This is a genomic window from Candidatus Neomarinimicrobiota bacterium (genome assembly GCA_022573815.1).
GTDB lineage: Bacteria > Fidelibacterota > SORT01 > SORT01 > SORT01 > JACZTG01.
In genome coordinates this window covers 57,672-115,342 of record JACZTG010000005.1, presented here as the reverse complement: position 1 = coordinate 115,342, position 57,671 = coordinate 57,672, and the positions used below count along the sequence as shown (strand labels likewise).

The following is a 57,671-nucleotide window of genomic DNA, read 5'->3' as shown; positions in this document are numbered from 1 at the left end:
ACAACTGCGATGCTTTCCGTTCCATTTGCAAAAGTTGTGCGCGGATATTCTTTCTTCGGTCTCTCCTTTGTTTACATCATTTTTGAAGACGGAACCGATCTCTATTGGGCGCGAAGCAGAGTTCTCGAACAGCTGAATTTTGTGTCGAGCCAATTACCTGCAGGAGTCACACCAAATCTCGGACCGGATGCAACCGGAGTAGGTTGGGTCTATGAATATGTACTTCAAAGCGATAAACATAATCTTCAGGAACTTCGTTCGATTCAGGATTGGTTCTTGAAATATGAACTCTCCAGTGTGGAGGGAGTGTCCGAAGTAGCGAGTATCGGCGGATACGTTAAACAATATCAGGTAGAAGTAGACCCCAATAAGTTGTTGGCATATAACATTCCTCTGAACAAAGTAAGGGATGCCATAAAACGCAGTAATAATGATGTAGGCGGTCGTGTGATCGAAATGGGGGAAACCGAATTCATGGTGCGCGGATTAGGCTACATTAAAAGCATTGAAGATATAGAGAACATACCTCTGAGCGTGACGGAAAACGGAACTCCAATTTTAATCAGTAATGTTGCGAACGTTCATCTCGGTCCTGAAATGAGAAGAGGAGTTGCCGAACTGGACGGTGAGGGAGAAGTAGTCGGCGGTATAATAATCATGCGATTCGGCGAGAATGCATTAGCAACAATTGATCGGGTCAAGGAAAAACTCGAAAGTCTCAAAAGCGGTTTGCCGGACGGCGTTACGATTAAGACTGTCTATGATCGGTCCGGTCTTATATTGAATGCAATCGGCTTTCTCAAAGAGAAGCTGATAGAAGAAACGATTGTTGTTGCGCTGGTTTGCCTGATATTTCTCCTTCATTTTCGGAGTGCTTTTGTAGCCATCTTCACTCTGCCGGTGGGGATACTATTCGCATTTATAATTATGAACAAACAGGGATTGAACGCAAATATAATGTCTCTGGGTGGAATAGCGATCGCAATCGGGGCAATGATTGATGCTGCAATCGTTATGATAGAGAACGTTCATAAACATATCGAGGAGGACAGCGGAAAAGAACGGTGGCAGTTAGTTTTAGACGCTTCCAAAGAAGTGGGGCCGCCGCTGTTTTATTCTTTGCTGATTATTACGGTATCGTTCATTCCTGTTTTTACTCTCACGGGACAATCAGGAAGACTTTTCGCGCCTCTTGCTTTCACGAAAACTTACGCTATGGCGGGAGCAGCGCTGCTGTCAATTACCATTGTTCCCGTACTCATGGGCTATCTAATCAGAGGAAAAATAATATCCGAGCAAGTTAATCCCGTAAACAGATTTTTATTGTTTCTGTATCGACCATTTATAAATACAGTATTAAAATATAGAAAACTAACTGTTTTAGTATCGGTAATATTAGTGATGGTTACATATATCCCCTTCAGTCAAATGGGTTCGGAATTTATGCCGCCTCTGAACGAAGGTGATCTGCTTTATATGCCGACCACGTTACCTGGAATCTCAATATCCAAAGCTAAAGAGCTGCTGCAACAAACAAACAAAATCATAAAAACTTTTCCCGAAGTAGAAACTGTTTTCGGAAAGGTAGGCAGAGCAAACACTCCTACGGACCCGGCACCTCTTTCAATGATAGAAACAACAATAACATTAAAACCTGAAGATGAATGGCGGGAGGGAATGACCACAGAACTGCTCATCGAAGAGATGAACAATGCCATTCAATTCCCGGGTTTGACCAACGCCTGGACAATGCCCATTAAAACAAGAATCGATATGTTGAGTACCGGTATAAAAACGCCGGTAGGAATCAAAATTATGGGTGATGACTTATCGGTCTTAAATTCAATTGGAGAAAAGATTGAAGCGCTTGTCAGAAATATACCCGGGACTTTGAGTGTGTACGCAGAAAGGGTGGTAGGCGGAAATTTCCTCGATTACGAAATCAATAGAAAGGAAGCGGCGCGATATGGTCTGACTGTTGGAGACATTCAGGATGTTATAATGACTGCTGTCGGCGGAATGAACGTTACTTATACTGTGGAAGGTCGTGAAAGATACCCGGTGAATGTTCGTTACGGAAGGGAGTTTAGGGACGATATCGAAAAGTTGGAAAGGATATTGATACCGACACCGACCGGCGCCCAAATTCCGATGAGACAAGTTGCCGAGATTAAAATATCAAAAGGTCCTCCCGTTGTAAAAAGTGAAAATGCAAGAACAACGGCATTTGTCTATATTGATTTAAAGGGAATTGATATAGGAACTTATGTAAAAAACGCCAAAGAAATTGTAGAAAAAGAAATTGATCTTCCGGAAGGTTACAGTCTTGTTTGGAGCGGTCAATACGAGTATATGCAAGCGGCGAATGAGAGATTGAAAGTTGTTATTCCTCTCACTTTAATAATTATATTTCTGCTACTTTATTTTAATTTCAAGAACGTAGTGGAAGCAAGTTTCGTAATGATACTCGTGATATTTCTTGCTCCGGTAGGAGGATTTTGGTTTATTTATTTACTTGGATACGATTTTAGTGTTGCTGTATGGATAGGATTTATCGCTTTGTCGGGTGTTGCGGCAGAAACCGGCGTAATAATGTTCATCTATCTTGATATCTCGTATAAAAAATGGAAAAAAAGCGGCAGAATTAAAACTATAAGTGATCTCAAGAAATGTGTTTATGAGGGAGCCGCTCTGAGATTAAGACCAAAGATAATGACCGTTACGGCAATAACGGCAGGTCTTCTTCCGATTATGTGGGGACATGGAACAGGTTCACAGGCTATGAAAAGAATCGCTGCTCCAATGGTGGGCGGTATGATTTCGTCAACTCTGCTGACGTTGTTACTCATTCCCGTAATATATGTAATGTGGAAAGGGTATTTACTAAAGAAAGAGACAAATAACGATTAATATTTTTTCACTATTTTCTCTTTTTTAGTTCGGCGACTAACATTCCCAGCATGATTAGCGCTCCGCCAATTGCTCCGCGAACTCCCAATACTTCATTGAGAAAGATATACGCTATCACAGCGGCAGCAACCGGTTCAAATGAGTAGATTATAGCTGCGCGAGTTGATGAAGTATGTCGCTGGTACTTATTTAGGATATAAAAATTTATTACGGTGGGGAAAATCGCCGTCCCTAAAATAATTAGAATCAGTTGTGGATTAGCATCGAATTTAGGCGTTTCTAAAATTAAAGTTGAAAGTAATCCACCGCACCCGGTTATTAGTATTTGAAGAAAAGTGAGTTGAATGAAGTCATACTTTTTTGTATAAATTTGTGTTGCTACCGTATGGGCTCCAAACGCGACAGCTCCTATTGACGTAAAACCATCTCCTATATTAAATGAATTTCCTTCCGGAGAAGTAAGAAAATAAAGACCTGTAAAGGAAAACATCACGCCCAGCCAGAGTAATTTTCGGGGGATTATTTTTTCGAATATCATCGAAAATATGGGAACCAATATCACAAATAAACCGGTAATAAAAGCTGACTTAGACGCTGTCGTAAATACAAGACCATAAGTCTGAGCTCCGAATCCTGTCGCCAATAAGACTCCTAAAACAGCGCCGGCTTTGATAGTATCCGCATCAAATTTCAATAATTTTTTCCTGAAAACGATTAGTAATATCAGAGAGGCTATAAGAAATCTGATTGCAAGGAATAGAAAAGGCGTGGTGAAAGAGAGAGCAATTTTCACGGCTATAAACGATGACCCCCATATCAGCGTTATGCCGAGAAGATATAAATCTGCCCTGAACTTAGATGGCGTATTTGAGACGTTATCAATCATGATACAAAGTATAATGCTAAAGTAATGATAGAAAAACCGATTTAAATAGACGAGCTAAATATTTCTATTGAAAAGGTTATCTATTCATAGCATCTTTTCGTATAACAGTCAGGTATCAAACAGTGGCGATAAATTCAAAGAAAAAAATACTTCTGTTGTGCACAGGAAATTCGTGTAGAAGTCAGATAGCGGAAGGCTTAGTAAAGAAACAGCTTGGAGTTCATCTTGATGTATTCTCAGCCGGCACGGAGCCGAAAACCGTTGACTTGAGAGCTGTCGAGACTATGAATGAAATAGGGATTGATATTTCAAAGAACGAATCAACCAATATAAATGAGCTTTTGATGGATGAATTTGATCTTGTTCTGACTCTGTGTGATAATGCCCGTGAAAGCTGTCCGGTGTTTCCCGGAAATGTTGAAATGATTCATATGGGATTTAAGGATATTGCTTTATTCAACGGAACTGATGCGGAAGTAAGACTGAAATTTCGGGAGCTAAGAGAGGAAATTCAGGAAAAACTTTTGCCGTATCTCAGGACTAAATTTTTTATCGTTAAGTAACAGCTAATACTACTTTTCCCATATGAATTATTCTTGCGGCTTTTTCGATTGATTCGTTGGGAGGGTTTGAATAAAAATCCAGATCGGTGCCGATGAACGAAATTCCCGTCTCATCCTCAGAGCCATTTCTAATCAGCTGATAAACGTGTTTTGCAACATCGTTTAATTCATATTTTTGATTTAGAATTTTCCCGCTATGTGAAGTTATCGGATATTTGCCGCTTATTCTGAGGTCAAGAGCCTGTAAAGCAACAAGGAGCTCGGCGGCAAGTACCGTGGTGACATTTTTTACCACAAAAGTGAGATGTCGGGAAGCCGTAGTGGACATTGCGTTATGGTCTTCGATATTAGCAGACGTCGGAATGCTGTCAACCGAAGAAGGATGGCAGAGAACTTTATTCTCAGAAACGAGGCTCGCCGCAGTGTATTGGTAAAGCATAAGTCCCGAATCGAGACCTCCTTCACCGGAAGATAAATTTGAGGGCATGCCTCTGTTGTTTTTTGTGTCAAGGAGCAGCTGCATCCGTCTTTCAGAAATATTTCCTATTTCAGCGACGGCGATTTTCAGATAGTCTGCCGCAAGTCCCACAGGTTCACCGTGAAAATTGGCAGCTGAATAAGTTTCCCAATAGCTCACCTTATCCCTTTCGTGAACCTCATGCGATATATCCTCTGGTTCAATAAAAATAAGCGGATTATCAGTGGCGGAATTAATTTCAATTTCGATCAATTTTCTGCAATGATCTATTGCATCCAAAACAGCGCCATGAACTTGTGGAATCGCCCTGATAGAATATTCGTCCTGTTGATGATGTCCTTCAGCAGCGGCGTTGATAAGATTCGAGCCCTCAATATATTTATTAATATCCGCCGCCACACTGATTTGGCCTTTATATGGTCTGGCTTTATGCACCTTCGGATCAAAAGCTCTGCTGAATCCGCCTAACGATTGTAAGGAGAGCGATCCGATTATATTAGCCGTTTTAAGCAGAATGGCAGCATTAAAGACGGACAATGCAGTCATAGCTGCCGATACGGCAGCTCCGTTTGTCAGTGCAAGTCCCTCCTTAGGCGCTAAATGAATTGTACGGTCACCATTATCCGCTAAATTTTCTGGAGTGGGAAGAAGTTTCAAGTCAGCGGATTCTAAAGCTTCCAATCCGGACAGCAATTCAGCAGGTTTATTCTTATTAGAGATGAAATCTGGTTCGTGAAATGCTTTTCCTCCACCAATCATGACTACGGCAAGATGAGCCAATTGACATAGATCACCGGAGGAGCCGAGGCTGCCCTGCGAAGGAATCAATGGATGAACACAATTATTTAGCATATCCCTTAGAAGAAAAATCAGTTCCGGTCTGACGCCGGAGCGACCTTCAACAAATGCCCTTAATCTTATCAACATAACCGCACGGACAATTTCTGTGGAAAGAGGTGATCCTACCGCTGTTAGGTGGCTGTAAATCAGATTTTCTGAAAGTCTGCATGCGTCATAATAGCTGTTTATCGGTTTGTCTTTATTATTTCCAAAACCCGTGTTCACGCCGTATATGAGTTGGCGGTAGTCTATTTCATCAACTTCCTTGGCGCTTTTGGATAATTCTGCCGCACGAATTACTGCTTCGCTAATATAATCCGAGCTTCGCTTACACCGATCAATACTATCGCTGTCGATTTCGACTCTGGCAAATTTTTTGTTTGACCCGCCACGAGCAACAGCAACAAGCTGAGAGAGGGTTAATTTTTTATCAGGGAGATGGCTTAGAACTATAGGTGATGAGATTTTTATTTCTAATACTTCGACGATTTCACTGCCGGGCTTGCTCACTCTTTATATCTCGAAATAATTTCTTTAACTGCCTTTATGAGATCTGATCTTGGGACCGTTACCTGTGAAGGTTGTTTGCTTAACCAATCTTTCCTATTGGAGAGGTCTTTGGAAAGCTCTCTTCCTAACATAAGGTCTTTTATTGTGACAGTGTTCTTATCAAACTCATCGGAGCCGGCGATTATCGCAATTAGCGCTTCCCGCTTATCAGCGTATTTCATCTGTTTCTGAAAGCCTCCGCCGCCAAGAAACATCTCAGCAGAAATACCGGCACCTCTTAGTTCAGATGTTATTTTTAAATACTCTTCAATCCTCTCTTTATCCATAACGGTTACCACCACAGGAACCTGCAGATTTTTTGGAGAATCGGGATTCATTAAAGATAAGGCGGCGAGTAAACGATCTACGCCGATTGAGATACCGGTGGCGGGAACTTTTTGTCCCTTAAATCTGCCAATGAGATCGTCATACCTTCCACCGCCGGCTATACTGCCGAATTCTTTTTTCCGACCTTTCTCGTCTTTGATCTCAAATGTTAAATTAGCCTCAAAAACAGGTCCGGTATAGTAAGACATTCCTCTTACAACAGTGGGGTCTAAAATAATTGAAGTATCATCGTATCCCATTGCTGAAAAGAGTGAATCCATTTCTGTCATCTCTTCAACGCCTTCCATACCGACAGAAGAGTTTTTCATCAGGTTAGAAAGAGAGCTTAATACTTCGCTCCGGGATTTTCTCGGGGATTGAAGAAACTCTAAGATAATGTCTGCCTTTTCACTGTCTAAGCCGGCTCCCTTTGTAAACGCACCTGATTTGTCTTTTCTCCCTGTGGTCAGCAGTTCCGATACTCCGCGAATACCTAACCGGTCAAGCTTGTCAATTGATCTCAAAACGTTAACAGATAAGGCAGAAGGGTTTCCGTCAGAATCATTTAAATTGATACCGGCAAGTTCTAAAACCCCGTTGACTATTTTACGGTTATTTATTTTTATTTCGAAATCATTCCGCTTGATTCCAAGCGCCAGTAATGCATCAGCAAGCGCGGCGCAGACTTCACAATCCGCCAACATCAACGAACTGCCAACCGTATCGATATCAAATTGCGTAAACTCTCTGAACCTGCCGGGACCGGGTTTTTCACGCCGCCAGACCCGACCGACCTGATACCTTCTAAATGGTAAAGGTAGTTCCTGGTATTGAGCCACTACCCTCGAAAGAGGAGCTGTGAGGTCGTATCGTAATGCCACCCATTCTTCTTCAGACTCAAAAGCAAATATTCCTTCTTCAATTTCGTTGCTGTCAGGAAGAAATTTACCAAGAACGTCCACATATTCGAGTGCGGGTGTTTCAAGGGGCATGAACCCATAATTTTCAAAAACGCCTCTGATGCTTTCCAACATATTCCGGCGAGAAAGTGATTCAATCCAGAGCGAATCTTTAAAACCTTTTACAGTTCTTGGTTTCGGTCTGTTATGTTTATTTTCGTTTCGCAACTATATTTGGCGACCTTTTTAATTTGATGAAATTCACAATGGCTATTACCCGGTAAACCAAGACGGATTCAAGTCAGATAGCAGTAACTTTCGACTATGTTAAATCTTTTGTCCTGTACTGGAGGCGGGACTTGAACCCACGGCCTCCTGATCCACAATCAGGCGTTCTATCCATCTGAACTACTCCAGCGTGTGGATAAATATATATTTGATTACAATACATAATCAATTTTTCTTTAGCGTGATACGTTATTATTTGTTATGTTAGATTACTAAAATGAATCACTTCCAATATAGTAAATAGATAAAGAAATATAAGAAAAATTTATTTGGAATATCATTTTAAGGTTATTAACTTTGCCCCGTTGTAAACGAGTCCCCATCGTCTAGCCAGGTCCAGGACTCAGGGTTTTCATCCCTGCAACAGGGGTTCAAATCCCCTTGGGGACACATATTGAAGGTAGAGGGAGGAAATGCTGGAACTGATAAATTGCCGGATTTTAAGGTTAATTAATTGAAAATGGCGAACATAATTTCTCATCAAAGAGAGACTCTTGTAAAACCATCTCTTCTGATAGTTGATGATGATTTGATGATTCGGAAAACTATGACCCGAATATTGAAGAAAGAAGGGTATGGCGTAAAATCCGTTTCATCCGGCAAAGAAGTATTCAAAGGAGAATTACTCGCCAGTACGGATGTAATACTTCTGGATTTGCAGCTCGGTAAGGAAAGCGGGTTTGATGTTTTAGAAAAAGTAAGAGAATTGGCTCCCAATGTTGTTGTAATTGTTGTCACGGGTTATGGCGATGTTAGTTCTGCTGTGGAGGCAATGAGAAAAGGCGCTTACCAGTTTATTGAAAAGCCGGCGAGTTCAAAAACAATAATTGATATTATCAAAAGAGTTACTTTTGATACTGAATTGCCTGATGAAGAAGAAAAGCTCCAGAGCATAAATATTTCTCTTGGGAAAAGACGGGAACAATTTTTATACGGTCCTTCACTAAATCCTACTATTAAATTAGCGAGAAAAGCAGCCAAAGCCGGCGATTCAACTATATTAATTCAGGGTCCAAGCGGTACAGGCAAAGAGTTATTGGCAAGATTTATTCACGGAGAATCTTCCAGAAAAGATGCTCCGTTCGTCCCGATAAATTGTGCTGCCCTACCAAAAGAATTGATGGAGAGCGAGCTGTTCGGCTACGATTCAGGCGCATTTACGGGAGCGAGAATAAAAGGAAAAATCGGATTAGTAGAACAGGCAGAAGGCGGAACGCTTTTGCTTGATGAAGTGGGAGAACTTCCACACGAACTTCAGACAAAATTCCTGCGGTTTTTAGAAACTAAAGAATATTATCATCTTGGGAGCGCCGAGCTTCGCTCATCCAATGTGAGAATAATGGCATCAACTAATTCCGATCTAGCATTGGCGGTAAAGGAAGGAAGATTCAGAAAAGATCTTTATTACAGACTTAATGTTGTATATATCACGATGCCGACGCTTGCCGAACGTAAAGACGAAATTATACGTCTTGCGGATTATTTTCTCGAAGTATTTAATCGTAAATACAACAAACACATCAAAGGTTTTAAGGAACGGGTCAAAGCATATCTGACAGCGTTACCCTGGGACGGAAACGTCAGGGAACTAAAAAACTTGGTTGAGAGAGCCATAATAATCAGCGATGGTAATTATATATCATTTGAGGACGTGGACACTCAACTTTCTGAGGGAAATTTTGACATTATAAAAATAAACCTGAATTTGGATTTATTGAACAGTGATAACCCATTATGGGAAGCGCGTAAAGAGGTGATTGGAAAGGTTCTTGAAGTTACAAACGGAAATAAAAGTAAAGCGGCAAAACTGTTGAAAATTCCAAGAAGTACGCTACGGTTTTATCTTAAAAAAGGCTCTGAAGGCGAAGAATAAAATTCAGCCGGAGAACAACGCGATAATCTCAATCATTTGAACGGTAGAAAATACTGTCCTTAATTAAATCTTTTATGATGTCTCTATTACCGATACGTTCCGCTGTCTCTGAAACGATCTTATTTATGCGAGCCTGCTGATCGGGTTCTAATGATTTAATCTTAGAAATTGATTTATTCAATACTTCAAGGGAGTGATCAATTGAACTACGGGCGTATTCTATAGTCTTCGAATATTGCTCCATAGCTTCTTTAAATTTACCTTGCTTCCTAAGAGAGTGAAATTTTTCCAGGTGGTCTTCAAGTATTTTTTTTCGCTCGCTGATTCGTTTGTTATCCGCGTCCAATCCGAAAATCCTCCACCCCAAGTAAACAGTTACAGAAAAATAAAAATGTCGTTGCTATAAGTCAACAACTTTTACCCCTGAATTTGAAATAAAACATCATTTATCGGGATAGGAATCCTTTTAGGCATCGCCTTCTAAAACATATGCTTCCAGAAAATACACGAATTCTTATCCGAAAGTCGGCGGTATTTTGCCATTATTGTCTAAAATTTAATTAAAATGGTGTAGGATTAGCCAGCCGAATTCGTAAATAAAAGTCTCTTTATTAGGAATAAAAAAATACTAAATAATTCGAATACGAATAAGTTGCTATATAGTAGCAGATTCGGAATATGAAAAATATTTGTCACCGAAATATTTTATAAATATTGTTAGCCAATAAATTGCTGGCATAGTAATTGCAATCTTTGTCATCGAAACTGTCGATTAAGGGATATGGGAGAAAATTATTTTTCTTACAAAAAATGTAGTTGAGATGAATAGATGCTGTGGGAGGGGGAATGAGTAAGGAAACGTCCGTCAGCTATAATTCCCTTTCTATTTTATTATCCTCGGATGGAATGCGTCTTTATATGTCATATGAGCCGAAAGACGGTGAAGATAGGCCGGAGTTGGAAAATGTATTAACTCTTACACGTAAACTCAAAGTAAAAGAAGAATTTCTCAATGAAAATCTTGATTCATTTTTTATTGATAATGAAGCGTTCAGTCACATATTAATTGCGGAGGGGATTCTTCCTAAAAACGGTTTTGATGCAAAAATATTATACGAGCTGGATGTGACTTCTGCTGAACATTCTCATAGTGCAAATGATAAACCGGTAATTCCTTTAAATCTGAAAGATGTTATACAAGTAAGGAAAGGCGATCTTATCGCTCAAAAATTACCTGCCGCAAAAGGATTACCAGGCACTACTTTGAGAGGAGAAACAATCGAATTTCATCCCACTGATTTTGATCTTCCGGCGGGTAAGAATACTAAAATCTCGGTTGATGGGTTGTCATTAATATCAACAGCGAGTGGAATGTTAGTGTATCGAGACGAATTGGTAAGTATTCAGGAAACATTCGAAATTAATAGTGATGTGGGATATAATACGGGCAATATAGAATTTTTAGGTAATTTAAAAATAAACGGAGACGTTAAGCCTGGATTCAAATTAGAAGCAGACGGAAATATTGAAATAACGGGCTGCTCGGAAGGCGCAAATTTAACTTCAAGAAAAGGTAGCATTAAAGTCCTTTTAGGAATAATCGGTAAAAACATTTCACATATTATCGCTGCTAAAAATTTAGAAGCCGGATTCATTCAAGACGCAAAAATCACCGTAGGAAAAGATGTTATAGCCGGAAGGTATATTTTAAATAGTGACCTTAATGCTGAAGGTTGTATAAAAGTGTTAGACAGCGAAGGAACTATCAGAGGCGGAAAAATAAGTTCAAAAGACAGCATTCAAGCTAAGGTAGCAGGCTCAACAAATATGATTCCCACTCGATTGAAAGTTGGTAGAAACCTTGATGGCGAAACTTTGAAGAGGGTACTCGAGATAGACAGACATGTAGGAGAGCTTTCTTCGAAGGAAAGTATGAACAGTAAACAGGTTCAGTTTATTGATTTGTTAAATGAAAGAGTGGACGAATTACCTGAAAATAAAAAAGCAGAAAAAGAACTTCTCCTATACGCTAACAAAGAAATAAATCAAGAGCTGAGAAAATTGAACGAAGAGAAAACGGCATTACTTTCGGACTCAATGACTAAGGAAATGGAAAAACGAATTAAAATATCGTCTAAAGTATTTCCAGGTGTAATAATAAATATCGATACGGAAGAATTATTAGTACAGCAAGAATTGTTGGGATCAATATTTAAACTCGAAGAAGGAACAATCAAGGTTGAGCACACAAACAGCAACTGAACGTATCATTGTAATCGACGATGAAAGAGAGGTCGTCACAAGTTTAGTGGATTTATTAGTAGCCAACGGAATCAGTGCAACCGGAGAGACTGATTCAGAAAAGTTCTTAAAAAGAATAGGCAAAGATCATTTTGATATAATAATCACGGACTTCAGGATGCCCAAAATAACGGGACTTGACATTGCAAAAAAAGTAAGTGATTTGGAACTCGAGACGGATGTGATAATTATCACAGGCTATGGCACAATGGATCTCGCAATAGAGTCATTACATCAAAACGTTTTTGATTTTATTTTAAAGCCTTTTAAATATGACGAATTACTTCATACGATTAATAAGGCTTTAGAGCGAAGACGGTTGATAAAAGAAAACATAAAATTAACAGCGGAGCGTGAAAAGCACATAAAAGAACTGAATACGCTGTATGAAATAAATGATATAGTGGTAAAATCATCAAATCGTGATACCGTACTAAGTTTTGCCGCTGACACTTTAAATGTCGGAATCGGGATTAAAACTGCAGGAATAATGTTAGCTGAATCAGATCAACCTGAGTATCATTTCGCTCGGGGAGTAGGGAATTTTGAGAGTTTATATCCCGAAATGACGAAGCCTGTAAATATAGAAATGTTGAGAGAATTACTTGAAAAAGCGGGAATCATTGAACTTGGCGACTTTTCTGAATACTTAAATTTTAATTCCAACGAGAATGGGAACGGACATCCTAATGGTAAAATGTGGATTATTCCAATGGCGGTCAGCTCAAGTATCATTGGATTTATAATGATAATACCGGAAAAAGGAAAAGAAATTTTATCGAATGAAATGTCCAAATTATTAAAAGTATTGGCTAATCAATTGGGACCACAACTAAGGATTATCGAAAATGAAAATAAAACGCCCTCATTTAAGCAGGGGACATTGGTGAGACTGAAGAGAAGATTGATAGAATCAAAAGAGAAAGTGGATAAGTATGGTGGTTCAGTATCATTTATATATTTCAGAGTGATTCCCGGGCCGAACAGTGAATTTGACGGCTATTCGCTATTGAGCAGCGTAGAGACATTAGGATCATTGATACAAGAAAAACTCTCAGATAGCGATGAAGCAATGCAGATAGGTATCGATGGATATTTTATGACGTTATACGGCGGGAGTAAAATCGAAGCTGTGTTGAATGCAGACAGCATGAGCTACGAGTTTCAATCAATATTATCAGAATCTATCTTAAGAGGAATAGAAATAAAAGTAATAGCAGTGACCTATCCGGAAGACGATACCGACATCAACAAACTATTTCATAATATAGTTTATGATTATACCTCGACACTTCACGACAATAAATTGATAAATTAAGGGACATAATTTAATATGAAGAAAAAAATATTAGTAGTGGATGATGAACCGAAAATTGGAGAATATCTTACCAAAGCCTTGAAAATGAGAAATTTTGATGTTCAATCTACTACTGATGGCAATTTAGTTTTGAATATGATGAAGGAAAACAAATTTGATCTTGTTATTACAGATTTAAAGATGCCGGAGATTACAGGAATGGAGCTGCTCCGAAAGATAAAAGAGGAAAAATCTGATGTAGGTGTCATTGTAATGAGCGGCTACGGCACCATTGAGGACGCTGTGGAATCTATTAAAGTCGGGGCTTACGATTTTATTACAAAACCATTTACCATCAAAAAGATAACGGAATTAACTAAAAGTTATTTCAAATCATATTCTAAGGACAAAAATCGGGCATACAACACGAGAGAGACTCATTTTGGAGATATGCTCGGGCGAAGCGAAGAGATGAAAGAAGTGTTTTCCACAATTGATCATATTGCTCCAACCGATGTAACCGTATTTATTCAAGGGCCGACCGGAACAGGTAAAGAGATGGTCGCAAACGCTTTACAGGAGAGAAGCAAACTCAAAGACAAGCCGTATATCAAAGTAAATTGTGCGGCACTGCCTGCCGGGCTTATGGAAAGTGAGCTGTTCGGCCATGCAAAAGGCGCGTATACTGGCGCCATTAGAGAAAGAAAAGGAATGTTCGAGCTTGCGGACGGTGGAACAATACTGTTAGATGAAATAAGTGAAATGGAATTATCTTTACAGGCGAAATTACTTCGGGTTTTACAAACAGGTGAAATCCAAAGAATCGGGGATGAAAGTTACAAGAAAGTAAACGTTAGAGTTATTGCCACGACTAACCGAGATATTGAGAAAGAAATTGACGATGGTAATTTCAGAGAAGACCTATTCTACCGTTTGAATGTCGTACCGATATTCCTTCCGGCATTGGACAAAAGAAAAGATGATATACCGTTATTGGCTCATTATTTTGTCCGAAGAGTGTCAATTAAATATGGAAAGCCTGAACTAAGACTTTCAGAAGAAGTTGTTGACACATTGCTAAAAATGAGTTTCCCTGGTAATGTCAGAGAATTGGAAAATAAACTTGAAAGAGCCGTGGTCCTTTGTAAAAATGATGAGATAACCCCTAAAGACTTAATTGACGCTGTCAATAATTCCTATCCTTCTTCGAAGAAAACTCAAATTCCATCAACATTTGGAACCATTGAGGATGTGGAAAGAGAATTAATATTAAGTTCATTGAGTACTAATGATGGGAATAAGGCAAAGACCGCCAACGAACTTGGAATTACCGCGCGTACTTTAAGAAATAAAATTAATAGGTATAAGCAAGAAGGTATAATCTAAGTTTTCTAATTTTTCATCGGAATATTTTTCACTTTCAAAAGGCAAATTTTTCCTTATTAAAATTTCCACGAATAGTTCTTACTCGCAGGAATATCCCATAAATGCCTATACCACAGATACTTATAAACTATATAATCAATAGAAAAGAGTATGGCACGCTTATTGTACTAAACCAATACATATAGATAGGGAGACTTGAATGATAAATGATATACTGGGCAGTAAGACTTTAATTCCCTTACTGAAGCGGATTCTCGATCTCGGCGCTGTTCGACACAGAGTTATAGCACAAAATATTGCTAATGCTTCCACGGTTGGATATAGAAAGAAGAGCGTGGAGTTTGAAGATAGTCTCCAATCGATGATTGACGGTTCAATCGGGATGACAGACGGTATGGTCCAGCAAGAAGAATTTAAAATTGTTGAATCATCTAAAAAACCGGATGTCGGGGCTCCAAACAATGTCGATTTAAGCCAGGAAATGGCTGACTTGGCAAAAAATCAACTGTACTATAAATTTGCTGTGAATCTAATGAAAAGACAATTTAACTCAATTAAATCAAGTATTTCAGGCAGGAGTTTATAAATATGCCAAAACTAAGCGGAATATTCGGGTCACTGGCGATTAGTTCGAGTGGAATGAATGTGCAGAGAGCAAGGATTGATGCTATTTCATCAAACGTTGCTAACATTCATACTACAAAAATTGAAGGTGGATCATATTACAAAAGAAAAGTTGTGATTCTGAGAGAACAACAAGATAATATTAACTTCAGCAGCGTTTTAAGTGGAATTATGGGAAATCTGGCAGGAAGTGAATTCTCGGGAGTGGAAGTTCTCAGGATAATGGAAATTGACGATGGTCCGAAGATGATATATGAACCTAATCACCCTGAAGCAAATGATGAGGGAATGGTAAGTTATCCAAATATAAATATCATAGAAGAAATGGTGAATATGATTATATCCTCGCGATCTTTTGAAGCAAATCTTACCGTATTCAACACTGCTAAAGAGATGATATCCCAATCTCTTGAAATTTAAGGGAGACAGCCAATAATGAAAGTTAACTCAGTTGCAGCAGAGTATCTAAAACTTTATCCAAGATCAAATTTTCATCCGGTGCCTGATACCGGTAAGGATAGTGGAAACAGTACGGAAAATAATTTGCAAGGTAATAAGGATGTTTCCCGTGCAAAGGAGCCGAATGAAAGTTTCCAGGTATCAAATCCTAAGCTAAGGGAGATACTCACGAAGGATGAAAAAAAGACTCTAAAAGATTTGTTTGGGACTGAAAGTATGGCTCAAATAAATAAATTATTGGACACTAATGGAATGAAAATAGGCGAGCTCCCTCGTGGCATTCTTGTTAACGTTAAAGTATAGAGGGCTTCTATAATGTCTCAAATAAATCGAATTACTTCAAATATCCCCGGATTAAAACCGATCCCTGAAATAGCCAAAGCTGAAAAATCAGGAGATAGAGTATCATTTGGAAGTTTTATGAGAGAAGTAAACCAGGCTCAAAAGGAAGCCGGCGAAAAAATTATTAGCGTAATAAACGGAAAAGAAGAAGATTTACATTCGGCGATGGTGGCTTCGGAAAAGGCGGGATTAAGCTTTCGATTAATGTTGGAATTAAGAAATAAACTATTAGAAACGTATCACGAAATAATGAGAATGCGCTTTTAGTTAATGGGAGATAAATAAATTGGCTGAACAGTTCGGAAATCTATTTTCAGGTCTATCAGGTGTATTCTGGCAAATGACGGGACGCCAGAAAGCCGAATTATTAATGATTAGCATTATAACGGTTGTAGTATTTGTGGTAATTGCGCTGTGGGCAGGTCAAACAGAATTTGAAGTATTATTCTACGATATGGAATCTTCAGAAGCGGGATTAATAGTAGAGAAACTGAAAGAAGATAATGTGGAATATAAATTAGAGAACGGGGGAACAAAGATACTGGTTCCCAGAAGTAATGTTCATGAACTAAAAATGTCTCTTGCCCAGCAAGGTATACCGCAATCAGGACATGTAGGATACGAGATATTCGATAAATCAAATTTTGGAATGTCAACTTTTGTACAAAAAATTAATTATAAGAGAGCTTTAGAAGGTGAACTGGCGCGCACACTGAATCAAATGAGCGAAGTGAAAGACTCAAGGGTTCATATCGTCTTACCGGAAGAAAAACTTTTCAAGGAGGATAAGCAATTCGCAACAGCATCAATAATATTGATATTGAAAAGTGCCACGAGTTTATCGAAAAGCCAGATTTCAGGTATTACCCGATTGATTGCAAGCAGTGTAGAGGGTCTAAAATCAGGTCAAATCACTATCATTGATTCACATGGAAACACGCTTTCAAAAGGCGAAGAATCTGATGATCTTATAGCCAGCAGTACCAGCCAGATGGAATTACAAAAAGCTGTCGAATCTGAATTGATAGAAAAATCTCAGAAAATGCTTGAAAGTGTTGTTGGCGTAGGGAATGCAATTACAAGGGTAACGGCAGAATTGGATTTTGAGAGTATTGAAAGAACAACAGAATCGTTTGACCCCGATGGACAAGTTATCAGGAGTGAGCAATTTACAACTACTTCAGCAATTGGAACAGACACTTCGCAAACTAGCAAAGAGACAGCCACGACAAAATATGAAATTAACAGGACTGTTGAAACGCTTATAAATTCGGCAGGTGGTATCAAGAGATTGACAATAGCCGTCCTCATCAATGGAAAATATCTAGCTGTCGAGGGAAGCGAAGACAATGAAAATCCGGAAATGAAATATGAAGAGCGTAGTGATGAAGAAATGACGAAATTATCAAATATCGTAAAAACTGCGGTTGGGTTTCAAGAAGGACGAGGGGATAAGATTGAAGTTATCGGAATGCAATTTGCATCGAAAAACCTTATGGCAAATTTCGAGGAAATGGAAGATTCAGGATTTTCTATAGATTATATAAGTGCGGCAAAAAGCGTAGGTATGATCGTTGTCGCCATTGCGGTTCTGTTAGTGCTAAGATCTATGTCTAAAAACGCTGGACCGATAAGAATGACATCCAATCAAGGGAATTATCCCGTATTATCTTCCGCCAACGCAGGAACGGTAGCGTTACCATCAGATTCCGATTTTCCGAAATTGGGGGAATCCGTTCTCCCTGAAGCTGCTGAGCGTACCAAAATGCATAATCAAATTACAAGTTACTCCCGTGAAAAGTCACCAGAGGCCACCAGTTTGTTAAGAAGCTGGCTTATGGAGGATTAATATATGCCAGGATATGATAACACAGGATTATCTATATCAAATCTTACGGGATTGAAAAAAGCGGCAATTCTTTTGGTAGCTATGGGCGAGGAAGCGTCAGCGAGTATTTTCAAACAGTTTACTGATTCTGAGGTTGAACTTCTTACCAAAGAAATTTCTATACTGAGTAATGTCTCTGCGGACATCATCTCTGAAGTCACGGAGGAATTTTATAATATGGTGCTGGCACAAAACTATATTGCTGCCGGTGGCCCTAGTTATGCTAAAAAAATTCTTGAGGCAGCTCTTGATAAGGAAAAAGCTGCTGAAGTCCTTAAAAAGGTTCAACGTTCGTTGGAAGTCAAAGGATTTAACATACTAAAAGATGTAGATTCAACTCAGTTGTTAGCGTTCATCCAAAAAGAGCATCCTCAAACAATAGCGCTCGTTTTAACGCAAATCGAAATTGAACAGGCAGCAAGCATATTGAGCGATCTTCCAAACGATCTCAGAAGAGATGTAATTTACAGGTTTGCTACGATGGATACTGTTCCACTGGATATGGTAACCGAAATAGAGAAAATTCTCGAATCACGAATTGATTTTGGACAGGGTGGAAGCAAACTCGGGGGAGTGAAAACTACGGCGGAAATATTGAATATGGTAGGACGCTCAGTAGAGAAAAACATTCTCGAAGGTCTGAGTAAATCTGATCCCGAATTGGCAACGGAAATAAAAAATTTAATGTTCGTATTTGAAGATGTCATTATACTTGACGACAGGTCAATTCAACGAGTTCTTAAGGAAGTGGATAGTAAAGAGCTCGCTTTTGCATTAAAAGCCGTCACTGAAGAAGTGAAGCAGAAAATATTATCGAATATGTCCGAAAGAGCAGCGCAAATGGTGAATGAAGAGATTGAATTTATGGGACCTGTAAGACTCAGAGAAGTTGAAGAAGCACAGCAAAGAATAGTAGAATCGATTCGTCACTTGGAAGATGAAGGAGAAATTGTGATTAATATGGGCACAAAGGGCGAAGAAATAGTTGTATAAGACTATAATCAAATCGGCTGCAAAGAGCATTGCTGTCCGGCAACTTTCGAGATATTTAATTTCAGAAAACAGAGAATATGATAATCCTATTGACGAATTGAATGACGCTATTACCAGTAACGGCTATATAGGGCAAGTTTGGTTAAAAGTTAAGGAACACATTAAGAAAATCTCAGAAAACGCAAAAACAACAGGTTATGAAGAAGGAAAACAGGCAGGAATTGAAGAATATAAAATCGAATTGGTAAATGAAGTTCATTCTTTTAAAAAGACAGTTGATTCATTTTCCGAGAACATTAAGCAAGCATTTGAGGATATAGAAAAATCAATAGTTAGTCTGTCAGTAAAAATAGCTGAAAAGATATTATTGAAAAAAATAAGCGAAGACGAAAATTTTACTCTCGATATGGTTAATAATTCTATCCGGAAAGCAAAAAACAGCCTAAAGGTAACTGTCAGAGTCAATCCTGCTGACTATGAATTCATATTTAATTTATCAGACCAACCATCGGTTAAAAATGAGAATGTATTGTTCGCACCGGATGAGAATGTTGAAGCCGGTGGTTGTATGATAGAAACTGATTTGGGATTGATTGACGCACAGGTAAAGACACAGCTTGAAGTGATTGAAAAGGATTTAATAAAAGAAGAGACAGATGAATCTGTCTCTTGATAAATATATAGAAAAACTCGACTCTATTTCACCTGAAAGGACAACCGGAATTGTCACAAATGTGGCTGGTTTAACTATTGAATCCAAAGGACCAAAAGCTGCTATAGGAGAAATTTGCAGCTTTATATCAGAAAACGGGGATGAGAGAGGAAAAGGAGAAGTAGTCGGATTTCGGAATAATTTTCTGATTATTATGCCTCTTGGTAAAATGCCGCTTATTAAACTCGGGGATAAAGTATTCATGGAAGACGAAAAATTCACTATTCAGGTGGGTAATGGGATTCTGGGCAGAGTTCTTAACGGTATTGGTGAACCGATAGACGGATTAGGCCCGCTGAATGCCAACGAATGGAGTACTGTTCACAATGATCCTCCCAACCCTATGGACCGAATAAAAATTAGTGAACAAATATACACCGGAGTTAGAACGATAGATGTTTTCATGGCATGCGGAAAAGGACAGAGAACGGGAATATTCGCCGGCAGTGGCGTAGGCAAGAGCGTATTACAGGGAATGATCGCGAGAAATACCAATGCAGATATTAACGTTATAGCTTTAATAGGAGAGCGTGGAAGAGAGGTCAGGGAATTTATCGAAAATGACCTGGGAGAAGAAGGTCTGAAGAGATCAGTTGTAATTGTTGTAACCTCCGATGAACCGGCCCTATTAAAAGTTAAGGGAATTTTAGTGGCGAACAGTATTGCGGAATATTTCAGAAATAAATCTTTGGATGTTATGCTTCTTGTCGATTCGTTAAGCAGATTAGCGATGGCACAGCGAGAAATAGGCTTAGCGGTTGGTGAGCCTCCTACTACAAAAGGTTATACTCCTTCGGTATTTTCATTACTCCCAAAAATAATTGAACGAGCCGGATACAATTCAATTGGAAGTATAACCGGATTTTATACAGTCTTGGTAGATGGGGATGATATGGATGATCCTATCGCAGATGCCTGTCGTTCATTTCTTGACGGCCATATCGTTTTATCAAGAAAATTAGCAGAGAGGAATCAATATCCTGCTATAGATATTCTACAAAGCACCAGCCGGTTAATGAGCGATGTATCTTCTGAGGAGCATTTAAATTTAGCCAATGACTCCAAAAGCAATATGGCAAATTACGAAGAAGCTGAAGATCTGATTAATATCGGAGCATATGTCAATGGGAACGATCCGAAAATCGACAGAGCAATACGAGTAATTAATCCGTTAGTCGATTTTATGCGGCAAAAAATCGATGAAAGTTCGAATTTAAATGAGGACTTGGATGTTTTGGCACAAATATTGCATTTAAACGCTACTGAAAAGAGTCAAGTAAATGAAGAAATTCAAGTTTAGACTCGACAAAGTCCTGAGAGCAAAAGAGATAAAAGAGAAAATAAAATTGAAAGAAATGACGAAAGTAGAATACGAATTAATCAAGCATCGAGAAAAACTTGATGAGATTGATTTGCTATTGAATAAAACCCTAAATTCAATTACCACTCAACGTTCAGGAACCACTCAAAGCCTTGTATTAAGGCGGACATTAGCCTATGAAGAAAGATTGGAACTTGAGATAAATAAACAAATGCAATTCATTTCGAATTCAGAAAAAAGTATGAAAATACTGCGTGGTGAATTGCTGAAACTAAACGTGGAACGTAAGACCTTAGAAAAATTAAAGAAAAATCAAAAGGCGGATTATTTATCAGCATATAAAAAAATCGAACAGTCAAAAACGGATGATATCGCTAACCAACATAGAGGGATAGTTTTTCCGTATAATCTCCTAAATGAGGAAAATATTGCCTGAAACAGAAGAAAATAATGTAGGCACGGAAAAAATAAAAAAGCCAGCCGGTAAAAAAGAGCTACCAATAAAAATGATCCTACTTGGCATAGTGGGATATGTTTTGGTATTTGGACTGATGATGGCTGGTATAGTTATGTTTTTAAAACCTGATGCGCCTCCGTTAATAAAATCAAAAGTATTCGAAGAAGCAGCTAAAATCGATCAGACCGCTGCGCCCGAAGAACCGGTCGTAAACGCGCCGAAAGAATTAAGTTTAGATGATCCTGCTAATGTAGATATCAGTGATTTGGTAAATGAGCTAAAAGAAATCGAATACAAGAGCAGACTTCGCTATAAAATGGAGCAAGATTCTGTTGCTCGAATTTTAGCGGAACGGGAAACAAAGATTGCTGAAGCAAAGCTTGAAAAACTTAAACTCGAAGCTGCAAAGATCATATCCGCCAGACCTCAGCCAAGGGTGGTCGCCACAAAATTGAGTGATACAGATAATAGCTCAAACATTTCAGGTAAAAAAGAAGTTAAAGAATCCGCAAAAGACTTCAAGCAACTTGCTAAAATATATGAATCCATGAAACCAAATGCTGCAGCGAAAATTTTAGAAAAAATGGAAAGCACACTTGTGGTTAATTTGCTTACTAATATGAAAAACAGAAATGCCGCTAAGATATTAAGCTCATTTAAACCGGGTAAAGCCGCAAGAATCAGCAAACAAATGAGTAATAAAATGGCTCAAATATAAATGGCATCAAGCGCTCAAATATTAAATATTGCTAATTTACTTTCAGGCGGAAGTGAAGGGTTGGGTGTTGGGAAATCGAGTACCGCCAAAACAGATAAAAAAGATTTTATAGCCCTTCTAAAAAGTTTAACTTCAAAGGCTGAACTAAAAAATAAAAAATTAACATCTAACGTATTAAAAGAAGAAGTGCCTGTTATTCTTCCATTCTCATTTCCAGAGGTTAAGACATTGGCGGGAAAAACTAAGAGATTAGCTGGAGGTACCATTCAAAAACAAATTAATGCAAATGTCGAGACTCTAAAAGATGGAATTGGACCCCAAAATAATCTAATAGCTACCATTACCGGGAAAAATAAAGCGGGAGCTCAGAAAGATATTAAAAATATTTTTTCTACCGGCGTAAATAAAATAACGAAATTTAATGTTATCTCCAAGACTATGAAAAGTGCGGAAAAAAACGAGATAAGTAAGATAGAAGTCGTAAAAAATGGGAAGATAGTCCAAAGTCACTTGAAGGTAGCGAACGGTTTAGGAATTAAATCAATAGACGAAAAAGATGTAAAAATAGAGAAAATGCAGCCAAAGCCATTGAAAGCGGCAGAAAAAGGTAGTCATAATATTATATCATTGGGTACCGGCAAAAATGTTGTTCTGAATAAAGTATCTCCTGTTCAATCAAGTAAGAAGGTAGCTGAAAAGAGCGATAGAAATCTATTAGCCGGTCAATCGAATAATAAACAAATAACTGTGAATAGCTCTGCAGATGTGAAAAAGGTAAAGATTACTCCCAAGTTAAAGTCTGAATTGAAAATTAGCGCCGAATTATTACCGGTGAAAGACAGTGAATTAAAAAAAGAGTCTTATTTCAATTCAAGAAAAGATAATATTAAATCTGAACCGCTAATTCGTAAAATAGAAAAGTCTGCCGCACGGCTAATCGCGAATAAATCAGTCAATTCAACCTTATTAAATCCGAAAGCAGCTGATAGCGGGGTAAAACTTAAAACAGATATAGTGCTTAGGAATTTAGCAATTGTTGAAAAATCGGCATCTGATGAAATTACTCCGGCGACGCAGAACCGACAGGGCAATGTGGATGTATTTAAACAAAAGAATTCGATATTAATTCGAGGAGTGCGAAATAGCGTTATTTATAATATGCAGCCTGTGGCAGCTGAATCAATTGGCAATAAAATAAATATTCTGCAATCCTCAGCAAAACGGGTAATCAGTGAAAGTAATAAGAGAGAGATTCCCACTCTCAGCTTTTTAAAAGCATCAAAAAATACCAAGCAGGAAATGAGCAATAAATCGGTTGAGAAAAACTACAATAATTTATTGAACTTCAGCAATAAGAAATCAAACACATTATTGGATTCTGATACAAAGAACTTATTCAACGCACAAATGGGAATTACAAAAGAAGATACATCACTTCCTAAATTGAAAACAACTTTCGTTAAGAACGGAGTATTGCTTGATCAAACTAAGCTCCTGGATAACAATCTTATGAAATTTACGATAAAGGAGATCGATAAAGGATTAAGTCAAATTCAACTACGGATAACACCCAAGGGACTGGGTAGTATAAAAATCGACCTTCAGCAAGACGGGAACGCATTGGTAGCGAAATTTTTTGTAGAAACTCCTGAAATCGCGAAATTATTGAAAGATGCGCTACCCGAGCTCAAGGAAGCTCTCTCGCAGCAGGGTATAAAACTTGATGAGAGTGATGTTTCTTCAAGAAAAGAAGAATCCGCACATTATTTTAATGGGAAAAATACCGGTAATTTTGAAGGTAAATATCAAAAGAACAACAGCCACAGAACCCCGGTAATAAATCATGAGATGGAAGTACCCCTTGAATTACTTTCTCAGAAGCAGACTCTGATTCATAGTCCTAATAGTACGATCGAATATTTAGCTTAAGGCTAAATATCGTAAGGAAAAACTTCCCCTATAAGGTCGGAAAAAACTTCCCACAACATAGTCAGACAAATTTCTATATTATCCTTTTTCCAAATCCTTGAATCTGTAAAAGCATTGTTACTATTGGATTTAGCCGATAATGCGTTGATGGATGAAAATAAATTAAGCGTTGGCACGCATCTTGCTTTTAGAGAGCTGAAATATAGGGAGAAATAAATGGTTGAAACTATATCGGTATTAAACGGGCAGCAAAACAGTCCCACGTTCGAAGAGAAGGAAGATAGAAACTCCATTGGAAAAGATGGATTTATGAGGCTTCTTTTAACGCAATTAAGAAATCAGGATCCTCAAAATCCTCTTAAATCGCACGAATTTGCCAGTCAGTTAGCTCAGTTTACTCAGGTGGAGCAGCTTTTTAATTTAAATGATAAATTGGACAAGAGTATTCAAATAGATATCAACCTCAGCCAATCCATAGGAAATACGTTAGCGACCACTATTGTTGGTAAAAACATGATGGCTATCGGGAATGAGATAAGCCTTTTAGACGGTAAGACCAGTGATATTTTCCTGACCCTAAAGGAAAGCGCCCCGAATGTTAACATAAATATTTTTGACTCTAATGGAACTTTAATAAAAAGAGAAAAAGCAGGTGCGTTCACTACGGGTGACCATACTTTTTCATGGGATGGAAAAAACGATGAAGGCGTTTTAATGCCTGACGGCAAATATACTTTTGAAGTTAAAGCATTAAGTAATAGTGGCAATACTATACCTGTCGCATTCTTTATGGGAGGACACATTTCCGGTGTAGAGTTCAGCGATGATAATCCTACTACTTTCTTAATCGGATTCTTAAAAATAAGCGTGTCAGACGTTGTAAGGATAGTTGAAGCGGAGGGTAGCTAATTGTCTGATAGTGGCATAATCGAACGCATAGCCGCATCGAACTTGACAAGAAAAGTCTCCTCGATTGGCAATCAACTCAATAAACCGAAATTACCGATTGATAAGCCTGAAGGCATTGAAAGTTTTTCGAATGTGCTTCGCCGGGAAGTGGATTTAAAATTTTCGAGTCACGCGATAAATCGTCTTAAAGACAGGCAGATAATTTTAGATCCGTCTGAAATGCAAAGACTTAAAAACGCAGTTAACATTGCGGATCTGAAAGGCTCAAAAGACGCACTTGTATTGCTGAATAATAACGCATTCATAGTGAGCGTGAACAATCGCACTGTTGTAACGGCATTAAATAATGATGAGAACAAAGGAAGAGTATTTACCAATATAGATTCAGCAATTATCGCATGATAAATAAAAACAACAAAACAAACAACCGTATAGAGCCGGACCTTTTATCCATAGGGGGCTCTATTTCGCCGATTGACAGACGCGAAATAATCTACGGGTCAAGGAGGTCAAAACAATGATTAGGAGCTTATTTGCTGGCGTTTCGGGATTGAGAAATCATCAATCATTTATGGATGTAATCGCGAACAATATAGCAAACGTAAACACAGTCGGATTCAAGAGAAGTAGAATTACTTTCAAAGAATCCTTAGCACTACTCATAAGGGGCGCACAAAGCGCTACTGCTGAGTTGGGTGGAATAAATCCAATGCAAATCGGATTAGGAATGACGGTAGGAAGTATCGATCAGATATTTTCACAGGGAAACTTGGAAGCCACGGGACAGGCAACTGACCTTGCGATCCAGGGTGACGGCTTTTTCGTCGTCAGAGACGGTGCAAGACAATTCTACACCCGAGCAGGTAACTTTCAGCTTGACGCTAAAGGAAGGATAGTAAGTCCATCCACAGGTTATGTCTTGCAAGGGAAGATGGCTAATGCTAAAGGCGGAATTCTTGAAGGAACCCCTATCACAAACATTACTCTTCCGTTCGGACAGAAAACACCTGCTCAAGCGACAACAGAGGTAGGGTTTGCCGGAAACCTTGATGCGGGTGGTATCTCAGGGGGAACGCTTCTAACCAGCGATTCACTAAACGCAATAGAAACAGACGGCTCCAGCGATGTGAACAATCTGTATGCTAATGGAGCAGCAGATGCGTCAATTACCGGTATGACCAACAATTCGACACAGGTTGCTGTCACGGATGGTTCTACATCTAAAACATATACGTATGTTGAAGGAACCGCTGCCTCTGGTGAGTTTCACACACTTGCAGATCTAATAAGCAATATAAACAGTGATTTTTCGGGATCATTGAGTGCTGCAATGGTTGCCAGTACGGGAGAAATCAGATTTACTAATGACTCGGGAGGAAGCATCGATCTTGCTGTGACAAGCACAAATATAAATCTGGACAAAGCGCTTTCAGCGGCAGACGCAACATTGGCAGCAGCAGCTACCAGCGATACAGATGAATTCAGTCACGTTGCTAAAACAACAGATCTGTTGATTGATTTACGGAACTCCACGGGTACCTCTCTTGGTATTACGGCAACAGATGTAATTCGAGCGAACGCATCCATCGGCGGAACGGCAATCTCTGAAGGAACTGTGACTGTAACAGCAGCGACGACCTACAGTGAATTGGCTGAGAGTCTCGAAAACATTTTCAGAATCAAAAATTCAGACGGTGTCACTATTGATTCTGAAGGCGGTGGTCTTTCGATAAACGGCGATGGTGGATTAATAAACGAGCTCACTAATTTAAAAATTACCGCAGAGGACAGCGGCGGCACACCCAGAGCATCGTTTAATTCAATATTCGATGATTCAGCTGGAAATTGGTTCGAGGCTAAAGAGGCATCTGATTACACTCAGAGCGCATCGATAACAGTATTCGATTCAAAAGGTGAATCGCATATTGTCTCAATCAAGTTTATCAAAGATCCCGTAGAGGCGAATAAATGGAGATGGGAATCGGAAATTGCAGGGTTATCTAACGATAAGTTAAGCGGCAATGTCGGTGAACTGACATTTGATAGTGAAGGTAATCTTAAAACATTCAGTTACGATGGTGGCGCTGCTGCATTCAGGTTTTTACCGGATAATGGCTCAAACGTTGTAGAAATAAAGTTTGATGCCGGTACGTTCGGTGAAATCAACGGACTATCACAGTTTGACGGTTCGCCTAACGCCATTGCCAATGAACAGGATGGTAACACTGTAGGTGAACTCAGCAACATTACAATAGACGCTACCGGAGTAATTTCTGGAGTCTATACCAATGGTGTTACTCAGGATTTGGCTCAAGTAGTCCTGGCCACATTTAACAATCCGACTGGTCTGGTTCGCGTTGGCGATAACCTGTATAACGTATCCGGAAACTCCGGTCAGCCTGTGATAGGAGAAGCGGGCACGACCATTCAATCTACTATCACATCAGGAGCGTTGGAACTCTCTAATGTGGAGTTGGTGGAAGAATTCACGAAGATGATTATTGCTCAAAGAGGTTTCCAGGCAAACGCCAGGGTTACTACGGTGAGTGACAAGATTCTTGAGGAAGTTGTAAGACTAAAACAGTAAGTAATCTAGAGTGAGTGAAGGGCGGACTAATGTCCGCCCTGACTCCTGCTCTAGGAAGGAGCAGACTTTAGGCAGATGGATATTGCCACACTTATTGGGATATTTTCGGGGATTTCCCTCGTTGTTTATGCTATCGTCCGCGGAGCGGATCCGATAGTATTCATAGATATAAATTCAATGATAATTGTATTTGGTGGCACAGCAGCAGCTACTTTTACAAATTTTCCGTTAAAAGACGTAATACGCGTACTGGGCGTTTTGAAAAAAGCGTTTTTCAATTCTGCACCAGTATTTCAGCATAAATTAGAAAGAATAGTAGATCTCGCTATAAAAGCTCGAAGAGAAGGAATTTTAGCGCTTGAGACCGAGATGGAACACGAAGAAGAAGAGTTTTTAATAAAAGGAATTCAACTTGCAGTAGATGGTACCGAGCCGGAAATGATAAAGGCAATTCTTGGTGCAGAACTCTCTAATACTGAGGAGAGACACTCTCTCGGAGCAAGTATTATGAGAGCGATGGGTACCTATGCACCGGCTCTTGGTATGATTGGAACTCTAATCGGTCTGATTCAGATGTTGAGCGCGATGGAAGATCCGTCACAGATCGGTAGTGGTATGGCCGTTGCGTTAATTACTACTTTTTACGGTGCAATGTTGGCAAATCTAATCTTTTTGCCGATTGCGGGTAAATTAGAGACTATATCCACTCAAGAAGTTCTGCAAATGGAGATGATTCTCGAAGGAATACTTTCTATCCAACAAGGTGATAACCCCCGAATGATTCAGGAAAAATTAATATCATTCATTCCTCCAAATTTCAGAGCAGAGATATTGAATGCGAATACGGGCGGAGGTTTATAATCATGGGAATCAGAGATAAAAAAGTCAAATCAGGTAATGAGGGTGCGCCAGCATGGATTGTTACATTTAGTGATTTAATGACTTTATTATTGACATTCTTTGTTCTCCTGTTGTCGTTCTCTGCGATTGAGATGGACAGTTTTGTAGCGGCAATGGGATCGCTCAAGGAAGCTCTTGGCGTATTTAAAGGCTCTCAATCGGTAATGTATTCGCCTGCGAATGTCACCGGATCTATTCCTACCAAAGCTGAAATATTAAAAGCCACGGGAGAGATAAGAGCATTTTTGAAAAAAAATAAATTAGAAAAAATGGTGGAAATGGAACTGACGGGTGAAGGGATACGATTCAAGCTGAATAGCGCATTATTATACGGTTCAGGCGAAGCGGAACTTTCTGATGTAGCAAGCGATCTTCTTGAAAATATCAGTTACTTAACAGCCAGATTCGCAACACATGTTGTTGTTGAGGGTCATACGGATGATCTTCCAATGACTGATCCTAATGGTAAATTCAAGTCTAATTGGGACCTTTCTTCAGCCAGAGCCATTTCAGTAGTGAATTTTCTCTCTACAAATAAGAATGCTAAAAAAGACATATTTCATATTGCGGCATATTCTGAATTCAAACCACGTGTACCAAATATTTCTGCGGAAAATAGAGCAATAAATCGGAGGGTGGAAATAATGATCAAATTACATGAGCCACCAAAAGATTATTCAGATAAGGAAATTGATTTGCTGTTAAGATTTATCGAGCCGGAAGATGAAGAAGGAGAAACAATTTCTGACACATTGAGGAGTTTTTAGTATGGAAGGCGGCGATGCCCTTTCACTAAATGAAACAGAAGAATTAAAAGAAACGGTAGATAGTTTTCCTGATGGCAAGAAAAAATTATTAACCATTCTCATCGGTTCTGTTGCCGGGTTGGCGCTACACGGATTCTTGGCATACTACATTACTAAGTCGTATGTAATCCCGAGATATTTTGATAGCCCTGTAATGGCGGCAGACGAGAAAGAAATTGTTGCAGCTATAGAACCTGTAGTGAAAAAAGTGAAGGCTAAACCAAGTAAAAAAGCAGATAAGACAGAAAGAAAACCTGTTACAGAGGAGATGAAATTTGTTGTAGTGAATCATATCGTCATTAATCCCTATGGAACGAATGGTCGAAGGTTTCTGGCTTTAGATCTAAGTATAGGTACCACCAGTGCTGCTGCTGTTAAAGATCTTGAGAAACGCGATGCAGAATTAAGAGACAAATTAAACACCCTTTTAAGCAGAAAAACTATTGCTGAACTTACCAACATCATTTCGAAACGAAAGATTAAAAAAGATATAATAGCGCTTTTGAACGGTGTAATAACTAAAGGTGAAGTACGAGAAGTTTATTTCACCAAATACGTACTTCAATAATGGGAAAATTATTATGACAAAATTGTTATCACAGGAAGAGATTGATGCTCTACTTACAAGTGACAATTTAGGGGATTCAAACATCACATCTGCGGGAACCCAGAAGATGGTGAGCGTGTATGATTTTCGTCATCCCGACAGAGTATCAAAAGATCAGATGAGAGCATTAAGAACAATTCACGAGCGGTTTGGAAGAATGTTCGCAACATATCTCTCAAGTAATCTTCGAATGATGGTAGATATTAAAATAGATTCAATTGATCAGGTAACCTACTCAGAATACGCAATGTCCCTTACGACTCCCGCGTGCATTTATGTTATCAATTTTTCTAAGCTTGGCGGAAGTGGGTTAATCGAATTTTCTTCTGATTTGTTTTTTACTTTACTCGATAGGCAATTAGGAGGCTCAGGGAATTCAGTGATAGAAAATCGCGAAGTAACTATCATTGAACAAAAGGTTTTGGAAAAAGTAGTTATTAGTGCTCTTTCATTTCTTAATGAAGCGTGGGAAACAATAACCCCACTGGGAAGCGAGCTTGAATCATTCGAAACTAACGCTCAATTCGTACAGATTGCCCCCCCGAGTGAAACGGTTGTGATTGTTATATTTGACGTCTTTATAAGAGATAAAACTTATAGTATTAATCTCGCGATTCCATACTATGTAATAGAGCCGGTTATGCAGAATCTCAGCGCGCAAACCTGGCTATCTCTTACTCAACATGGTGACGCAGAGGACAAGACTGATAAAATAAGAGATAATATATTACAGTCAAAAGTGAACCTAATCGCAAACTTGGGTACGGCTGATATCACCATCAGCGAGTTTGTGAATTTACAAAAGGGGGATATGATAAGATTGAACGAAAGATTGGATTCACCCTTACAAATTCTGATTAACGAAAAAATTAAATTTTTAGGATCCCCCGGAAATATTAAGAATCATAAAGCAGTAGAAATTAATGAAATCGTGTCATCTGAGAACGAAGGATATTACATAAATTAAATCCATGATATTAGGAGAAATTAATAATGAGTCTTAGCGCTGAAAAATTACAAAACTTACAACTTCTTATGGAGGAGTATGTCAGTTCCTTTGAAAAAACCATAAATACGATTACAAACGCAGATACAACTTTCTCTGTTAGTAAGGTCGATCAATTAGAAGAGGAAGAGTTAATTTCCATATTAAGTGGGGATGTCGTTAGGGCTAATGTACCGATAGCCCAAGGATTAGAAGGCTCATTCACTTTTGTATGGCCCACCGATCTCGTAGCGAAAATGGCCGATTTAATGTTAGCCGGAGACGGAACAGCCCAATTTAATTCTGAGGAGCATATAGATGCGATTCAGGAGATAGCATCGCAGATATTGGGACCGATCGCTACCCATCTCAGCGATAATTTGGAGGACAAAGTTGAATTTAGTACACCGGAAGCGGGGCTGGCAGAATCAAGTCAAGTAGCAACCGACTTATCGTCGCTTGTTACGACGGTCATAACCGGAACTCTCGGTGAAGAAAAATACCAATGGACATTTAGTATTTCTACTGATCAAGCGATTAAATTGGCTGAAATATCGATTGAAGAGGAGACTTCAGAGCCTGATGTAATGCCTGAAAACGTTGAATTTGAATCTTTTCCGAATACGAAATCTTCCGCTAAAGAATCTGCTGAAAATATGGATATGTTGATGGATCTATCGCTTCAAGTTTCAATCGAATTAGGTCGGACAAGGTTATATATAAAAAATATTCTCGAACTTGGACAAGGTTCGGTAATTGAGCTTAATAAGCTCTCGGGAGATCCTGTGGATATTTATGTTAATGATAAAAAATTCGCTGAAGGGGAAGTAGTAGTAGTGGATGAGAATTTTGGTGTTCGTATAACAGATTTAGTTTCTCCCAGCGAGCGAGTGGAGAAGCTTAGTGATTAGATTAATTCTGAATATTATCATTGCCCTTATTTTCCTCCTGGGAATTCCTGTAGTTTCGTATGGGCAGGTCGATGATAGCGTTACGGTAGCAAACCTTACGCCTAAGTCCGGCTGGGAGATTCCGCAGAATACAGGTGAAATAAGTCTCCTTACGGTTCTCGGAAAGGGAATCGGAGCACTATTGCTGATAGTGTTGATGATTTACGGAGTTGTCTGGTTATTAAGATATTTCATGAATAAAAAAAATCCGGGGAGTTTTGCGGCAAGTTCAATTCGTGTTATTTCTACAACATATATAGCGCCTAAAAAATCGGTGGCGTTACTGCAAGTTTACGATAAGGCGGTACTGATCGGAATATCAGAAAATTCAATGGACGCGCTGATTGAACTCGACGAGGAATCGGGATGGAAAGAGCTTTTAACGGATGCTACGGATAATAAAGGCAGCGAAAGCAGTTTCGCTCAAAAACTTTCAAAAACATTGAAAGAAAATATATCAAAGGGATTCCCCATCAGAGGAAATAAAAGGTAATGGACAAGAAACTCAGAAAATTGATTTTATTATCTGTTATCGTCGGCGGGATAATAATCAGTAATTCGGACGGCATAAACGCTCAAAGTTTTCCAAAAATAACTATCGGTGTTGAGGAAACTGATGAACCGGAAGAAGTAGCGCTCACATTACAGATACTCGCCATGATGACGGTTCTGTCGCTGGCACCGTCCATTTTAATTATGATGACTTCTTTCACAAGAATAATAGTTGTGTTCCATTTTATGAGGCAGGCGCTGGGAACACAGCAAATGCCACCAAATCAACTTCTGTTAGGACTGGCTATCTTCATAACCATATTTGTAATGACGCCTGTTTGGACAAAAGTAAATGATGACGCGCTTCAGCCTTATTTAGCCAAGGAAATAAATTATAAAGATGCTATAGATAAGGGAATGGAACCGATACGAAATTTTATGTTCGCTCAGACGCGGGAAAAAGATCTTTCACTCTTTCTGAAGATGTCCAACGCTACTAAACCAGCAAATATGGGGGAAATATCAAATAAAGTGTTGATTCCCAGTTTCATTATTAGTGAACTTCGAAAAGCATTTCAGATCGGGTTCATCTTATATATTCCACTTCTTGTACTTGATCTGGTGGTGGCAAGTATTCTCATGTCAATGGGAATGATGATGCTGCCACCGGTAATGATTTCACTTCCTTTTAAGATTCTGCTGTTTGTGCTGGTTGATGGTTGGAATTTACTGATAGGCTCTTTGATAACAGGAATAAAATATTAGGCTGATTAAATGAATGAATCTATGGCAGTTGAAATAGGAAGAGAAGGATTGATTGTTGCTATCAAGATTGCTTCACCCATTCTTGGTTTAGGGCTTATTGTAGGGCTCGGAGTTGGTATTTTCCAGGCTGTTACGCAGATCCATGAACTGACATTAACGTTTGTACCGAAGATATTTGCAACTGCATTCATACTACTACTGCTTATGCCTTGGATGCTGCAAGAAATGATGGAGTTTATGATAAAAGTAATCACAATGATCGGAACATTTTAAATGGAATTATTTGGAATCACCGAACGATCTTTTGAGGTTTTTATGTTGGTATTTGCAAGAGTATCAATGGTGATAGCTGTTGTTCCCATTTTTGGTTCTACAAACGTTCCCGTTCCTATTAAAATTGGTCTATCGTTGTTCATATCTTTGATTACCTATACTATAATTGACCAAAGTGTGGTTCCGCAAAATTTGCCTCTTTTGGGTCTGCTCATCTTAATTTTGAAAGAAGGGATCGTCGGATTAATGTTCGGATTTGTCACCGGAATTATGTTTTTCGCCATTCAGTTTGCCGGTCATTTTATCAGCTTTCAGATGGGATTTGCCATGGTTCAGCTTATTGATCCTCAATCACAGGAAAGAGTTCCAATTATAGGGCAATTCTATTTTATTATGACAATACTCATATTCCTTTTAATAAATGGTCATCATCTGGTATTGAGCGCTCTCGGAGAAAGTTTCAATTTAGTGCCTATCGGGTCGGGAATGATAAATAAAGAATTAACGGATTCATTGATTTTATTGGGAGGAAAAGTATTCACCCTCGCGATGAAAATTTCCAGCCCAATCCTGGCGACACTTTATCTCACAGATGTAATGATGGGAATTATCGCCAGAACCGTACCACAAATGAATATATTTTTTGTAAGTCTACCGCTGAAGATAAGCATCGGAATGATACTTATAATAGTTACTCTCTCGTCATTTCCATGGTTAATCGGAACGCTTGTAGTAGAAATGGGCGAAAATCTTAACATATTACTCAGGTTACTTTAGGGAATGGCAGAAGGCAGTTTTCAAGAGAAAACAGAACAAGCATCACCAAAAAAATTAGAAGATGCGCGTAAAAAAGGGCAGGTGGCTAAGAGCCAGGAGCTCAACTCCGCTTTCGTTTTGCTTACAGCGTTACTCACACTTAATTTTATAATTGAAGATTTTTTCATTATAATTACAAGCGTATTCAGAGCTGTCTATAAAGAGGCAGGAACATTCGAAATAACCCCATCATTAGCAATGCCCTACCTGGAGATCGGACTGAATTTATACGCCAGATTAGTGGCTCCTGTTGCGTTAACAATTTTGGTTGTAGGTGTGGGGATAAGTTACGCACAGGTGGGTTCAATATTTGCTATAGAATCGTTAACTCCAAAATTTGAAAAGATTAATCCGTTCAAAGGGTTTAAGAAAATGTTTTCACAGCGTTCACTCGTGGAAGCTGCTAAGAGTATTTTCAAAGTATTGGTAGTAGGAGTTATAGGATATCTGACCATCTCATCTAATTTCGGCGAGTTCATACTTCTCGCAGATAAAGAAGTACCCTTTTATATAAGCTTTCTCGGGTCAATGATGTTTGATATAACGCTAAATATCACGATAGCGTTGATGTTTCTCGCAATATTGGATTTTGCATACCAAAAATGGAAACATGGCGAAGATTTGAAGATGACCAAAGAAGAGGTGAAAGAAGAATACAAGCAGACTGAAGGTGATCCGGCTATAAAATCGAGAATAAGAACAATTCAAAAAGAGGGCGCACGTAAGAGGATGCTGCAAGAAGTACCGGAAGCGGATGTGATAATTACAAATCCCACAACGTATGCCATAGCCCTTAAATATGATATCGAAACTATGTCCGCACCAACGGTCGTAGCAAAAGGGATGAGGAAAGTGGCAGAGAGGATAAAGGAAATCGGAGAAGAGAACAATATTCCAGTTGTGGAAAACAAATGGTTAGCGAAAGCGCTTTATAAAACAGCCGCAATCGGTGAAGAAACTCCTTTTGATCTTTATAAAGCTGTGGCTGAAGTACTCGCATATGTATACAAATTGAAAGAATCAAAATGAAAGAAGCAGTAGAAAAATTTTCCGGAGTGATAGCGGCAGTCGGAATAATCGGTATAATCGGTGTTATGATTATCCCCCTACCTTCTTACTTGCTCGATATTCTTCTCGCCTTGAATATAACGCTCGCATTAATCGTCATTATGGTTTCTATGTACACCAGCGAACCGCTTCAATTTTCTGTGTTTCCCGGGTTGTTACTTATTATGACGCTATTCAGGCTTTCGCTCAATATCGCATCCACAAGATTGATTTTATCGGAAGGATACGCCGGCGACGTAATTGAAGCATTCGGTACTTTCGTAATTAGTGGGAATTATGTGGTTGGATTCATAATCTTCCTCATTCTTGTCATAATAAATTTCGTGGTAATTACCAAAGGAGCCGGCAGGATTGCGGAGGTGTCGGCGAGATTTACTCTTGATGCGCTTCCCGGAAAGCAGATGGCAATTGACGCTGACTTGAACGCAGGCTTGATAGACGACCGTGATGCTCGTGAGCGAAGGGAAAAGATTTCACGTGAAGCGGATTTTTATGGAGCTATGGACGGAGCAAGTAAATTTGTAAGAGGGGACGCAATTGCCGGGTTGATAATTACTATAATAAATATTGTCGGTGGTCTTATCATTGGAGTGGGCCAGAATAATATGGAGTTATCGGAGGCGGTCACAACATATACCAAGCTCACTGTCGGTGACGGATTGGTAACTCAAATCCCCGCACTCTTAATTTCAACAGCATCAGGTCTGATTGTTTCAAGAGCGGCATCGGACTCAAATGTGGGTCAGGCGATAATAACCCAGCTTTTATCAAAACCAAGAGCGCTGGGTTCAGCTGCTGTAGTAATATTCATATTCGGCTTGGCCCCTGGATTGCCGACTCTCCCATTTTTCATACTCTCTATAGTCACGGGAGGATTGGCATATACGCAAATGCAAACTGATAAGGCAGAAATAGAGGAAGAAATAGAAGAAGAAGTTACAGATGAGGGGCCACATGATGAAATAAAAGCTCTCTTACAAGTCGATCCGCTTGAATTGGAGATCGGGTATGGGCTAATTCATCTCGTAGATGAAAGTCAGGGAGGGGATCTCCTTCATCGAGTGAGTTCAATCCGAAAACAGATGGCCATGGAAATGGGAATTATTGTTCCGCCAATCAGAATCCGAGATAATTTAAAACTGGCTTCCAATGATTATATGGTTCGCATAAGAGGAAATGATGTTGCCAAAGGCGAAATACTTCCGAATCACCTATTAGTGCTGAATCCTGAAGTGCTTGATTCGTCTATGCCCGGCGAGGATACGACCGAGCCTACCTTCGGTATGCCGGCAAAATGGATTCCTGAAAGTCAAAAGACTTTAGCCGAAGCTGTCGGAGCAACTGTGGTAGATCCTGAAACGGTATTAGCAACACATTTAATGGACGTATTCAAATTAAATGCGAATCAGCTTTTAAGCAGGCAAGACGTACAAGTTTTGATTAACAACGTTAAAGAAACAAATCCAACCGTGGTGGATGAATTAATTCCCGGATTGCTGAATGTAGGTACAATTCAAAAGGTTCTTCAGAATTTACTCAAGGAAAAAGTTCCGCTGAAAGACCTTGTATATATACTTGAAGTTCTCGCTGATTTCGCTCCTCAAACAAAAGATCCCGAGCTGCTAACGGAGTATTTGCGGACATACTTAGCAGAAACGATAAGTCAAACATTCAGAAATGAAGATGGTAGACTATATGCCATAACTCTGGATCCTTCCGTGGAAAGCGAGATAGTAGCTGCCGCAGTACCTAAGACGGGGAGCCCAAATGAAATAGGATTACCTCCGGATCGAATTAGGGATATTTACAAAGAATTAAGGCCTCTGGTTAAGAGGATGAATATGGAAGGTAGGCAGGCAATAGTAATTTGCAGCCCACAAGCGAGGCCATTTTTCAGGGCGCTTGTGGAACCAACTTTCCCAACGATGGCGGTTCTGTCTTACAGTGAATTAACGCCTCAGACTGAATTACAATCAATAGGAATGGTGAGTGGATAATTATGAAAGTTCAAAAATTTACAGGTAGTACAATGAGAGAAGCCCTTTTAGAGGTAACTAAAGAATTGGGCAAAGAAGCTGTTATCCTTCAATCAAGAAAGGTAACTGAAGGAGGTTTGATGGGACTTGGAACCCGGAATTTAGTTGAAGTCACTGCCGCACTCGATAAAAATTTTCCGGGCAGTAACAGGTCAGTCCGAACAGGCAGCAGTGGATTTATTCCGCCTGCTCCGATCGCTCCAGCTAACGACGAGCAAAATAAAAAACAGGAGCTAAGGCTTATCGGATTGGTAAATCAAGTGGAGAGTTTGCAAAGTACATTGTTTGAGATGTCAAATCGTCTTCAGTATCCTAATACTCCCGCCCTACCTGATCCGTTCGGTGTCTATTACACTAAAATGGCTAACAGCGGTATGGAATTGGACACTATCAGCAAAGTTTTGATAAAATCATACGAAAGTATGGGCGGCAAAGATTTAGCGGATATACCCGCCATTGAGAGAAGAATAAAATCAAACATAGCGAATCTATTAAAAACAAAGGTGCCTAAAAAGCTAAGTGTTAAAGAGCCTTATAAAACAGTCGTTATCGGTCCAACAGGAGTTGGTAAAACAACTACAATCGCCAAGTTAGCCGCGTCGGCAAGGCTATACAAAAAATTAAATGTTGCGCTGATAACAACGGATACTTTCAGGATTGCTGCCACAGACCAGCTTAGAGCTTTCGCCGATATCCTCAAGATACCGATGGAGGTTGTTTACTCCGACAGTGAAATGCGTAAGGCTATAGGAGTGCATGCCGAGAAGGACGCAATATTTATTGATACGACGGGCAGAAGTCCTGAAGACGCAAATAATATAAACGATTTACTCAAAATAGTAAGTTCAGCCAAACCACATCATGTTCATATGGTTCTCAGTTCCTCTACTGATAAGGATTCACAGCATCGGGCTTTAAAGGGATTCGGAAAAATGAATATTGACAGTCTGATATTCACAAAACTCGACGAGTCAGCCAAGCCGGGGTCAATATTAGATGTAGCATTAGAAAGCCGGAAACCAATTTCATATCTGACTAATGGACAAAATGTGCCTCAGGATATTAAGGTTTGGAATGTAAACGGATTTGTTGACGGAATTATAAAAGACTAAAGAGAATGGATCAGGCAACTTCATTAAGAGACGAATTTAGGGAAAGCGAGATGAGCTTTTCCATATCTCCAAATTCCGGAGGAAGAGTGTATCTGATAGCGAGCGGTAAGGGAGGCGTAGGAAAAAGTTTACTGTCAGTGAATATGGCATACACATTGGGTTCTGCGGATTCCCCCGTTCTGCTCATCGATGCCGATTCGCATGGCTCTCACCTTGATATGATGATTGGAAGCAATCCTTCGAAAAGATTAGATGATGTGGTGTACGGTAGGGAATCAATCCTAAACGTCATTGATAGGTCATATGCGGGAGTACATCTGATAGCCGGAGCGGACGGGTTTCCTTTAGATAGGAATTTTGACATTGAAATGCGAAGGATAGTGTGCGATAATATGAACCGGTTTACTTCAGAATATCCATTCGTAATTATTGATGGTGGCTCGTCAGAACTGGAGAATCTCGAATTATTTTCGAGAATATCCACATCAATAATACTTATCAGTACGCCTGAACTTACTTCTATCACAGATACCTATGCTCTTGCAAAATATTTAATAATAAAGCTCGGCGATGATATTGATATTCAGGTAATAATCAATAAGTCGCGAAATGAAGACGAAAGCAGAGAAATAGCGTCGCGGCTCAATTTAATGACTGAAAATTTTTTGCAACAAAAAATATCCTACGCCGGCTCTGTAAGCTCAATGAATGAATTCGGAGAATCTGTAGAAAATCAAAATCCGGCCGTTCTCAGCGATAAATTCGGGGTTATAAACAAAATGTTTACAAAGGTATTAGAAAATCTTCGAAAGAACGAAAGGGGAAATATAGTGGAATTGGATTTAATGGAAACAACAGGTGAATGATGGATGGAATGGTAAATCAGTTTTTGTTTAAGGCGGTATTGCTGAGCTTTCTTTCAGTAATCTTCTGGGGATTATTGAAAGAAGCATCCATTGTGAACATGCTAATAAAAGGTACTCTCACAGCACTGGCAGTATACTTCACGGTTTTAATCTACCTATCGTTTACGCGAATGATTTTAAAGTCTGGCGGGAAAGTAAACAAGGAAACGGAAGAAAATGAAACAACTTAAAAAGGCGGAATAATTATGTCTTCGTGGGCGGAAACAACTGAAAATTCTCATGACACTTTGTGGGAAACATATGAAGAGACAAAAAGTGAAAAAATCAGGGAAAGGCTTCTCTTGAATTATCTTCCCCTTGTTCGGCAAATCGCCGGCGGCATCATCGGTAAATTGCCTTCAAGCGTATCTGTAGACGAAATGATTGATGCAGGTGTCATAGGGTTGTTGGAATCCATTGATAGATTCGATAAAAAGGCAGAAGTGAAATTCGAGACCTATGCTTTCACAAGAGTGCGCGGAGCTATGATGGACGAACTTCGTAAAATGGATTGGGCTCCAAGGTCCTTGAGAGATAAAAGTAAAAGAGTTGAAGAAGCCAAAAAGAGATTGGTGGAAAAGAACGGCAGACAGCCGAGTAATTCTGAGTTAGCAGAAGAGCTTGACATTCCTTTGCAAAAATATTACCAACTTTCAAAGGAAATCAGCGCTATTAATCCCATCTCTCTTGACCAGGAAATGACTTCGGGCGAAGGAGAAACAACCAATATGTATGACATAATTCCGGATAAAGATGTCATTTCTCCCGTTGAAGATATGGAGGATAAAGAATTAAAGGCTCAGATGGTCAGTGAAATCGAGAAACTTCCCAAAAAAGAAAAATTGGTTGTTGCGCTCTACTATTACGAAGAACTTACTTTACGAGAAATTGGAGAGATATTAAATTTATCAGAATCCAGAGTATCACAAATCCATTCCAAGGTAGTGAAGGATTTAAAAAACAGGCTAAGCCTGTAAACAATTAATCAAGGAGATTAGCGATGTTTGGTTCTCCTATAGTGAAAGGCAATTTAAATAAGTCAGTTGATTTAAAGAAAGCTTATAAGGTGAGGAAACCGCCCGAATCAGGAGATAAGGGAGATTTTTTCAAGGAAGTTGAAGAAAAATCAGGTCATCACGGAAAAAAGCATGATGGCGATGATTTTTACAAGCCGGATGAAGTGAAATTAGGAAATGAAGAAAATGATCTTTCAACTGAAGAAAAAAAGGAATCTGTTACTCCAAAGAATAAGGCTAATGAAGAAACGCCGGGTTCAATGGGTAAAGCAATAGATATAAAAATTTAATATGGACATAAGCAGAAAAGAAGCAATAAAGGAAAAAATCCTCAACACGGAAGATCTGCCCACATTACCATCTACGGTAGCCAAGATACTCGAATTGGTTGATAACCCGAAAACTACAGCAGGTATGTTGAGCGATTTGATTAACACTGACCCTGTTCTCGCGGCGAAGGTTTTAAAAGTAGCAAATTCAGCATTTTTCGGATTTCCTAAAAGAATAAGCACCCTGAATCTCGCAATTGTCATTTTAGGATTCAGTTCACTGAAACATCTTTGTCTTAGTGTCGGGGTTATGAATTTATGGGACGGATCGGATAACGAATCCGGATTAGATATGAACGGGTTTTGGTCGCATTCGATAGCTACAGGTGTAGCGGCTAAATTGCTTGCAAGAAAAGTAAGGTATGAAATTCCTGGAGAAGCATTTGTCGCCGGTCTAATTCATGATATCGGAAAATTATTATTAAATGATTTAGTGGATGAATATCAGGATGTTTTAAAAGAATCCGAAAAGAAGGAAATCTCTCTTTCCGAAATTGAGGAGGATATGCTGGGAGTTGGGCATGATCAGGTGGGGGGATGGTTGATTGAACGGTGGAATCTTCCACCTGAATTAGTAGAATCGATCGCAAATCATCATAGCTCGAACGGAATTCATGATAATCCGTTATATAAAATATTACGGTCAGCGGATTCTCTCGCGCATCATGCGAAAATCGGAAATTCAGGAAATTATGTTCCTACCAGTTTTGAAAAAGAAGTGACTAAATTATACTCTGATATCGGAGTCGCTCAATCAGAGATCAATATCGATGAGATAGTTGTTGAATACGAAAATGAACTGGAAAATTCAAAAGCGTTTTTCAATTTGACTGCAAATAAATGACCGTAAAGCAAAAAACCAGAAAAGAAAGAATAGAATCTCTCCTATCAAAGATTTCCAAGGGAGAAAATCCTAACGCGCAGAGCGGCTTAACAAACGCGGATTTTCTAACCATGTTTCAGGAAATCGTCTCGAAAAACATTCAAATCGAAAATTTGGAAAGGGATTTGGGCTTAGTTAAGGAAAAAGTTGTTCAGTTCCAATCTGACAGAACGGATTTTCAAAATTCTATCTCTGAACTCATTGAGACTCAAAGAATTTCAGAAGCTATCCAATCAAGTAGAGACCCAGAAAGCGTTATATTGGTGCTTATGTCGTTTCTGAAAGATCTCCTAAGCCCTAAGGAGTTCGGGTTTCAGATAAAAGTTAAAGACCTGTTTTCAGATAAATCAGTGAAAATGTATAAATCCCAACATATATATAAAACGATAAATAAGCTCAAAGAAGATGGAATAATTGATTGGGCTTTATCGGAAGCAAATCCGATTATCATTCCTGATATGGGTAATTCGAGTAAAAATAACGAAAGTTCGATAGTGATTATTCCTCTGGCTACGAGTGATGTGAAAATCGGGACAGTAGTGTTGAGTTTAGCAAAACCGGCTAATTATTTTAGCGCAATTGATATTAGAGTGCTTTCGGTTCTCGCGAATCATGCAGCTATCGCGATAGATAATATACGTCTTAATTTAGAAACGGAGCGCACAAAAGTCTTTTTAGAAGGTTTGATAGGAAGTTCTCCGCTACCAATATTCGTTACTTCTGATAATGATAATATTATGTTCATCAATCCAAGCGCGGGAGAATTTTTAGGTATTTCTCCTGACGATTTTCAAGGGAAAAATATTGCAAATGTTTTTGAAGGAGGTATAGAGTCGGTTAACGAGGTTAGAAATACAATAGAGTCAGAGGGGAGCGTGGTAGGAATTCGCATAAATCTTATAAATACGGATGGGAAGATTTATCCCGTATCGTTAACAGCAACGGAGCTCGTGAGTAATGATATAAAATCGAATAATTTTCTCTGGTTGTGCGAAAGTCTTGAAGAAAAAGATGCTCTTGATGACGAAAGAATTAAATCAGAAAAACTGCGGGTTCTATATAACACGGTTGTTGCCCTAAATCACGAGATCAATAATCCGCTAACCGTGATGAACGGTAATCTTATGCTACTTGAAACACTGCTAAGCAGTGAGGACGAAAAGACATTAAAAATCCTCGGGGCTGCTGTCAAAGCAAGTAAAAGAATCGAGGACGTTACTAATAAACTTACGAATATTAATAAAATAGAGTTTTCAAAATACGGTAATGGCGTAGAAATGTTAAATTTGGAATAATAATCTTATGAAAAACAAATTGATTTATAAGGCAACGTTCATACTCAATCTTATATTGATTTATTCTCAAATAACGCTTGCTTCAAGATACAACAATATATCAATTGAGGAAAATATTTTACCCGGAGCATTCGAAATATCCATCAGTTCGGATAAAAACCTGAACATTCTCTCTTTATTTTCTGAGGACAGCAGTATTGTGTTGGATGTGGAAAATCTTTCTGTTCGCCGTTCGATTACTCATAAATTCAAGAAAATTCCTTTTATTCGGTCTATCACGATTCAAAACTTATCCGCTGAGATCGGTAAAGTTACCATTAGTATGAATGGACCATTTTCATTCGACATCTTGCCGGAAGTGGATGGCGATAAATTAACGGTAGTGCTGAGCGGCGAATTTGTCGATTATGCAGCTTTTGAGAAATACGAAGTGGCCGAAAAACATAGACGCGCAGGAAACAGCGCCGCAGCTTTAGAAAACTATAGAACGGCTATACGTTTACGTAACGGTGACTATCCAAAAGCGTATTTCGGTATCGGGCAGGTAAGAAAACAAAACAACCAATATGACTTAGCCATAATAAGTTTTAGCAATTCTCTACAAGATAGCGAGTTAAAAGAAAATGCCCATCTTCATCTTGCCGAGCTTTATGGCAAAATTGAAAGATTTGATCTGCAGGAATTACATTTTTCCTTATCGAAGGGTGAGGTAATTGAATCACCTGAATTAAAATCCATTGATTTCTGGGTGAATCAGTTAATTGGTTTGAAAATTTCATGGGAAACCGTAAGGGCAATTTTATTGGCAGTAGTTTTACTGAGTCCCTTAATGATGCTTGTAGTAATATTCTGGAGATCAAGGGGTAAAAACAAAGTAATTCCGGTAAGTAAACGATTCAAAGAAGAGTTGGAAAAACAACTGCAGCCTTCTATCACTGCGAAAACAGTTGAGGGTGTTCGATTTGAAAGAGAAACAGAAGCCGCTGGAAATGAGTTATCTGATAAATATATTGATGACTATACAGACATTGATATTCATCTGAAATCGATTCCACACAAATATAAACAGAATAGTCATGAAATAATTAAAACTATCAGGACTCTTTCAGAAGAAAATAATTCTACGAAATTGATAGCTCAGAAACTCCTGATAAGCGAAAGCGAAGTCGAAATAATCCAGGGAATGAATGAAACATCTTATGATTCAATTTTAGAGGGGATTACGTCTCTCGGAAGATTACCGGACACACATTTAAGCTCAAGGGAATTAGCGAAAGAATTGCACAGAGATGAAGAAGGTTTAATGTTAGCCATTCTCGCAGACGAGAAGGGAAATGGATAATCCCGTAATCACGGGGTTAGGAAGAACTCTTTCAAATTATAATCTACTCTCTTCAGATAAGATTAATGGTTTAAAATCCCGGTTAAAAGTCGGACAGCTGGTTCGAGGTAAGGTAATAGACGTATTACCTGGGAATAAGTATGTCTTTCGTCTTAATGGTTTAAACTTAATTGCGCAATCATCAGTGCAAATGAAGATAGGAATGATTGTGTACGCGTTTGTATCAGAAACATCTCCAAAGATAATATTGAAATGGGCGAAAGGGAAAACTGAAAAGAACAGATTAAAGAATGGTCTTAAAAAATTAGGCGTAAACTCCAATCTTGCCAATAAACTAATCGCAGAACGTCTGTTTGAACTTGAAGATTCTATAACATCAGAAAAAATAGTTCATATGGTTGAAGAAGTAAGTGCGAAAATGACGGATAACGAAAATGAAGAGGAATTAAAGAAAGTTATTAACAGTGTTATAGGCGTTAGCAATGTAACACAAGGACAGAATATTGAAGATCACCCAAAAACTGTCCGAGAAAGTATGAGCGTTATTAACCGCAATTTAATGATTCTGTCAGCGAATTTGCCTGTTAGCGGGTTAACAGATGATGAGAATCTAAAATTTATAAAAATATATTTATTAAGCCGAAATGGAATTAAAAATGATAGAGATTTTGATACAATATCCAGGATAGGGAAAAATTTCGGATTGAGTCACGAAGCATCTGTATATCAATCTATAAAGAAAAATAACTTATCAACATCCGGCACAAAATCTCTGAATTTGAAAAGCTCGCTGATAGGAATGATTAGAAGGATAAAAGACCTAATTAGCCTTGGTTATAATATTCAAATATTAAACAAACTACTGACTTCTGCCGATAAGATAGTTAAGGAAATGGATGTCCTTAGAATGAGTAGCCAATATGGCATGCAATTGGCGCTGTTATTTGCTCCTATAGATAACAGTGATGACGGCACTTCTCTCTGGCAATTTCCTGATAATGAAAAAATTGAAAATGAATGGAAAGCAGTACTGGAATTTAACATTGAACCTTTAGGAAAGACTGAAGTGACTTTGGAAATAAAAAATAAAGAAGCTAAAGTGGTTTTTAAGGTGTCAAATCATAATGCGGCAAAAATCGCCTCTGAGAGGATCTCATTGTTTTCTAAAAAATTAGAAAGCATTGGATTTACAGCGCGGGTCAGCAGCGAAGAGTTAGCATGATGAGTATTGGTCTACTTCAAAAAGGAAGGGATATGGATTCTTCAGCAGAAGAAAAATCTTGGGAGAATGAGGAAGTAATCCATTCAGAGGGCGAAGTGCTTATCGTAGATGATGAACCCGAAATTCTTGATCTGATGGAAAATCTGCTTGATATGGAAGGATTTAAAGTTTTACGCGCGGAAAGTGGAGAAGAAGCTTTAAAGATAGCAAAGGGGAAGTCATTATCGGTCGTAATTAGTGATTACAGAATGCCCGGAATGAATGGAATAGAGTTGATATCCGAACTTAATAAATCACACAAAGACGTACCCATGATAATAGCCACAGGTTATGCTGATGTAAATATTGCTATTGAAGCTATAAATAAAGGGGGAGCTTATAAACTCTTTAAAAAACCCTGGGATCCATTTGATCTTTTGCAGGAAATAAAATTGGCAATTGAATATAGCTACTCTGAAAAAATCAGAAGAGAACTTGAGTCGGAACTCCAAAAACAAAATGATATACTTGAGGTAAAGGTATTACAACGAACATCCGAATTGGATAAAGTCATCAAAGAGCTTCAGGAAGCAAATGATACCATTTCCCAGTCATATCTGCACCTTTTGCAATCCGATAAGCTGTCAACAATGGGATTAATGGCAGGAACAATCGCTCATGATATAGCGAATCCGCTGACAGTAGTGCTATCAAGGGCTCGCATGATATTAATGAAAGATGATATTGAGGATTCGTTAGCCGAAAATCTTAATATAATTGTGCGAAATTCTCTGAAAATTGACAGGTTAATAACAAGTATTACGCGTTTTGCGAAAAAAAGCAGTACGGAATTCAAGCATTTTAACATAGAAGAAGTACTCCAGGAAGTTTTATTGATGTTTTCAAAATCTATAAAAATGAAAACTGTAGTAGTAGAAGAAAATTATGAAAAAGACTCGGCATATGTCTGGGGTGAACCAAATCAATTGGAGCAAGTGTTTACAAATCTGATTCAGAATGCTGTTCAGGCTATGGATACAAATGGCAAACTAATCATTAGTACAAAATCCGTTGATGGGTTTATGAGAGTGACGTTAGAAGATTCAGGACCTGGAATACCCGAAGACAAACTTGATGAAATATTTGAAGCTTTTTATACCACCAAAGACGAAGGAACAGGATTAGGACTCAATATTTGTAAAAGAATTATCCATGAGCACTCGGGGGAAATACGAGTAGTAAGCGAACTTGGTAAAGGAACAAAATTTATAATTGACTTACCGGTAAACCCCAATGGCAGAAAAGACTGATTTATCAGCAGCAGCAATAAAGTATGATTTGGATGAAAGCATAATTCCAAAGATTATCGCCAGCGGCAATGATGTTACTGCTGAAGAAATAATTCTAATAGCCAAAGAATATGGCATTCCAATAAAAGAAGACCCTGCGCTGATGGAAATGCTCATGCATATTGAAGTTATGGAAGAAATTCCACCTGAAGCGTATGCGCTTGTCGCAGAGGTTTTTGCCTTTATTTACGAGATGAACCTAAAAGCGAAAAAAGCTGAAAATAAAACCTCTGTCCAAGATTATGAATGACAATAACATAGCCGAATTCGAAATCCTTGGTTCCATCTCTAAACTTATCAGTTCAAATACGGAAGGCGAAACAAAATTCGAGGAAATATTTAAGTTATTATCCCGATTAGTTCCATTCGAATCAGCATCCTTATTCGTTTATAGCGGTGACTCACAAGAATTGGGTAAAGTAGGCGATTTCGGGGGAGGAGTAGATTTAGCACAGAATTTTTCGTTCGGAAAAGGGATGGGACTTTCTTCTTACGTTGCCGAAGAAAAACGAACTATTCTTCTTTCAAATTTGCATGATGGCCCCCGATTTAATCATGGCTCCCTAAAGTCGTTTTTATCCGTGCCGATGGTGGTAGAAGACAATTTAGTGGGAGTGATTAATTTTGGGCATAGTGAGCCTGAAATGTTCAATCAAACACACGTAGAATATCTTGAAATTGTCGCAACTCAACTTGCCGGTATAATTCTCCAGTTGGAGTATACCACAAAATTAAAGGCTAATAACCAAAAGCTTAAAGATGCCAACATAGCTCTTGAAGAGGCTCAAGAAAAACTGATTGAGGCGGAGAAAATGGCTACGCTCGGTCACATTACAGCTGGCATAAACCATGAAATAAACAATCCATTAGCTGTGATATCAGGGCATATACAACTTCTCGAAATGGACCCTGAAGGTATACCGGACAGAGTAATTGAGCGGCTGCATATTGTGATGAAAGAGGTAGATAGGATATCAGATGTTTTAAGAAATCTGCAAAAAGTGAAAAAAATAGCTCTTTCTGAATACACAAGTGACGGGGTGCATATGCTGGATATTGACAAAAGCTTAAGTGCATGAACAAAAAAATACTTTACATAGAAGACGAGCAAAACCTCCTTGATCTGGTATTAGAAGTGTTGACAAATGCAGGTTATGATGCTATAGGAGCAACTGATGGATTATCAGGTATCAAAATAGCGAAAGCGGAGATGCCGGATCTTATTTTGCTCGATTTAAATCTGCCGAATATCTCCGGCTGGGAAGTTATCTCGATGTTGAAGGGAGACAGTCTTTTAAAGGATGTTCCTATAGTGGTTATCACGGGAGATACTGATGCGGAAGGACTGGAAAAAACCGTGTGTGCGGGGTCAAGCGGATTTCTGAGTAAGCCGCTGAATCTTACGAACCTACCTTCAATAATCGAAGATTTTATTCATGGAAAAATTTTAGAGGTTGATATATCTATAGAAAAGAAGGAAGGTTACCTCAGAGAACAATCTCAAAGATTGGTAAGCAGGCTATATGAGCAGATAGATAATCTCACGGAAACAAATCAAAAAATCACCGATTTAAACAAGGAGATGGCTAAGCGAGATGCATATATAGAAAATATGCTGGATCCTCTCTGGGTGCTTGACTTAAACGGTAATACGATTGATTTCAACCCGGCTCTTAAACGATTTCTCGGGTGCAGCAAAGAGAGATTAATGAAAAGTAATGTAAATGATTTTCTTGATGAAAAGAACAGGGAAATATACAGGAAACAGGATAAAAAAAGAATAGAAAATTTAGTACCTTCCAGCTATCAACTGACCTTTACAGACTATAGAGGAATTAAAAAACAGACAATTATAACCGGACACCCAATTATTGAAGAGGGAATCTTAACCGGCACGTTCTCTCTAATAAAAGATGTTAGTAATAGAAAACTTATGGAAGAGAAGTATCGGCAAATAATCGAGAGCACGAGTGAGGGTATGTACCAGTGTAATTTGGATGGAATTTTGACTATGGTGAATCCGGCATTAATCCGGATATTAGGTTATGATTCAAAAGAAGAACTCTTAAATCATGATATAAAAGAAAGCATTTATAATAACCCTGAAAGCTGGAATGAATATATTAGCAATTTATTGGAAACTAAAACGGAGTCGAGGTACGAAAAACCATTCAGAAAGAAAAACGGGGATGAAATTTATATCATCGGTTCCTCGAAAGTAGTAATAGATGAATATGGGACAGAGCCGTATATATCAGGGAGTATAAAAGATATAACTGAGCGCTGGATTCTTGAAAGGGAAAGAGAAAAATTTACGCAAGCACTAAAGGAAAAAAACAGTCAGCTCAAAGAAGTGAACATATTAAAAGATGAGTTTTTAGCTAATATGAGCCACGAATTGAGAACTCCTCTTAATTCAATTATAGGATTCTCAGAAGTAATGGTGGACGGTCTGACAGGTGACTTGAACGAAGAACAGTCAGAATTTGTGGAAAATATCAGAAGCAGTGGACTTCATCTTTTAGATCTCATAAATAATATATTAGACCTGAGCAAAATCAGAGCCGGGATGATGACCATATTCCCAACGGATGTTAGCCTATGTTTTCTAAGCAAAGAAATATGTGGAACATTTCTCCCACAAGCTACCAAGAAGAATATTGAATGGAACGTTAATTTGCCGGATTACGAAATTGAGGTAAAAGTGGATCCGATGAAAATCAAGCAAGTATTAATAAACATTATAGGAAACGCATTCAAATTTACTCCGGATAACGGAGTGATAACATTGACTCTTAAAGAAGTTAATATAACGGATTGGGAAAACCCTGAAGCAACCGAAGCCAAGATGGATGAGGGAAATGCTGTTTCATATCACATTCAGGATTCGGGTATCGGATTGTCCGGAGGTGAAATTGAAGTGATGTTTGATGAGTTCAGGCAGATTGACGGAACCTATACGAGGGACAATGGAGGTACGGGATTGGGTCTGCCTATCTCGGAAAAATTTATCACACTGCATGGCGGTAAAATATTAGTTCAGAGTGAACAAAATGTAGGAACAAATATCATAATTCTTCTCCCGAAAGAAGCAATTGTCCCTGTAGAGGAAAAATCAGCGCCGGGTGAGGATATAATAGAATATTCCGAAGATATCGGAGTAATGGTTACCCAATAAAAAAAGATTATGAAAGTACTAATTATAGAAGATAACCCCATAAATAGATTGCTTCTGAAAAAGATACTTAGTCATCATGGAGTTGATGTTTTGGAGGCTGAAAATGGGAAAATAGGAATTGAAAAAGCGCGGAATCAGATCCCTAATTTAATATTGTTAGATCTTCAGCTGCCGGAAATAGATGGTTGTACAGTAGCAAAAACTCTAAAGGCTGATGAAAGTACGGCACATATTCCGTTGATAGCAGTCTCCGCTAATGTACGGGAAGCTGATAAGATGAAAGCGATTGAAGCCGGTTGCGAGGGGTTTATAGAAAAACCGGTGAATACGCGAACGTTATTCGAACAGATAAAGCAATATGTATCGTAATGATTAAATTATTAGCAATAGATGACGATCCGATTATTCGAACACTCATAAAAAAAACTTTCAGTAATCTCGGGTTTGAGGTTCTTACCGCTTCTGATGGATTCGAAGGGATTCATGCAACAATAACACAAAAACCTGCCCTAATATTATTAGATATAATGATGCCAATCGTAGATGGTTTAGAAGTTTTAAAAAGAATAAAAGAAGTACCAGAAGTTTCAAAAATACCTATTATAATGTTTACAGCTGTTGCAGAAAGTAAGATGGTAATTGAATCATCCAAGCTGGGTGCGGATGACTATATCATCAAACCTTTCCAAAGTTCCATCCTGATAACAAAAGTCAGAGATTTGTTGCAAAAAGTATCTCTTGAAAATTTATAGCGATACCGATTTATTCTACTGCCTGAATCAGAATTACTCACGAAAAAGGATTAATCGCCATGCGGAAAATGGTTCCGCAAATGTGATTAAAAAGGGAAATAATTACCCATTCTCCGTAAAGGGTAACGCTCGATAAGCAATTCAAATCTTAAATTAGAACGTCATCTAAGATATTGATATTACTTGGTATATGTCAATAATATAAATTCAGTTCTTACTCTGGCATTATATTTGCTTAATCATCAAGAGGAATGAGGAGAATAACGTAATATGCCTAAAGGAATATACCAAGCCGCAGCCGGGATGGTTGCAGGTATGAGTCGTTTCGAAACCATTGCAAATAATTTAGCCAATGCCGGAACGACAGGATTTAAACGCGATTTGCAGTTTTTACGTTTGCTGTCGGATAAACAAATAGAACTACAAAATAGAAGACCGGATGGCGAACCGGTAAAATCTTTAGTGCAAGTTCAGTACACTGATTTTTCTCAAGGAGAGCTGACAGAAACAGGGAACAGACTGGACATGGCAATAAGCGGAGAAGGGTTATTCGTAGTCCAAACTATGACTGGCGTTGCTTACACAAGAAACGGGTCATTTACTCTCGACGAAAATCATACACTTGTAGATTACAATGGCAATAAAATTCTGGGCGATAGAGGTGAAATTATTATAAACGGCTTCGAAATAAATGTAAACAGAAATGGGGAGATAGAAGTAGACGGTAGCGAAGTCGCCAAGCTACGCATTGTAACATTCGAGGATTTGACAAAAATAAAGAAAATAGGCAATAGCTTATTTGTCCCACGTGATGCAAGCGTATATCCCATAGAACCTGAAAAAAAATACATAATATCCCAGGGATATCTTGAAACATCTAACGTAAATCTCGTTCAGGAGATGATTACGATGATAACGCTCGGAAAAGAATTTGATGCTAATCAGAAAATCATTCAAACCAACGATGAATTAATGCAGAAAGAAGCGCGGGAAGTGGGAAGAGTCCGGTAATGTTATATATAAAATGGAGGAATAGGAATTGATTCGAGCATTGAAAACTGCTGCTTCGGGAATGTATGCCCAACAGCTTTATGTGGATACAATCGCTAATAATTTAGCGAATGTAAATACAACAGCGTATAAAAAGACAAAACTTGAATTTCAGGATTTGCTTTATCATACAATAAAAGCAATCGGCGTGGCGAAAGATAATGGTGTTACCGATCCAACGAGCCTCCAAATAGGTTACGGCACCAGAGCTATTGCGTCGCAAAAGATTTTTATACAAGGTGAGATGGTTCAGACGGATAATACTTTTGATTTAGCAATACAAGGACGAGGATTCTTTCGACTTTTAGCTGTAAATGGTAATGACGTCTATACACGGGATGGCTCTTTTAAACTATCAAGCGACGGGTCAGTGGTGTCTACTCATGGATATAGACTTGAACCGGAAGTGATAATACCTTCGGATGCGGTAGCAATTACCATTAACAAAGACGGGACTGTTTCAGTTATAGTAGATGGCGACGATCTACCTGTGGAAGTGGGCAAGATAGAGTTGGTAAATTTCATAAATCCAGCCGGTCTTGAAAATTTAGGTGAAAATCTTTATCGCGAATCCGCAGCATCGGGAGATCCCCTAACGAACTTCGGTAATTCCCTCAATATAGGAGTTCTCCATCAGGGATTTCTTGAAACTTCAAATGTAAACGTGGTGGAGGAGATGGTGAATCTGATAGTTGCACAACGTGCATATGAAATAAATTCTAAAGCGGTAAAAGCGGCAGAAGAAATGCTGACTACTGCAACAAACCTGAAGAGATAACTGTTGAAATCATATTTCAGAAATTTGACTAAACTATTTTCGATAACATTTTTTATAGTAATTTTTGGTGGCTTTCCTGCAATTGCTCAGGTGAATACCGTCACAGTCACACTCCTTGAAGATATTTCCATATCATCTGAAAAGATCTACTTGGAGGATATTGCAAATTTATCGGAAATAGCGGAACCATTGTTATCAAATTTAGAGCGGGTTTTGATAGGTCCGGCGCCCCTTCCGGGACGATCAAGAAATATACCTAAGAGTATTGTGATGCTGCGCCTTGCCAAAGAGAAACTCAGTGAAAAGGTAATTCTGGACGGAGCGGCAAAAGTAAAGGTTAAGCGTGTCTATAACGCAATTTCAGGTCAATTCGTCGCAGAATTATTGCGGCAATATGTGAGAGATAATTTTCCGTCATCAGTACGAAAATTACAAGTGGAAGTAATCAATCCGCCAGCCGAGATTATCCTACCTTCAGATGATACGTCACTGAATTTCAGCATACCAATTGGAATATTATCCAGAGGAAGAGTGACAATACAACTTGTTTTAAGATCCGGAAATAATTTCAAAAAAATTATTCCCTTTTCAGTAAACATTCGAACATTTGAAGATGTCCTTGTGACAAATCGACAATTATACAGGAATTCAAATATCAGGGATGATGATTTTAGAGTCGAGTTACGAGAAACAACTAAAGCCTCTTCAAACAAATACATAAATTCGTTTGATGAAGTGAAAGACAAAAGATTAGTCAGGGGAGTCAGTGCGAACAGGATACTAAGATCTGATATGCTTAGAAATCCACCTCTAATAACTCGCGGCACCCAGTTAACGTTAAAAGTAATCACAAAAAATTTGGTGGTTCTCACGAGTGGAATGGCCAGAGAAGATGGGCAGCTGAACGATTGGATAGAAGTTCAACCGCTTCCATCGGGGAAGAGAATAAAAGCAAAAATCCTAAACAGCTCGACAGTAGTTGTGGAAATATAAATGAATACTTTTACGAGATCGTTAATTATGTTAATATTTCTCCCAATGTTATGGGCAACAGGTCTTAATGCCCAGGGGTTTACGATTGAGAATCAGAAATCAATTTTTTCAGACCACAAGGCAAGAGCGATTGGTGATGTAATTACTATTCACATTATCGAATTTTCTGAAGCAGATAACAAAAGCGCCACCTCCACTTCCAAATCAAGCGATCTCTCGGTATCAGTGCCGGTAGGAACGGGTTCGTTGAGCTTTTTGCCATCTTTATCCTTTGGCTCCACATCAAGTAACGCGTTTAGCGGACAAGGCGGAACATCCAAGCGCGGTTCCCTTACAGGGAAAATGACCGCAACAATTATGGAGATAAGTCCGAACGGATATTACATAGTAAAAGGAAAACGAATCATTATTATTAATCAAGATACACAGGAGATGGAGTTAACAGGAATTGTGAGACCGAGGGACATCAGGGCTGACAACACGGTATTTTCGTACAATATAGCTGAGGCAAGAATTACGTATACAGGTAAGGGTCCAATCCACACAGGTCAACGTATGGGTCTAATCAGAAGAGTAGCAGGCTGGTTCTTTTAGGAGATGACTATGGGAATAAGAAAAATTACAGCGGTTTTCAGCGTCATTTTACTATTTGGCGCAACTCTATCCGGCGCTTCGCGCATAAAGGATGTTGCGAGTATATCAGGACTGTCGAGTACGCAATTGCTCGGTTATGGACTTGTCACAGGTCTGGACGGTACGGGAGACAGATCAAGCAGAAGAGCATCTCTTACGCTACAATCAATATCGAATATGTTAGAACGATTCGGAATTACTATAGCTGCAAATGATTTAAGATCCGTAAACGTTGCGGCTGTAATGGTAACGGCAGAATTACCGGCATTTGCCAAACCCGGAACTCGGATTGATGTCAGTATTTCAAGTATCGGTGATGCAAGAAGTCTGCAAGGGGGAACTCTCTTGCTTGCTCCCTTGTTCACTACTTCGGGAACATTCGTCTCATATGCACAAGGACCATTGTCCGTTGGTGGATATAATTACGAAACGGTATTCGGCGATCAGGTAAGGCAAAATCATACTCAAGTAGGAAGGATTCCCGGCGGCGGCAGAATCGAAATAGACATCAAAAGTGAGTTAGTGAATGATTGGCTGCTAACATTGGTCTTAAGAGATCCTGATTTCACATCCGCAAATTTAATGGCACAAACTATAAATGACAGTTTTGCGGTTGAAATCGCAAACGCTCGCGACGCATCAACAGTAACCGTAACCGTTCCGGAGGAATATAGAGCTGAAGGGAAACTGGTAAAATTTGTATCTGAGATAGAGACGCTTGAAATTGAAGTTGATCAAACGGCAAGAGTTGTAATTAACGAGAGAACAGGAACCATCGTAGTTGGTGAAAATGTCAGTCTGTCCGCAGTGGTAATAGCGCATGGTAATTTAAGTATAGAAATTACTACTGTACCCATAATATCTCAGCCAAACGCATTTTCGCAGGGAAAGACCGTTGTAACAAGGGCTGCGAGTATTACTGTAAGTGAATCATCGGGCGGTGAAACAGCAATGGTATTAAACTCTGCAGCAACAGTTTCGGATATCGCCTCCGCACTCAATTTACTGGGCGTATCACCACGTGATATGATAGCTATTTTTCAAGCAATGAAACAAGCAGGCGCCCTTCACGCTGAACTTATTATAATGTAATGGGAATAGACTTAAATAAAATAATAATCGGAGTTGGAAATAATACCAATTCATTTATTGGGAAGCTCCATAACACTCAAAGCGCTAATAAATCCGGCAAAAGAGATCCTGAGATAGATGAAGCGACAAGGAATTTTGAAGGTCTGTTTTTGTCTCACTTGATGAACGAAATGATGAAAACCACCGGAGGCGCTCTGATGGGCAAAGGATTATCCGGTGACATTTTCCAGAGTTTATTCGTGCAATCAATCAGCGAGCAACTAACTCAAGGAAAGGGAATGGGTTTATCAGACATGATTTATAAATATTTTGAGAGAACCGGAATTGTAAATGATTCTAAGGAAACGGCTGAAAAATGATTAGCAGTACCGTTCGGACATTTATATCAGATTTGAAATCTGAAGTTGAAGCATACAAATCCCTTAACCAAATACTTATAGGTGAAAAGGAAGCATTATTAAAATGGGATGTGGATGCAGCGACGATAATATTGTTTGAAAAAGATGAATTAGTTTCAAAAATTAAAGTACTGGAACAATTAAGAACCGATAGCGCCATCGCCGTGGGAAATGAATTGTTTCCCGGTGCATATTTGCAATCCCCGCCGACTCTGAAGAATATTATAGAAAAATTGGACGATGATTCGGCCGCAGATTTATCCGCATTTAGAGATAACCAGATTGAGTTGATTAAAAACGTTAGAAATTTAAATGCGCATAACAGTTTATTGATGAAAAAAACGGTAGAGATAATTTCCGGCAGCATTAGCGCAATGACGGCAGACGACTCTATTTCATCCACGTATGATCAGAATGGGAAGTACAAAGAGTCTGTCAACTCGCCAAAACTTATTGACGGAACAATTTAATGAGCATCACTGATATACTTAATATAGCGAAATCGTCCTTAGCCGCCAACCAGCAAGCAATGCAGGTTTTAGGTCATAATATAGCAAATGCCGGAACGAAGGGCTATTCTGTTCAGCGGATAAACTTTACTTCAAATAGACCGCTCATTACGGCGCTCGGGGTGTTCGGAAGAGGAGTGAATGCGGGTTCCGTTGTACGGGCGGAAGCCAGATTCCTAAAAGAACGGCTTTTTTTCGAACATCAAGGATTAGGAAAATGGACATCTATAAACAAATCACTAAGAGAAATTGAACTTTCGTTTTCAGGACCGGGGGAATCGGATCTAAGCGCATCAATCACTAACTTTTTTAATGCTAATGAGGAACTTTCAGTGAATCCTGAAAGTCTTGCCGCCAGGGCAAATTTAATTCAGAGAGCGGAGTTTATGGCCACAAAATTTAACACAACCGCCGAACTATTGCTTCGCATGCAGATAAACATTGATCGTGAAATTCAAACTGTAGCCAGACAGGTAAATGAACTTACCCGTAATATAGCTAGTATCAACGAATTGATTATCATAACTGAGTCCGGTGACAATACAGCAAATGATCTGAGGGATCGGCGCGATATTTTGTTGGAAGAGATATCGGGGTTATTAGATGTCAAAACTGTGCAAAAGAAAGACGGTGGATTTATCATCAGCTTGGATGGAAACCTGTTAGTTGACGGAAAAGCGCAAAGAGATCTTATAATAGTTCAGAAATCATCGGGAAGGGGTTCGATCACCACTCTATCATTGGAAGGTAATTCAACAGAACTGAAAGTTATAAGCGGTCGACTGGGAGGATTAATCGATACCAGAGATAATTACATTGGAAGATACAGGATCAGCCTGGATAAAATGGCAGTTGATCTTTCGAATAGCGTAAACGCCATTCATTCTACCGGATTTGATTTAGATGGTAACACCGGAATTAATTTTTTCAAATCAAAGATAGAATCTGCATTGGATATGGCTGTTAGCAGCGAAGTATCATCTAATTCCAGACAAATCGCGGCATCAGGAGGGTACGACGCTAATAACGATGGCATAAACGATACTTCAAATGGTCCGGGCGATAATTCAATTATAAAATTAATCGCCGACTTGAGGAACACCCCTATTAATTCAGATGGAACAAGTTCGATTTTAGATTCTTATGGAAGCCTATTAGGAAGTATTGCATTTGATTCGGAACAGGCAAAAGACTCTTCAGAAATTCAAGAATTATTAGTGAATCAAATCACTAACATGAAAGATGCAAAGATAGGCGTATCATTAGATGAAGAGCTCACGAAGATGATAGTATTTCAAACCAATTACGCTGCCTCAGCCAGAATAATAAGTGTTGTTGATAATATGATGCAAACTATGCTGGAGATGGTAGGATGAAGTTTATTTCGAATCAACTTGGTGAACTGGATTATGATAAAGACCAGATAATATTATTCAATGAGGGACTGTTAGGCTTTGAGCATCTGACAAAGTTCTTATTAGTACACCTTGAAGAAACACTCCCATTTGAATGGTTAGTCTCTTTAGAAGAGAGTATGATTGCGTTCCCGATTATTAATCCGGTTAATATCGTTCCTGACTACACCGTACAATTAAACAAAGAAAATATGTATGAGGGGTTTT

The 57,671-nt window shown here is 38.8% G+C and carries 59 protein-coding genes and 2 tRNA genes (2 of these 61 cut by a window edge); 56 read left to right on the top strand and 5 right to left on the bottom strand.

Features of this window, described 5'->3' with window-relative positions:
• Positions 1-2,910 carry the 3' portion of an efflux RND transporter permease subunit gene (locus tag IIB39_03630; protein ID MCH8927787.1) on the top strand. The gene continues 207 nt to the left of window position 1, outside the view, so 2,910 of the gene's 3,117 nt are visible here — the last part of the coding sequence; the start codon falls outside the window, past its left edge; its stop codon occupies positions 2,908-2,910.
• Between the two features lie 10 nt (positions 2,911-2,920).
• Here the strand turns inward: IIB39_03630 and IIB39_03625 are convergent, their stop codons facing one another.
• Positions 2,921-3,796: a DMT family transporter gene (locus IIB39_03625; protein ID MCH8927786.1), complete on the bottom strand. Its 876-nt coding sequence runs from the start codon at positions 3,794-3,796 to the stop codon at positions 2,921-2,923.
• Positions 3,797-3,942: 146 nt separating this feature from the next.
• Here IIB39_03625 and IIB39_03620 point away from each other — a divergent pair, with 146 nt between their 5' ends.
• Positions 3,943-4,359 carry an arsenate reductase ArsC gene (locus tag IIB39_03620; GenBank protein ID MCH8927785.1) on the top strand — a complete coding sequence of 139 codons (417 nt, stop codon included), beginning with the start codon at positions 3,943-3,945 and terminating at the stop codon, positions 4,357-4,359.
• Here the strand turns inward: IIB39_03620 and IIB39_03615 are convergent.
• The 3 genes from IIB39_03615 to IIB39_03605 form a co-directional block, all read right to left on the bottom strand.
• Entirely contained in the window at positions 4,352-6,187 is a 1,836-nt protein-coding gene (locus IIB39_03615; GenBank protein MCH8927784.1) for an aromatic amino acid lyase, read from the bottom strand. The two genes, IIB39_03620 and IIB39_03615, sit on opposite strands and share 8 nt — an antisense overlap.
• Entirely contained in the window at positions 6,184-7,680 is a 1,497-nt protein-coding gene (locus IIB39_03610; protein MCH8927783.1) for a histidine--tRNA ligase, read from the bottom strand. Before IIB39_03610 ends, IIB39_03615 begins: the two co-directional genes overlap by 4 nt.
• 116 nt (positions 7,681-7,796) lie before the next feature.
• Positions 7,797-7,870: transfer RNA gene (locus IIB39_03605), tRNA-His, on the bottom strand.
• 185 nt (positions 7,871-8,055) lie between these two features.
• Between IIB39_03605 and IIB39_03600 the strand changes: the two genes are divergently transcribed.
• Positions 8,056-8,130: transfer RNA gene (locus IIB39_03600), tRNA-Glu, on the top strand.
• Between the two features lie 70 nt (positions 8,131-8,200).
• On the top strand, positions 8,201-9,613 hold the full coding sequence (locus IIB39_03595) for a sigma-54-dependent Fis family transcriptional regulator (GenBank protein MCH8927782.1): 1,413 nt from the start codon (positions 8,201-8,203) through the stop codon (positions 9,611-9,613).
• Positions 9,614-9,641: 28 nt separating this feature from the next.
• Here IIB39_03595 and IIB39_03590 read toward each other — a convergent pair whose 3' ends face one another.
• A complete protein-coding gene (locus IIB39_03590; GenBank protein MCH8927781.1) occupies positions 9,642-9,959 on the bottom strand; it encodes a hypothetical protein in 318 nt (105 codons plus the stop codon).
• A 500-nt stretch (positions 9,960-10,459) separates the two neighbouring features.
• Here IIB39_03590 and IIB39_03585 point away from each other — a divergent pair, with 500 nt between their 5' ends.
• The 52 genes from IIB39_03585 to fliW form a co-directional block, all read left to right on the top strand.
• Positions 10,460-11,875 (top strand): DUF342 domain-containing protein, encoded by a 1,416-nt coding sequence (locus IIB39_03585; GenBank protein MCH8927780.1) that lies wholly within the window; start codon positions 10,460-10,462, stop codon positions 11,873-11,875.
• A complete protein-coding gene (locus IIB39_03580) occupies positions 11,853-13,232 on the top strand; it encodes a response regulator (GenBank protein ID MCH8927779.1) in 1,380 nt (459 codons plus the stop codon). The genes IIB39_03585 and IIB39_03580 overlap by 23 nt, the downstream gene beginning before the upstream one ends.
• A gap of 15 nt (positions 13,233-13,247) precedes the next feature.
• Positions 13,248-14,597, top strand: a complete 1,350-nt coding sequence (locus IIB39_03575; GenBank protein MCH8927778.1) for a sigma-54-dependent Fis family transcriptional regulator — start codon at positions 13,248-13,250, stop codon at positions 14,595-14,597.
• A gap of 199 nt (positions 14,598-14,796) precedes the next feature.
• Positions 14,797-15,183 carry a flagellar basal body rod protein FlgB gene (gene flgB, locus IIB39_03570; protein MCH8927777.1) on the top strand — a complete coding sequence of 129 codons (387 nt, stop codon included), beginning with the start codon at positions 14,797-14,799 and terminating at the stop codon, positions 15,181-15,183.
• Positions 15,184-15,185: 2 nt separating this feature from the next.
• A complete protein-coding gene (flgC, locus tag IIB39_03565) occupies positions 15,186-15,641 on the top strand; it encodes a flagellar basal body rod protein FlgC (GenBank protein ID MCH8927776.1) in 456 nt (151 codons plus the stop codon).
• A 15-nt stretch (positions 15,642-15,656) separates the two neighbouring features.
• Complete coding sequence (locus tag IIB39_03560) at positions 15,657-15,983, top strand: hypothetical protein (GenBank protein MCH8927775.1); 327 nt, start codon at positions 15,657-15,659, stop codon at positions 15,981-15,983.
• A 12-nt stretch (positions 15,984-15,995) separates the two neighbouring features.
• Positions 15,996-16,289, top strand: coding sequence for a flagellar hook-basal body complex protein FliE (gene fliE, locus IIB39_03555; GenBank protein MCH8927774.1), 294 nt, complete (start codon positions 15,996-15,998; stop codon positions 16,287-16,289).
• Between the two features lie 19 nt (positions 16,290-16,308).
• Positions 16,309-17,871, top strand: coding sequence for a flagellar M-ring protein FliF (gene fliF, locus IIB39_03550; GenBank protein ID MCH8927773.1), 1,563 nt, complete (start codon positions 16,309-16,311; stop codon positions 17,869-17,871).
• Between the two features lie 3 nt (positions 17,872-17,874).
• Entirely contained in the window at positions 17,875-18,903 is a 1,029-nt protein-coding gene (fliG, locus tag IIB39_03545) for a flagellar motor switch protein FliG (GenBank protein MCH8927772.1), read from the top strand.
• Positions 18,896-19,576 (top strand): hypothetical protein, encoded by a 681-nt coding sequence (locus IIB39_03540; GenBank protein ID MCH8927771.1) that lies wholly within the window; start codon positions 18,896-18,898, stop codon positions 19,574-19,576. Before fliG ends, IIB39_03540 begins: the two co-directional genes overlap by 8 nt.
• The gene (locus tag IIB39_03535; protein ID MCH8927770.1) at positions 19,560-20,915 is read left to right on the top strand and encodes a FliI/YscN family ATPase; all 1,356 of its coding nucleotides are present in this window, start codon (positions 19,560-19,562) and stop codon (positions 20,913-20,915) included. Before IIB39_03540 ends, IIB39_03535 begins: the two co-directional genes overlap by 17 nt.
• Positions 20,896-21,372, top strand: coding sequence for a flagellar FliJ family protein (locus IIB39_03530; protein MCH8927769.1), 477 nt, complete (start codon positions 20,896-20,898; stop codon positions 21,370-21,372). Before IIB39_03535 ends, IIB39_03530 begins: the two co-directional genes overlap by 20 nt.
• Positions 21,365-22,111, top strand: coding sequence for a hypothetical protein (locus IIB39_03525; GenBank protein ID MCH8927768.1), 747 nt, complete (start codon positions 21,365-21,367; stop codon positions 22,109-22,111). Before IIB39_03530 ends, IIB39_03525 begins: the two co-directional genes overlap by 8 nt.
• Positions 22,112-24,040 carry a flagellar hook-length control protein FliK gene (locus IIB39_03520; protein ID MCH8927767.1) on the top strand — a complete coding sequence of 643 codons (1,929 nt, stop codon included), beginning with the start codon at positions 22,112-22,114 and terminating at the stop codon, positions 24,038-24,040.
• 216 nt (positions 24,041-24,256) lie between these two features.
• On the top strand, positions 24,257-24,949 hold the full coding sequence (locus tag IIB39_03515) for a flagellar hook assembly protein FlgD (GenBank protein MCH8927766.1): 693 nt from the start codon (positions 24,257-24,259) through the stop codon (positions 24,947-24,949).
• Positions 24,950-25,351 carry a flagellar protein gene (locus IIB39_03510; GenBank protein MCH8927765.1) on the top strand — a complete coding sequence of 134 codons (402 nt, stop codon included), beginning with the start codon at positions 24,950-24,952 and terminating at the stop codon, positions 25,349-25,351. It begins immediately after the preceding gene.
• A gap of 115 nt (positions 25,352-25,466) precedes the next feature.
• Positions 25,467-27,536 carry a flagellar hook-basal body complex protein gene (locus IIB39_03505; GenBank protein ID MCH8927764.1) on the top strand — a complete coding sequence of 690 codons (2,070 nt, stop codon included), beginning with the start codon at positions 25,467-25,469 and terminating at the stop codon, positions 27,534-27,536.
• Between the two features lie 75 nt (positions 27,537-27,611).
• Entirely contained in the window at positions 27,612-28,397 is a 786-nt protein-coding gene (locus IIB39_03500; protein MCH8927763.1) for a motility protein A, read from the top strand.
• 2 nt (positions 28,398-28,399) lie between these two features.
• Positions 28,400-29,203 (top strand): flagellar motor protein MotB, encoded by an 804-nt coding sequence (locus IIB39_03495; GenBank protein MCH8927762.1) that lies wholly within the window; start codon positions 28,400-28,402, stop codon positions 29,201-29,203.
• A 1-nt stretch (position 29,204) separates the two neighbouring features.
• On the top strand, positions 29,205-29,810 hold the full coding sequence (locus IIB39_03490; GenBank protein ID MCH8927761.1) for a flagellar basal body-associated FliL family protein: 606 nt from the start codon (positions 29,205-29,207) through the stop codon (positions 29,808-29,810).
• A gap of 13 nt (positions 29,811-29,823) precedes the next feature.
• The gene (fliM, locus tag IIB39_03485) at positions 29,824-30,816 is read left to right on the top strand and encodes a flagellar motor switch protein FliM (protein MCH8927760.1); all 993 of its coding nucleotides are present in this window, start codon (positions 29,824-29,826) and stop codon (positions 30,814-30,816) included.
• A gap of 26 nt (positions 30,817-30,842) precedes the next feature.
• Positions 30,843-31,745, top strand: coding sequence for a flagellar motor switch protein FliN (gene fliN, locus IIB39_03480; GenBank protein MCH8927759.1), 903 nt, complete (start codon positions 30,843-30,845; stop codon positions 31,743-31,745).
• Positions 31,738-32,277, top strand: coding sequence for a flagellar biosynthetic protein FliO (locus IIB39_03475; protein ID MCH8927758.1), 540 nt, complete (start codon positions 31,738-31,740; stop codon positions 32,275-32,277). Before fliN ends, IIB39_03475 begins: the two co-directional genes overlap by 8 nt.
• Positions 32,277-33,041, top strand: coding sequence for a flagellar type III secretion system pore protein FliP (gene fliP, locus IIB39_03470; GenBank protein MCH8927757.1), 765 nt, complete (start codon positions 32,277-32,279; stop codon positions 33,039-33,041). Before IIB39_03475 ends, fliP begins: the two co-directional genes overlap by 1 nt.
• Before the next feature lie 9 nt (positions 33,042-33,050).
• On the top strand, positions 33,051-33,314 hold the full coding sequence (fliQ, locus tag IIB39_03465; GenBank protein ID MCH8927756.1) for a flagellar biosynthesis protein FliQ: 264 nt from the start codon (positions 33,051-33,053) through the stop codon (positions 33,312-33,314).
• On the top strand, positions 33,315-34,091 hold the full coding sequence (gene fliR / locus IIB39_03460) for a flagellar type III secretion system protein FliR (protein ID MCH8927755.1): 777 nt from the start codon (positions 33,315-33,317) through the stop codon (positions 34,089-34,091).
• 3 nt (positions 34,092-34,094) lie between these two features.
• Positions 34,095-35,159, top strand: coding sequence for a flagellar biosynthesis protein FlhB (gene flhB / locus IIB39_03455; GenBank protein ID MCH8927754.1), 1,065 nt, complete (start codon positions 34,095-34,097; stop codon positions 35,157-35,159).
• Positions 35,156-37,195 (top strand): flagellar biosynthesis protein FlhA, encoded by a 2,040-nt coding sequence (flhA, locus tag IIB39_03450; GenBank protein ID MCH8927753.1) that lies wholly within the window; start codon positions 35,156-35,158, stop codon positions 37,193-37,195. Before flhB ends, flhA begins: the two co-directional genes overlap by 4 nt.
• A gap of 2 nt (positions 37,196-37,197) precedes the next feature.
• A complete protein-coding gene (gene flhF, locus IIB39_03445) occupies positions 37,198-38,346 on the top strand; it encodes a flagellar biosynthesis protein FlhF (protein ID MCH8927752.1) in 1,149 nt (382 codons plus the stop codon).
• Between the two features lie 5 nt (positions 38,347-38,351).
• On the top strand, positions 38,352-39,212 hold the full coding sequence (locus IIB39_03440; protein ID MCH8927751.1) for a P-loop NTPase: 861 nt from the start codon (positions 38,352-38,354) through the stop codon (positions 39,210-39,212).
• Entirely contained in the window at positions 39,209-39,442 is a 234-nt protein-coding gene (locus tag IIB39_03435) for a hypothetical protein (GenBank protein MCH8927750.1), read from the top strand. Before IIB39_03440 ends, IIB39_03435 begins: the two co-directional genes overlap by 4 nt.
• Before the next feature lie 15 nt (positions 39,443-39,457).
• Entirely contained in the window at positions 39,458-40,228 is a 771-nt protein-coding gene (locus tag IIB39_03430) for a FliA/WhiG family RNA polymerase sigma factor (protein ID MCH8927749.1), read from the top strand.
• 23 nt (positions 40,229-40,251) lie between these two features.
• Positions 40,252-40,557 carry a hypothetical protein gene (locus tag IIB39_03425; protein MCH8927748.1) on the top strand — a complete coding sequence of 102 codons (306 nt, stop codon included), beginning with the start codon at positions 40,252-40,254 and terminating at the stop codon, positions 40,555-40,557.
• Position 40,558: 1 nt separating this feature from the next.
• A complete protein-coding gene (locus IIB39_03420; protein MCH8927747.1) occupies positions 40,559-41,440 on the top strand; it encodes an HDOD domain-containing protein in 882 nt (293 codons plus the stop codon).
• Positions 41,437-42,774 carry a PAS domain-containing protein gene (locus tag IIB39_03415; GenBank protein MCH8927746.1) on the top strand — a complete coding sequence of 446 codons (1,338 nt, stop codon included), beginning with the start codon at positions 41,437-41,439 and terminating at the stop codon, positions 42,772-42,774. The genes IIB39_03420 and IIB39_03415 overlap by 4 nt, the downstream gene beginning before the upstream one ends.
• A gap of 7 nt (positions 42,775-42,781) precedes the next feature.
• Entirely contained in the window at positions 42,782-44,116 is a 1,335-nt protein-coding gene (locus IIB39_03410) for a hypothetical protein (GenBank protein MCH8927745.1), read from the top strand.
• Positions 44,109-45,338, top strand: a complete 1,230-nt coding sequence (locus tag IIB39_03405) for a hypothetical protein (GenBank protein ID MCH8927744.1) — start codon at positions 44,109-44,111, stop codon at positions 45,336-45,338. The genes IIB39_03410 and IIB39_03405 overlap by 8 nt, the downstream gene beginning before the upstream one ends.
• A 32-nt stretch (positions 45,339-45,370) precedes the next feature.
• Entirely contained in the window at positions 45,371-46,627 is a 1,257-nt protein-coding gene (locus tag IIB39_03400) for a response regulator (GenBank protein MCH8927743.1), read from the top strand.
• Positions 46,611-46,916: an EscU/YscU/HrcU family type III secretion system export apparatus switch protein gene (locus IIB39_03395; protein MCH8927742.1), complete on the top strand. Its 306-nt coding sequence runs from the start codon at positions 46,611-46,613 to the stop codon at positions 46,914-46,916. Before IIB39_03400 ends, IIB39_03395 begins: the two co-directional genes overlap by 17 nt.
• Entirely contained in the window at positions 46,909-47,745 is an 837-nt protein-coding gene (locus IIB39_03390; GenBank protein ID MCH8927741.1) for a GAF domain-containing protein, read from the top strand. Before IIB39_03395 ends, IIB39_03390 begins: the two co-directional genes overlap by 8 nt.
• Entirely contained in the window at positions 47,742-49,844 is a 2,103-nt protein-coding gene (locus IIB39_03385; GenBank protein MCH8927740.1) for a PAS domain S-box protein, read from the top strand. The genes IIB39_03390 and IIB39_03385 overlap by 4 nt, the downstream gene beginning before the upstream one ends.
• Before the next feature lie 9 nt (positions 49,845-49,853).
• Complete coding sequence (locus tag IIB39_03380; protein MCH8927739.1) at positions 49,854-50,213, top strand: response regulator; 360 nt, start codon at positions 49,854-49,856, stop codon at positions 50,211-50,213.
• Positions 50,213-50,596 carry a response regulator gene (locus IIB39_03375; GenBank protein MCH8927738.1) on the top strand — a complete coding sequence of 128 codons (384 nt, stop codon included), beginning with the start codon at positions 50,213-50,215 and terminating at the stop codon, positions 50,594-50,596. Before IIB39_03380 ends, IIB39_03375 begins: the two co-directional genes overlap by 1 nt.
• Positions 50,597-50,866: 270 nt before the next feature.
• Positions 50,867-51,607: a flagellar basal-body rod protein FlgF gene (flgF, locus tag IIB39_03370; GenBank protein ID MCH8927737.1), complete on the top strand. Its 741-nt coding sequence runs from the start codon at positions 50,867-50,869 to the stop codon at positions 51,605-51,607.
• Positions 51,608-51,635: 28 nt separating this feature from the next.
• Positions 51,636-52,424, top strand: coding sequence for a flagellar basal-body rod protein FlgG (gene flgG, locus IIB39_03365; GenBank protein MCH8927736.1), 789 nt, complete (start codon positions 51,636-51,638; stop codon positions 52,422-52,424).
• Between the two features lie 3 nt (positions 52,425-52,427).
• Complete coding sequence (gene flgA / locus IIB39_03360) at positions 52,428-53,417, top strand: flagellar basal body P-ring formation protein FlgA (protein ID MCH8927735.1); 990 nt, start codon at positions 52,428-52,430, stop codon at positions 53,415-53,417.
• Positions 53,418-53,444: 27 nt separating this feature from the next.
• Complete coding sequence (locus tag IIB39_03355; GenBank protein ID MCH8927734.1) at positions 53,445-54,011, top strand: flagellar basal body L-ring protein FlgH; 567 nt, start codon at positions 53,445-53,447, stop codon at positions 54,009-54,011.
• A 9-nt stretch (positions 54,012-54,020) separates the two neighbouring features.
• A complete protein-coding gene (locus IIB39_03350; GenBank protein ID MCH8927733.1) occupies positions 54,021-55,142 on the top strand; it encodes a flagellar basal body P-ring protein FlgI in 1,122 nt (373 codons plus the stop codon).
• On the top strand, positions 55,142-55,501 hold the full coding sequence (locus IIB39_03345; protein ID MCH8927732.1) for a rod-binding protein: 360 nt from the start codon (positions 55,142-55,144) through the stop codon (positions 55,499-55,501). Before IIB39_03350 ends, IIB39_03345 begins: the two co-directional genes overlap by 1 nt.
• Positions 55,498-56,010, top strand: a complete 513-nt coding sequence (locus IIB39_03340; GenBank protein MCH8927731.1) for a flagellar protein FlgN — start codon at positions 55,498-55,500, stop codon at positions 56,008-56,010. Before IIB39_03345 ends, IIB39_03340 begins: the two co-directional genes overlap by 4 nt.
• Complete coding sequence (flgK, locus tag IIB39_03335; GenBank protein ID MCH8927730.1) at positions 56,010-57,425, top strand: flagellar hook-associated protein FlgK; 1,416 nt, start codon at positions 56,010-56,012, stop codon at positions 57,423-57,425. The genes IIB39_03340 and flgK overlap by 1 nt, the downstream gene beginning before the upstream one ends.
• Positions 57,422-57,671, top strand: the 5' portion of a protein-coding gene (gene fliW, locus IIB39_03330; GenBank protein ID MCH8927729.1) for a flagellar assembly protein FliW. Its footprint extends 191 nt past the window's final position; only the first 250 of its 441 coding nucleotides appear in the window; it begins with the start codon at positions 57,422-57,424; the stop codon falls past the right edge of the window. The genes flgK and fliW overlap by 4 nt, the downstream gene beginning before the upstream one ends.

Bases quoted from the DNA above. Each gene is read 5' to 3' on its own strand.
- IIB39_03385 (MCH8927740.1), top strand. From the start codon at position 47,742: ATGAACAAAAAAATACTTTACATAGAAGACGAGCAAAACCTCCTTGAT.
- IIB39_03405 (MCH8927744.1), top strand. From the start codon at position 44,109: ATGGATAATCCCGTAATCACGGGGTTAGGAAGAACTCTTTCAAATTAT.
- IIB39_03440 (MCH8927751.1), top strand. From the start codon at position 38,352: ATGGATCAGGCAACTTCATTAAGAGACGAATTTAGGGAAAGCGAGATG.
- IIB39_03435 (MCH8927750.1), top strand. From the start codon at position 39,209: ATGATGGATGGAATGGTAAATCAGTTTTTGTTTAAGGCGGTATTGCTG.
- fliQ (MCH8927756.1), top strand. From the start codon at position 33,051: ATGAATGAATCTATGGCAGTTGAAATAGGAAGAGAAGGATTGATTGTT.
- IIB39_03500 (MCH8927763.1), top strand. From the start codon at position 27,612: ATGGATATTGCCACACTTATTGGGATATTTTCGGGGATTTCCCTCGTT.
- flgF (MCH8927737.1), top strand. From the start codon at position 50,867: ATGCCTAAAGGAATATACCAAGCCGCAGCCGGGATGGTTGCAGGTATG.
- IIB39_03375 (MCH8927738.1), top strand. From the start codon at position 50,213: ATGATTAAATTATTAGCAATAGATGACGATCCGATTATTCGAACACTC.
- IIB39_03535 (MCH8927770.1), top strand. From the start codon at position 19,560: ATGAATCTGTCTCTTGATAAATATATAGAAAAACTCGACTCTATTTCA.
- fliG (MCH8927772.1), top strand. From the start codon at position 17,875: ATGCCAGGATATGATAACACAGGATTATCTATATCAAATCTTACGGGA.
- IIB39_03490 (MCH8927761.1), top strand. From the start codon at position 29,205: ATGGAAGGCGGCGATGCCCTTTCACTAAATGAAACAGAAGAATTAAAA.
- IIB39_03530 (MCH8927769.1), top strand. From the start codon at position 20,896: ATGAAGAAATTCAAGTTTAGACTCGACAAAGTCCTGAGAGCAAAAGAG.
- IIB39_03515 (MCH8927766.1), top strand. From the start codon at position 24,257: ATGGTTGAAACTATATCGGTATTAAACGGGCAGCAAAACAGTCCCACG.
- flhB (MCH8927754.1), top strand. From the start codon at position 34,095: ATGGCAGAAGGCAGTTTTCAAGAGAAAACAGAACAAGCATCACCAAAA.
- fliP (MCH8927757.1), top strand. From the start codon at position 32,277: ATGGACAAGAAACTCAGAAAATTGATTTTATTATCTGTTATCGTCGGC.
- flgK (MCH8927730.1), top strand. From the start codon at position 56,010: ATGAGCATCACTGATATACTTAATATAGCGAAATCGTCCTTAGCCGCC.
- fliR (MCH8927755.1), top strand. From the start codon at position 33,315: ATGGAATTATTTGGAATCACCGAACGATCTTTTGAGGTTTTTATGTTG.
- IIB39_03505 (MCH8927764.1), top strand. From the start codon at position 25,467: ATGATTAGGAGCTTATTTGCTGGCGTTTCGGGATTGAGAAATCATCAA.
- IIB39_03340 (MCH8927731.1), top strand. From the start codon at position 55,498: ATGATTAGCAGTACCGTTCGGACATTTATATCAGATTTGAAATCTGAA.
- fliN (MCH8927759.1), top strand. From the start codon at position 30,843: ATGAGTCTTAGCGCTGAAAAATTACAAAACTTACAACTTCTTATGGAG.
- IIB39_03430 (MCH8927749.1), top strand. From the start codon at position 39,458: ATGTCTTCGTGGGCGGAAACAACTGAAAATTCTCATGACACTTTGTGG.
- IIB39_03390 (MCH8927741.1), top strand. From the start codon at position 46,909: ATGAATGACAATAACATAGCCGAATTCGAAATCCTTGGTTCCATCTCT.
- IIB39_03345 (MCH8927732.1), top strand. From the start codon at position 55,142: ATGGGAATAGACTTAAATAAAATAATAATCGGAGTTGGAAATAATACC.
- IIB39_03585 (MCH8927780.1), top strand. From the start codon at position 10,460: ATGAGTAAGGAAACGTCCGTCAGCTATAATTCCCTTTCTATTTTATTA.
- IIB39_03595 (MCH8927782.1), top strand. From the start codon at position 8,201: ATGGCGAACATAATTTCTCATCAAAGAGAGACTCTTGTAAAACCATCT.
- IIB39_03415 (MCH8927746.1), top strand. From the start codon at position 41,437: ATGACCGTAAAGCAAAAAACCAGAAAAGAAAGAATAGAATCTCTCCTA.
- IIB39_03400 (MCH8927743.1), top strand. From the start codon at position 45,371: ATGGATTCTTCAGCAGAAGAAAAATCTTGGGAGAATGAGGAAGTAATC.
- flhA (MCH8927753.1), top strand. From the start codon at position 35,156: ATGAAAGAAGCAGTAGAAAAATTTTCCGGAGTGATAGCGGCAGTCGGA.
- IIB39_03425 (MCH8927748.1), top strand. From the start codon at position 40,252: ATGTTTGGTTCTCCTATAGTGAAAGGCAATTTAAATAAGTCAGTTGAT.
- flgB (MCH8927777.1), top strand. From the start codon at position 14,797: ATGATAAATGATATACTGGGCAGTAAGACTTTAATTCCCTTACTGAAG.
- IIB39_03495 (MCH8927762.1), top strand. From the start codon at position 28,400: ATGGGAATCAGAGATAAAAAAGTCAAATCAGGTAATGAGGGTGCGCCA.
- IIB39_03520 (MCH8927767.1), top strand. From the start codon at position 22,112: ATGGCATCAAGCGCTCAAATATTAAATATTGCTAATTTACTTTCAGGC.
- IIB39_03410 (MCH8927745.1), top strand. From the start codon at position 42,782: ATGAAAAACAAATTGATTTATAAGGCAACGTTCATACTCAATCTTATA.
- fliE (MCH8927774.1), top strand. From the start codon at position 15,996: ATGTCTCAAATAAATCGAATTACTTCAAATATCCCCGGATTAAAACCG.
- IIB39_03560 (MCH8927775.1), top strand. From the start codon at position 15,657: ATGAAAGTTAACTCAGTTGCAGCAGAGTATCTAAAACTTTATCCAAGA.
- IIB39_03395 (MCH8927742.1), top strand. From the start codon at position 46,611: ATGGCAGAAAAGACTGATTTATCAGCAGCAGCAATAAAGTATGATTTG.
- fliM (MCH8927760.1), top strand. From the start codon at position 29,824: ATGACAAAATTGTTATCACAGGAAGAGATTGATGCTCTACTTACAAGT.
- IIB39_03575 (MCH8927778.1), top strand. From the start codon at position 13,248: ATGAAGAAAAAAATATTAGTAGTGGATGATGAACCGAAAATTGGAGAA.
- IIB39_03420 (MCH8927747.1), top strand. From the start codon at position 40,559: ATGGACATAAGCAGAAAAGAAGCAATAAAGGAAAAAATCCTCAACACG.
- IIB39_03355 (MCH8927734.1), top strand. From the start codon at position 53,445: ATGTTAATATTTCTCCCAATGTTATGGGCAACAGGTCTTAATGCCCAG.
- flhF (MCH8927752.1), top strand. From the start codon at position 37,198: ATGAAAGTTCAAAAATTTACAGGTAGTACAATGAGAGAAGCCCTTTTA.
- IIB39_03380 (MCH8927739.1), top strand. From the start codon at position 49,854: ATGAAAGTACTAATTATAGAAGATAACCCCATAAATAGATTGCTTCTG.
- IIB39_03350 (MCH8927733.1), top strand. From the start codon at position 54,021: ATGGGAATAAGAAAAATTACAGCGGTTTTCAGCGTCATTTTACTATTT.
- flgC (MCH8927776.1), top strand. From the start codon at position 15,186: ATGCCAAAACTAAGCGGAATATTCGGGTCACTGGCGATTAGTTCGAGT.
- IIB39_03625 (MCH8927786.1), bottom strand. From the start codon at position 3,796: ATGATTGATAACGTCTCAAATACGCCATCTAAGTTCAGGGCAGATTTA.